Genomic DNA, 57,671 nt, shown 5'->3' on the forward strand with positions numbered 1-57,671 from the left:
TAAAACACCGGCTGCGTGAAAATCATGTCGTAAATCAGCGCCGAGTTCCACGCCACCAGTTTATGCCCCGGCCCGTTATTCAGCCCCGCCAGCATATCAACCCAGCGGTCATATTCCGGTTTCCATTTATTCACGTAATAGGTTTTCAGCTCGTACTGCTTAATGCTGTCCGCCGAGGTTTTCAGCTCGCGGTCATACCACTGATCGACCGTGCGGTAAGGCACGCCTTTGGCTTTCCAGTCTTCCAGCCCGATCGGATTCACCAGCACCAGTTTTGACACTTCCGGCGCAAACATCAGGCTGTATCGGGTCGCCAGCATCCCGCCGGTGGAATGCCCAACAATCACCGCTTTCTTGATATTGAGGCTTTTCAGCAGGTCATGCGTATTGTTCGCCAGTTGCTGGAAACTGTACTGATAATGCCCCGGCTTGGTGGAGGAACAAAACCCAATCTGATCGGGCGCAATCACGCGGTAACCTTTCACCGCCAGCGCGCGGATGGTATCGCCCCAGGTCGCGGCGCAGAAATTCTTGCCGTGCATCAGCACCACCGTCTGGCCATTTTTATGCCCGGTCGGCGCGACGTCGAGATACCCCATTTGCAGCGGCGCACCCTGCGAGGTAAAGGAATATTGTTTGATAGGATAAGGGTAATCAAAACCCTGTAATTGCGGACCGTAGGAAGGCGCATCGGCCGCAAAAGCGGGCGCGGTGACACAAAGGGATAAAGCAGCAGCGCAAAAGAGCAATTTCAAACGGGGAAACATCGTTCAGTCCTATTGTCGTTTATCGGACAGGCGGCTTAAAGTCTTATGCTACAAACTTTAAGCCGCCAGTAAAACCCGATAAAACCGAAACAGCACGAACTGGTTTTAGTCTTTAGAGGCCAGAACACAGCGGTAAATCAGGCCGCCGATCACGCCGCCGACAACAGGCATCAGCCAGAACATCCACAGCTGATCTAACGCCCAGGTTCCCTGGAAAATCGCCACCGCGGTACTGCGCGCCGGGTTAACAGAGGTATTGGTGACAGGAATGCTGATCAGGTGAATGAGCGTCAGCGCCAGACCAATCGCGATCGGAGCAAAACCCGCCGGTGCGCGTTTGTCGGTTGCGCCGTGGATAACGATCAGGAAGATAGCCGTCAGAACGCCTTCCGCCACCATCGCCGCCGCGAGGCTGTAGCCGCCCGGTGAGTGCTCGCCGTAACCGTTGGAAGCAAAACCGCTGGTCGTTGCGTCAAAACCAGCATGACCGCTGGCGATAACGTACAACACCGCCGCTGCCGCAATCCCGCCAATCACCTGCGCGATGATGTAAGGCACAACGTCGCGGCCCGGAACGCGTCCGCCCGCGAATAATCCGAGCGTGACCGCCGGGTTAAAATGGCCGCCGGAAATATGGCCGACGGCGAACGCCATGGTCAGAACGGTCAGACCGAATGCCAGCGCCACGCCTGCAAAGCCAATCCCCAGGCCGGGAAAGCCCGCCGCAAAAATCGCGCTACCACACCCACCAAATACCAAAACAAATGTGCCGATAAACTCGGCAGATAATTTCCTGAACATAACAAGATCCCTGTTAGAATAATCTGAGAATTTCACCTTCTCCCACACGAAATAACCTCGTGAAAGGTGATCGGCGGGATAATACTCTTGGTGATTCGGAAAAACACTAAATTTTGGAAACAGTGAAGCATTCATGATTTACATCAAATGCATGTTAATTATCAGGACGGTAAATATCTTAAAAGTGTGGTGTCACAGAGGATTGAGTCTTTATAGGTTATTATTAACTTAACGAAACTTCTTTCTGTGGCGCTCACTGGTGGAACTCCCTTTGGCCTTAAACTGGTTAAACCGACCGTATATCCGGATCTGCCTTTCCGTTCTGGCATTTTTCATTGTGGCTGCACTGGGTGTACTGGCTATTTCCTGGCAAACCTCGCAAGGATTACGCCGCGATACCGCCGCCAGTCTGGCGCAATCTGTCCGCCTTGTGGACATGACGCTCAACAACGCCTCAACCGCTGCCGATTCCGTCCAGCACCTGGTCGGCCAGGACTGCGATCAGGACGTCATTCAGGCCTTACGCTGGGAAGTTGCGCGCGTGCCGAATGTCCGAACCGTTAACCTTTATCGCGGCGATACCATCTACTGCACCTCGCTGTTTGGTAAAAAGATCGACTACGTTTCCACCGACAAATACGCAGGCGAAACCTTACTCCTCATGAGCGGTAATCCCGTCACGCCGGGCCATCCGCTGATTGCTTATCGTCGCGATATCAGGGGCAACGGCATACTGATTGGCGTGGATGGCTATTTCCTGCATAACATTCTTGAACTGCTCAGCACGCACGCTTACCTGATTTTGCAGGTCGGCGATCAGTGGATGGACAGCAAGGGCAAAATTCATCAGGGCGAAGGCTGGCCGGATGGCACAAGAATGGCGCTGGCGTCGGCGCGTTATCCCTACAACATGCGGCTGGTGATCCGTAACAGTGACCAGTGGCGCTATGTATTTGATTACGCCACCGTCAGCCTGGTGTTGTTCCCGCTGGTCAGCATTTTTATCGCGTTCATGACCTACATGCTGCTTGGCCGCGTGGGCAGCCCGATCTCCACGCTGAAAGATGCGCTGGCGAAAAAGCAGTTTGTTCCGTTCCTGCAACCGGTGGTCGACGGCACAAATCACCGGCTTACCGGCGGCGAAGTGCTGATGCGCTGGCAGCATCCGCAGTCGGGCCTGATCCCGCCGTATCAGTTCATTCCGCTGGCCGAAGAGAGCGGCCTGATTGTGCCGATGACCCGCCTGATGATGGCGCAGGTGCGCGATCAGTTCGGGCCGGTTGCCGCGCAACTGCCGGATAATTTCCATTTCGGTTTCAACATCTGTGCCGGGCATTTCAAAGACCTGACGCTGGTTGAAGACTGCAAAGCGTTTCTGCACGCGTTCAAAGATAAACCGGTCCTGCTGGTGCTGGAGCTGACCGAACGCGAGCTGATTGAATCGAGTGAAATCACTCACAGCCTGTTCAGTGCGCTGCGCAGAATGGGGGTGCTGATTGCGATGGACGATTTTGGTACCGGTCATTCCAGCCTGACGTACCTGCAAAAATTCCACATCGACATCCTCAAAATCGACCAGAGCTTTATTGGCCGCATCGGCACGGACGCGCTGGCCGGGCATATTGTGGATAACGTGATTGATCTGGCGAAGCGTTTGCAGATGGTCATTGTGGCGGAAGGCATTGAGACTCAGGAGCAGATCGACTATCTGACGCCCTTCCATCTCGACTATTTTCAGGGTTATTTTTTCGGAAAGCCGGTGCCGGTAACAGAATTTATGGAAAAATGGCTGCAACGATAACAGCCTTATATTCTGCGACTAGAATAATAACGTGAGCTACGTCTTATAAGATGCGTGCGCTTTTTGCTAAAAATCCGCCGATGTGTAACATCCACACAGACTCAGCCCGGCAGAGCGGCTAACTTGTTGAAGTTACATGTATTGACCTACTCTGTCAGTGAACCCTGCTGAAAATTCGAATGATCACTTTGCGAGCAAGATGATGATTAAGTGGCCGTGGAAAGCGAATGACCTGAAAATTGAAAAATCAGACGCGTGGAATGACGCTCTGAATATTCCGCTATTATCCTCCCTAAACGATGACGAGAAACAGCGGCTGGTTCAGGTCGCCAGTCAGTTGTTGAATCAGAAGCGGCTGGTTCCCTTACAGGGCATCGAACTGACGGAACAGATGCAGGCGCGTATCGCCCTGCTGTTTGCCCTGCCGGTGATGGAACTGGGCGCATCCTGGCTCGATGGTTTTCATGAGATTTTGCTCTACCCTTCCCCTTTCGTCGTCGATTCCCCGTGGCAGGATGAAAACGGGCTGGTTCACGCCGGTACGCAAATACACGCCGGGCAAAGCTGGGATCAGGGCCCGATTGTGCTCAACTGGCAGGACATCGAAGATTCGTTCGACAACTCCGGTTTCAATCTGGTGATCCACGAAGCGGCGCATAAACTCGATATGCGCAACGGCGGCGAAGTCAGCGGCATTCCGCCAATCCCGCTGCGGGAAGTGGTCGCGTGGGAACACGATTTGCAGGCCGCCATGCAAAATCTGCAAGATGAAATCGACACCGTCGGCGAAGAAGCCGCCAGCATGGACGCCTACGCCGCGACCGATCCGGCAGAATGCTTTGCGGTGTTATCGGAATACTTTTTTAGTGCGCCTGAACTGCTTTCAGAACGTTTTCCGCTGGTATACGGTCATTTCACCCGTTTTTACCAGCAGGACCCGCTGGCAAGGCAACTTCGCGGCCAGCGCTGCGATTGTTAACCCGCGTGATCTACAGCGATTTGCAATGGAAAAGTCCTGTTTTATCGCCGTATTGATTAGTTGCTGAGCAGTCGGAGGGTTTTCGTGATTTTAGCGTTGACACTCCGCGCCCCTCTGGATAACATGCGCCCCGTTCACACGATTCCTCTGTAGTTCAGTCGGTAGAACGGCGGACTGTTAATCCGTATGTCACTGGTTCGAGTCCAGTCAGAGGAGCCAAATTTAGAAAAGCCCGCTTAAGGAAACTTAAGCGGGCTTTTTGGTTTTTAGCTCGCGAAACCGGTGCCATCGGAGCATCAAAGCGCTTTGTAAATCTCAACTATCACCTGCCTCGTTGCGTCTTCAATCGTCCCTTCATTACGGCATAAAACCCAGCCCTGACCGGCAATTTCCCGCTCGAACGCCTGGGTACAAGCGACATGTTCTTCCAGCTTATGAATCACCGTACTGCTCAGCCCACGCGTCCGGGCCGCGGCTCTCGCCCATGAAATTTCAGGCGCAGTAACAACCCCGACATGAAGGTCTGGCGTTCTCACGTTTCGTTCAATATTAAGCTGTAAAATCTCTGCGAATGGCACCATCCTGCGAAACGCGGCATCTGAGGGGTACCAGCGATCCATCAAGATAATGCTGTCCGGTGGCTGTTTAGTCAGCACATTCCGGGAAATCCAGGCACGGCTATCCGCAAGGCGCTCACAAACTTCCCGTTCTAAATCCAGGGAGGGATTTCTGGCGAGTCTGTTAACAAGAGCCATTGTTTCCGCCCTGAAGGGATCGCTTTTTTTCTCGCAAAGTCGGATCACCTTCTTGTTGTCTGCCCTGAGTACTTTCGTCATGGCTTCCAGCAGTGTGGTTTTACCGGCTCCCTTGGGCCCGTCCAGAGAGACAAACAGTTGTCGGTTCATGCTTCTGTAGACGATTGATATGCGTTTTTTGTAAAACCTGAATCTGGCAAAAACATCTTTGTTCCTTCGTATGAATAGCGATCCGCCCTGTTCGTTCATCAGCGATGAAGCAGATAAACGGCTGATGAACATTCTGGCAATGATTCTAACTCATTCGTTTAAAAACGAGGATTAAAGCCGTCTATGGTCATTGCAGATATGTTGCGACCTGAGCGGTGTAATCTAAGGAAACCACTTCTTCATGGGGATGTCCTCATGTGACTCATGAAGACATTACTTACATAGGGATGAACTAATCGACGGGGAGCAGTTCAGCCCGTCTAAGGAAACTTAAGCGGGCTTTTGGGTTTCTTTGTTGGCCGAAAGGTACAAGTTGTAGCGCGTCCATTAACTGTCACAGTCATAGCAGGGAACATTACAGTTCCAGGGAGGACAGATTCTCTCTGGAACTATTAAACTTTATTTTTTTGAATTATATTTTTCAGTTCCGATATTGATAGAGTTTTAGTTCCAATATGAATCATAGCATGGCAATTCGCACAGACAGGCACAAGTTCATCTTTAGGATTAATTTTGTATCTTTTTTTAATAGTCGCGATAGGATTTATATGATGAACATGAATGTAATCTTTCCCTAAAATACCGTAGGTTTTTTCAAAGTTGAAATCACAAACTTTGCAACTGTAACCGTGATACTCAAGACATTCTTTTCGTGCTTTAGGATTTCGTTCATAATAGGTACTCCACTTTTCCTTTTTATCACCCTCATAGTATTCTTCCAATATTTCCGGTGTATAACTGTATTGTTCCTGTTCAGTGGCATACCAACCATTACCTTCTCTTACTAAGTACTTAAGTTCGATTGTCGGAATAAATGATTCAATCTTAGCCGCTTTAGCTTCATCAACACCTTTTCTACGCTTTTGACTAAAGGTGTATAGCTGGTAGCCTTCCAACATAACTTTATTCAAGTGCTCACGAGCCTGAATGTAGCCTAACTTAGAGCTACCATTTTCATTTTCATTCCAATCATCTGATAAAATCAGAACTTTTTTCTCATCAACTGACTTGAGGTCTTCCCATGCACCAAAAATAATCTTTTTGTTAACTTCATCAATGAATGACCAACTCCATGCCCAGTTCTTACACCCAGCCCCTAATGACTTAATAAAATCTGTACGTGACATTATGAAATCCTTTGCCGTATTTCGGAAATCGCTCTCCATCACCACAAGCAAGTACATTTTTCCAGAGAAGGGAAAGACGCTATAATTTTACAACTTGCTTTATGATAGAAAGAGGAAGTTACTTTCATGATACATTAGACATAGTTCTGATGGAATAAAGAAAGTAATTTCGCCATTGAATTAATTCAAGTGGTATTATATATAATAGAATAATAGCATGCTATATAATGCACACTTTCATAATTGTAATCGCTCTACTTCCATAAACTTATAAAGTGGCAAAGAACTTGATATCGTTGCACACCATATGAAATTCCTTTTCAGGCTATTTTAATTGAACGGCATTTCATTTATTACCACATATAAAATCAGTCACACCTAAGACTGCCACTACACAAATTTTCACATGCCCCCCCCATTCCCGCTACAATAACCCCATCCCCGGCTGTCATCGTAAGTTCTGTATGCGGCTGATCGTATTGAAAAAGGTAATGGCCGTGCTGAAAGAAAACTTTAATGAATTGCAGATGTTTCTTGTCGTAGCGCGAGAGCGAAGTTTTACCAAGGCGGCGAGTAAGCTTGATGTTTCGCAATCGGCCATCAGCCACGCGATAAAAGCGCTGGAAGAGCGTCTGAATATCCGGCTTCTGACGCGCACCACCCGCAGCGTGACGCCAACGGAAGCGGGTGAACGCATTATTGCCTGCCTCGAGCCGCGTCTGGCAGATCTTGAGCAGGAGCTGGAAACGCTGCTGCATCTGAACGGCAAGACCTCGGGGAATATCCGTCTTTCGGCGGGAGAACACTCGGCGCGCAAACTGGTGTGGCCGAAGCTGAAGCCGTTTCTGAAACAGTATCCTGAAATCAGTATTGAGCTGGTCGTCGATAACGGGTTTGTGAATATCGTCGAGGGGCGTTATGACGCGGGCATTCGTCTGGGCGAAAGCGTCGATAAAGATATGATTGCGGTAAAAATCGGCCCGGACATCCGTATGGCGGTGGTCGGCTCCCCGGCCTATTTCGCGGAGCATCCCATTCCGCAGACGCCGCATGATTTGCAGAATCATCAGTGCATTAATATGCGTTTACCGACCGCCGGTGGCGTGTATCACTGGGAGTTTGAGAAGGACAGAAAACCGCTGCGTGTGCGGGTTGAAGGCCAACTGACGTTCAACCTGCTGTCCGAAAGAATCGATGCCGTGCAGTCCGGTTTTGGTATTGCCTGCGTGCCGGAAGATATGATTACCGATCTCGTGAAATCGGGCGAGCTGGTGCAGATTCTGGAAGAATGGTGCCCGTATTTCCCCGGTTATTATCTTTATTACCCGAGCCGAAAACAGCATCCGCCCGCTTTTGCGCTGCTGATTGATGCGCTGCGTTATTCAGAATAGAAAAAAACCGCGACACCTTTTGAGTGTCGCGGATGTTTTATAAATGAGGGATATCAGACATCCAGTTTGCGGCCCGTCAGCCATTCAACCATTGCCGGATCACGGTGCGAGAAGAAGGCGCTGGTCGCCGTGTCCATCGCGCTGATTTTAATCATTTCGTCCTGACTCAGTTCAAAATCCAGCACGTTGATGTTCTCTTCCATCCGCTCTTTGCGCACTGATTTTGCCAGCGAAACAATGCCGCGCTGGAAGACCCAACGCAGAACCACCTGCCCCACGCTTTTGCCATATTTTGCGCCAATCGCCGCTAACACCGGATTCTGGAACAGGCCGTTTTTGCCTTCCGCAAACGGCGCCCAGGCTTCCGGCTGGATCCCGCGGCTCTGCATCCACGGCACCGCATGCAGCTGCTGGTTGAACGGGTTCACTTCAATCTGGTTGACGGCAGGAACGACGTTATTAAAGGCCATCAGATCTGCCAGACGATCCGGCTGGAAGTTACTCACGCCAATCGCGCGGATTTTCCCTGCCTGATGTAACTCTTCCATTGCGCGCCACGCGCCGTGAACGTCACCATACGGCTGGTGAATCAGATATAAATCGACATAATCCAGTTGCAGCCGATTCAGCGACCGCTCGAACTGCGCTTTTGCGCCTTCATAACTTGCGCCCTGTAACCACAGTTTGGTGGTAACGAAAAGTTCGTCGCGCGCAATGCCGCTTTGCCTGAGCGCGTTGCCCACCTGCGTTTCATTCTGGTAAGACGCGGCGGTATCAATCAGGCGGTAGCCGGTTTCAATCGCATCGATAACGGCACGCTCGCATTCTGCGGCGTCCGTCATCTGGAAGACACCAAAGCCCAGCAGGGGCATTTCAATACCGTTGTTCAGTTTTACTGTTTGCATGACGTTATCCTTGAGTGTTGTGCCTGAGATAAGCATAACGCAGAGCGATTAATCGGATTAGAGGCCCTAATCCGATAGGGTTCATTAGCCGAATTCATTAATTGCGGGACATCAGCTGCGTACAGTTTCCAGCCAGCTGGTGACGGTTTCTGTGGTTCTTCTTTCCTGACTGCCTTCAATGACCAGCGGTTTTTCGCGTTTTGCGCCCGCCGCCAGTCGCGCGAGGACGTCTTCACTGTCGCCCTTTCCGTAGCCGCCGTGGGTAATAAACGGGATGAGTAACTTACCGGCGAGATCGTGAGTGCTCAGGAAAGTCTGCACCACCGGCGGCACGCTGGTGCCCCAGACGGGAAAGCCCAGATAGACCGTCTGATAACCCGCCATGTCGGGAACGGTATTTTTTAAGGCGGGCAGAATTCCCCGGTCGTGTTCGCTTTTGGCCTGCGCGACGGTCTGGAAATAATCTTCCGGATAAGGTTTCGCGGGTTCGATTTCAAACAGATCGGTTTTCAGGCTGCGGTGGATGACGCCCGCAATCACGCGCGTGTTGCCGCTTCTTGTGAAATACACCACCAGCGTGCGGTTGTTGCTCAGTACATTGGCGTTATCGCTGGCCGCCGCGACCAGCGGGACATTGGCGAGCGTTAACCCCGCCAGCGCGGTGAGCAAGATTCTGCGCGCCGGATCATGTTCTTCTGACATCGCCCTCTCCTTTATTTTGCAGTGGCCAGTTGCAGCGCATGTTCAGCGCGGGACGCCGCTTCGTTTTCACCATTTTCACGCAGGGTTTGCGCCAGCTGTTGCAGCTGCCCCGCCGTCAGCCCGACGCGCAAGCTTGCCCGCGTGTGGGATAACAGCTGCGCTTCAACGCCGGGCGTGGCGGCTAACGCCCCGACCGTTGCCAGCTCGCGGCTCTGCCAGTCCAGATTGTCGCGGGCAAAAATGTCGCCGAATAAATGCGTTTGCAGAAACTGATTTATCACCGGCGCAAAATCAAACAACGGGCCCTGCACCGGCGCACCGGAGATTTTGGTCTGATTGGCGGTTCCCGTGCGGCGGAGTTCTTCCCCGACCGGGACCGGGCTTACCGGTTCCTGGCCTTCAGCGTCGTGAATGCCGCGCTGTTTGCGGGCTTCGACCACTTTCATGAGTTCGGTTAATGCGTTAAGGCTGCGCGGAAAACCGGTGTACGCGTAAAGCTGCACAAGGATTTCCTTGGTTTCGTTAACGGTCAGCCCGGCATCCAGCCCCTGATTCAGCGCGGCGCTGAGTTTTTCCATCTGGCTGCCTGCCATAAACGCGGCGATTAAAGGAATGGCCTGCTGACGCGCAGACAATGTTTCGGAAACGCTGGATTGCGTGTTCATTGTTGAGGCTCCTGTTGTATCGGGCGGCGCGGCAAATGACATCTGGCCGGAGCCGAAAATCAGTAATGCCGCCGCCGCGAGGGTTTTAATGCGCGTGATATTGTTCATCGGTCACCTTCTCCATCCATTCAACACTCTTCCCCTGCACAATTCCGGTCACTGCCAGATGCGTCATTGCGCTGCCCGGCGCGGCACCATGCCAGTGTTTAACGCCGGGCGGGCACGAAACGACATCACCGGCGCGGATGATCTGCACCGGCTGGCCTTCCTGCTGAGTCAGGCCCACGCCGGAAGTGACAATCAGCCGCTGACCGGCCGGATGTGTATGCCAGGCCGAGCGGGCGCCCGGTTCGAAAGTGACATAGGCACCGGAAGCGCTGATGTCTTTATCCGCACGGAATAAAGGATCCACCCGCACATGGCCGGTGAAATTCTCCGCCGGGCCGGTGACCGGTTTTTGCGTTCCTGCGGCGGCGATTTGCACCGGCGCAGGCGGAACCTGAGCGGTAACAGAAAAAGTGATGAGAGGCAGAATCAGCCCGAAATAACGTATTTTCCCGATCATGCGATGCGTCCTTTTAGCCAGTAATGTGGATGCTGCGTCGCGATGATTCTAACGGGGGTGACATGTCGTCAGGCTGACGGCCTCCTGACAATCTTGTCAGCCGTCATCGCCAGCGTGAGTCCGAAGGTATTGACGCCGCCTTCGCTGCGGGCAAACACATCGCCCTGATGCATAATCGCCACCGCGCGGACGATGGATAACCCCAGGCCATGATGCGTATCGCTTTTGGTGCGCGAAGAGTCCACCCGGTAAAAACGCTCGAACAGACGGTGCAGATGCCCCGCCGCGATAGGCTCGCCGGGGTTAGAGACGGCAACGAACGCCTGATTATTCTGCTCACTCAACCGGACGGTCACGGTGCTTTGCGGCGGTGAATGTCGGGCGCTGTTCTCCAGCAGATTCGCCAGCGAACGGTGGAACAGACGCCGGTCAATCAGGGCGGTGACATCCCCTTCCACTTCCAGAGAAAGCTGTTTTTCAGCGAAAGAAGGCTCGACGTATTCCGCCGTTTTCAGCGTTTCTTCACGCAGGGAAATGCGCGTTAGCTGGGACGCATGTTCACCGGCGTGCGCGTGTGAAAGAAACAGCATGTCATTGACGATGGACGTCATCCGCCCGAGTTCTTCGAGGTTCGAGCCGAGCAACTCTTCCAGCTCCTCATATGACCGGCGACGCGAAAGGCCGAGCTGTGTCTGGCCAATCAGGTTGGTCAGCGGCGTGCGCAGTTCATGGGCGACATCCGCGTTAAAGCTTTCCAGTTGCCGCCAGGCGATTTCCTGCCGCTCAAGCACGCCGTTAAACGAGGCGGCCAGCGGTTGCAGCTCGTGAGGTAAAAACCTGGTGTCCAGCCGCTGCCCGTGATCTCCCGGCGCAAGCTGCTGCGCCTGATCACTCAGCGCGCCGACCGGCCGCAGCCCGATTCGCGTAACGGCGTATCCCAGCAAGGCGACAATCAGCGCACCCAGCGCCGTAATCACAATCAGCGTCTGCGTAAACGCATCCAGCGTGCCCATATACGGCGTGGAATCAATAGCCACAACATAGCGCAGCGCCGGTCTGTCGCCGTTGGCGGGCAGGGTTTTCACCAGCAGAAACAGCGAACAGGAACCTTCAGAGGAACCGGGCAGTTTATTGAATCCCTCTTGCAGGGATGACCACGTAACGCCTACCGGCGGCGTGCCGCCCACGCTGAAACGCGGATCGTCGCTGACAATCCAGTAGCGAACCCGCTCGCCCTCCGAACTCGCCAGAAGCGTGAATTTACCGGCCAGCGTTGACCAGCCTTCCGCCGATGTGCGCGCGGTGATCCACGGGCTCATCAGCGATTCACGAAACAGCAGCTCGTTATGCATCTGTTTTTGCAAAGAATCATGCAGCGAGCTTCGCAGCAAAATCCCGATCGCCGAGACAATCAGCAAGGCGGCGAGCGCAAACATCAGCGCCATGTGGAGCGAAATCGAACGTCTGAACATGCGTTTCTCCTTCGCTTACTCAGGCCTGACTTCAAGGACGTAGCCCATACCGCGAACGGTATGCAGCAGCTTGCCCTCAAACGGCATATCAATCTTGGCGCGCAGGCGTTTAATCGCGACTTCAACCACGTTCGCATCGCTGTCGAAATTCATATCCCACACCTGTTCGGCAATCATCATTTTGGAGAGGATCTCGCCCTGATGGCGTGCCAGCAGGCTCAGCAACGCAAACTCCTTCGCCGTCAGTTCCAGCCGCGCACCGGCACGAAAAACGCGGCGGGCCAGCAGATCCAGATGCAGATCGTGAATTTGCAGCTGCGTGATATCGGCACCATCCGTTGTACGGCGACGCACCAGCGCCTGAATTCGCGCAACCAGCTCAATCAGGGAAAACGGTTTTGGCAGGTAATCATCCGCGCCCAGACGCAGGCCTTTGACGCGTTCGTCTACCGAACCCCGTGCAGAAAGCATCAGCACCGGCGTTTGTTTACTGGCACGCAGCCCTTCCAGCACGCGGTAACCGTCCATGCCCGGCAGCATCACATCCAGAATGATCGCGTCGTAATCGAATTCCAGCGCGTAGTGCAGCCCCTCCGCGCCGTCCGCCGAGACATCCACGGTAAAGCCGGATTCGCCCAGCGCGCGGCTCAGATACGCCGATGTTTTTTCTTCGTCTTCAACCAGTAACAGTCGCATCCTGATTTCCTCTCAAGCTTTCCTGTGCCCGCGTGCAGGGGCGATAGTAGCGTTCCATCCCCTACAGCTGGCTGACATTTTCCTGACAATTCTGTCAGTTACGTAGTTTCCTGACTGACAGAATTGTTATTTTCCCGTCACGGTGCTGACAGCCCCGCCGCCCTACCCTGAACCGGGCTCATTCACAGTCGAACGTCCGTTTCGTTATCACAACGACAGCGGGCACCACACATTCGGGAGATACCATGAAATCCACTTTCCTCAGCGCCATGCTGCTGACAGCCATTGCCGGAATGACGTCCGCCCATGCGGCTGATTACCGCAAAAATCCGTTCACGCTGGTCTATGACGGCGCGATCACCGAAAACGTCCAGGGCAAGGTCAACATTCATCCGGTGAAATACGATCTTCACGGCATTCAGATTGCCGCGAATGTCTACACGCCCGCCAACTACGACCCGGCCAAAAAATACCCGACGGTGGTCGTCGCGCACCCTAACGGCGGCGTAAAAGAACAGGTCGCCGGGCTGTACGCACAGCGCCTCGCCGAACACGGCTACATCACCATTGCGGCCGATGCGGCGTATCAGGGCGCCAGCGGCGGTATGCCGCGCAGCGTCGATAAACCGGCAAACCGCATTGAAGATATTCACGGCATGGCCGACTACATCAGCCAGTATCCGGGCGTAGACACCGCACGCATCGGCCTGCTGGGCATCTGCGGCGGCGGCGGTTATTCCCTGAAAGCCGCCCAGACCGACAAGCGCTTCAAAGCACTGGCAACGCTGAGTATGTTTAACTCCGGCCTGGTGCGCCGCAACGGCTATCAGGACTCGCAGATTTCCACCATTCAGGAACGCCTGAAACAGGCAACCGACGCACGCATCAAAGAAGTCACCACGGGCGAAATCAGTTATACGGGCGACGCGAAGCTCACCGACGAACAGGTCGCGAAACTCCCGTTTGATCTGTACCGTCAGGGCTTCGAGTACTACGGAAAAACTCACGCGCACCCGAACTCGACCTTCCGCTACACCACCAGCAGCCTGCTGGATCTGATGAGTTTTGATGCATCGACCAGTATGGACCTCATCAACCAGCCTTTACTGATGATGGCCGGCACCAAAGCCGACTCGCTTTACATGACTGAAAGTGCATTTAAAAAGGCCACCGGCACACAAAATAAAGAGCTGTATCTGATCGAAGGCGCGACGCACATCGAGACGTACTGGGTGCCGCGTTATGTCGATCAGGCAATGACCAAGCTCGATACCTTCTTCGACAAAAATATCTAACCCGCCGTTTTAGCCCCTCGCGTAGTCAGTGCCATCACGGCGCTGGCTACGGTAAATACCGCAATAATCCAGCCCATCGTCCACGGCGTCCCGTCACTGAGCAGCGCCAGCAACAATGAAGAGATAATCCCGCTGCCGTACTGTAACGCCCCCATCAGCGCAGAGGCAGAACCGGCAACGTTCGGCACGGCGTCCAGCGCGGCGGCGGTTGATGTCGCGGCAATAACGCCGTTCATCGCAAAGAAAACAAATACTGCCGCCACAATCAGGCCGATCCCGCCAATCCCTGCGCCGGTCGCCAGCGCCAGCACCAGTGCGGCCAGCATTGCGATACACACGGCGTACCTGAGCAACGTTTCCAGCGGATAACGATGCACCAGACGCCGGTTAACCATGCTCACCGCCATCAGTCCGACGATATTGACGGCAAACAACCAGCCATAATGTTGCGGCTCGACGCCAAAATAGGTGATGTAAACGAAAGGTGAGCCGGTGATAAACGCATACGCCGCGACGTAATAGAACGTCAGGCACAACGTAAAACGCATGTACTGCGTGTTGCTCAGCAGCGTGATGTAGTTGCGAAAGGCACTGAGCAGTGACGCTTTCACGCGCTTTTCTTCCGGTAAGGTTTCCGGCAGCCAGAACAGGGAAATCAGCATGAATGTGCCGATCACCGCCAGCAGCCAGAAAATAGAATGCCAGGAAGTCACTTTGATCATCTGCCCGCCCAGCAGCGGCCCGGCAATCGGGGCGATCGCCATGATAATCATCAGCGTCGAAAGCATTTGCGCCGCGCGGGTACGGCTGAACAGGTCACGGATCATCGCCCGCGCCAGCATCGGGCCGGTGCATGCGCCCAGCGCCTGAAAGACGCGCCAGAAAACAATCTGCCCGATATCCGTGGATAACGCACAACCGGCGGAACCGATGACGAACAACACCATGCCGATAAACAGCGGCAGACGACGCCCAAAATGATCGCTTACCGGCCCCCAGATCAGCTGTGCAATACAAAAACCGATTAAAAACCCGGTGATGGTCAGTTCCGCGTCGCCCTGTAAATCCTTCGCCATCAGTGGCATGGCCGGTAAATAAATGTCGGTCGATAAAGACGTGAAAGCCATTAATGCACTGAGAATAAGTACAAACGTGAGGCCGGTCGTTTTTCCGGTAGCGATCTGCGATCGTGCCTGAGAATCAGTCATGGTGTTCCATCGGGAAATAAGGAGAGGACTTTATACTAGCGGGTTCACGGCGGGAGATAATGGCGGGGAATCGGATAGAGATTATGAGCTGTATTCATGAATGCGGGCTGTTGCTCCCCGCCAGACGCAAAAATGCCCGCTCAGGAAAACCCGGCGGGCGTAGTGTTTTTAGGGCTTAAAGTTTACGGCTTAACGTTACCGGCTTAACTGTTGATTTCAGGCAGTTCAGTCGCGCCAGCCCATCGCCGGTGCCACGTGTTTCAGGATCGACTCTATAACGTGAACGTTGTAATCCACGCCCAGCTGATTGGGCACAGTCAGCAATAACGTGTCCGCTTCAGCAATCGCTTCATCCTGTTTCAGCTGTTCAATCAGCCTGTCCGGCGTCGCCGCATAGCTGCGCCCGAAGATGGCGCGGGTTTTCTCATCGAGATAACCGACTTTGTCACCATCGTTGCCGCCACCGCCAAAATACATACGATCGCGGTCATCCATCAGCGCAAAAATACTGCGGCTGACAGAAACGCGTGGCGCGCGTGTATGCCCCGCTTCGGCCCACGCCGCGCGATATGCACGGATTTGCGCCGCCTGCTGAATATGGAACGGCTCGCCGGTTTCATCATCTTTCAGCGTCGAGCTTTGCAGATTCATACCCAGCTTCGCCGCCCAGACTGCGGTCGCATTCGAACCCGCGCCCCACCAGATGCGGTCACGTAAACCTTCAGAATAAGGCTCAGGGCGCAGCAAGCCCGGCGGGTTCGGGAACATCGGCTGAGGATTCGGTTTCGCAAAACCTTCACCGCGCAGCACGTCCAGGAACTTTTCCGTCGTGCGGCGCGCCATATCCGCCTCGGTTTCACCTTCTTCAGGCTGATAACCAAAGTAGCGCCAGCCATCAATTACCTGCTCCGGTGAACCCCGGCTGATCCCCAGCTGCAAACGCCCGCCGGAAATCAGATCCGCCGCGCTGGCGTCTTCGGCCATATACAGCGGATTTTCATAACGCATGTCGATCACGCCGGTACCGATTTCAATCTTACTGGTCTTCGCACCAATCGCGGCCAGCAGCGGGAACGGCGAACTCAGCTGACGCGCAAAGTGATGCACGCGAAAATATGCGCCATCCGCGCCCAGTTCTTCAGCGGCGACGGCCAGATCAATAGATTGCAGCAAAGCGTCAGCCGCCGAACGGGTGCCGGACTGTGGCGATGGCGTCCAGTGACCAAATGATAAAAATCCAATATTTTTCATCGAGTATTCATCCTCATATTCAGGGAGATAATCCGCAAAGAGGCCCTTTCCGCCAGGCCGCATTAATAGATTCACTCTACGCGATTCAGGATGAGAATAAATATCATTTGTTTAACATAAGGATTCAATAAATTTGAAGGAGAGCATACTTTTTTGCTTGTTTTTTAATAACCTGAACAAATAGTCGCCATAAAAACGCAGATGTAAAAAATCCTTTGCCAACGACGTCATCACCCGTTATTATGCGCCCCGTTCACACGATTCCTCTGTAGTTCAGTCGGTAGAACGGCGGACTGTTAATCCGTATGTCACTGGTTCGAGTCCAGTCAGAGGAGCCAAATTTAGAGAAGCCCGCTTAGGAAACTAAGCGGGCTTTTTGGGTTTTGGGTTTTGGGTTTTGGGTTTTGAATTGAGTTAGAAGCGGTAACGAAAAATTGACTTCACAAGGACCAAAGAGGCTTAAAAGTGAATAGCCCGGTTATGTTAGCGACTCACCGCTGGGTGATCATCGTTTTTATGAGATTATTAAATTGGCTCCCTTGAGAAGGCTAATAAACTATATCCTCACAACTACTCATTTATTTGACGGACTTGGTTTCCAAAATATCTTAAAACTTTAGTTGTCCTACCATTGATTACAGGCAACTCCTCTTTATTAATCCAGCCTATAAGCTCCTGGATATTCGATTTACCAAAATGGTTTAGCTTATAATCACTATCATAAATACAATCCGCCATGCGCACTACTGTGTCCTTTGTGCCGTATAGAAGGTAGGTCAGAGTATTCTTAACTTGTTCCTCTTCATTGTAATCAATGAAAAAGGTTTTCAGTGTTTCGAGGCCGCCTTTATAGAAACGGAAGCGATCATGAAAAGAATGTAATACACAAAAAGCATCAACTATATCACCCATTGAAGCTAATTTTATTGACTCCTTAGATCCTAGCACTCGTTTGATGAGTGGGTAATTTATTGGTACGATTCGTTCCTCGAAATGCTCCCATTTCGTTGTTAACCATTCATCAATAAGATTTTCTGCTCTATATTTTTGTTTTTCATTCCACCCAAGGGGTTGATGCTTCCAAGTATCTTGTTTTGCATAAAAATCTCGAACAAAACTAAAAAAAGAGTCAATTTCTAGTCGCAGTGGTATTAGCTCTGACTCAACTTTCCTATTATGGTTTTTGTATACATCTTCAATTCGACGGAATGCAGTTACAGCTTCTTGATAAGATTTCTGGTAAGTATCCAAAAAGATAGATTTAATAGTAGATTTCTTTTTTCCGCGGTTGATATTAGAGAAGTTTACATCACCCATCATCTCAGTAACAGTGTTTTCCATTTCTGACAACTCTCTGTTTATTTTAGAGAATTTACTATAAATGCTGCGATACTTTTTAATGGCATCTTTGGTTAGAACTTCAGCCTCATCCCAATATTCAGCAAACAATTCTTGTAGCTCAGCGAATCGATGATCTTCAGAGTCTAGCCCTACCATAACTTCTTGGTTAGATAAAATTGCAGAACGGGTTAGGTTAGCAGAACCCAATAAGATTGTTTTATCACCAAAAATGTATAGTTTCGGATGGAAAGAATTATTCGTAAAGAATCTTGCTTCTACTTTATTGTGATTTAGTAGCTTTTCAAGTGCTGCTGGCGAGGTTGGAAAACCGAGGCGAACAACTATTCTCAAATGACACCCTCTAGCAAGGAGTTCATCAACAACATCAGACTCAGTAAAAAATGCTGAAGCAATAAATAGATCCATACCATCTTCAATATGGTTGATGATACCGTGTTTAATGAAGTCATTCTTTGAAGTACGGTTAGTATATAAATCCATCAGTCTTATCCTATAGATATCCCAGCAAAATGGGCCATGTACCTTAGATATCAGACTTAACTGACCGTATTACATTTAAACGGCAAGTAGGCAGTATAAGCCGAATTCGTAGGCTGTTATGAACGAATGGTTACTTTTATTTTCAATATTATATCAAAAGGTTCATAACAATTCTATAAAAATGGTGATATTCTAGGAAAAAATTAACTTATAAGAATGGAAACTTGCCATTGAATATATACACCATCCTAATTTTAACATTAAATTAAACTAAAATTAATCTTATTCATAAAAATAATACTTTCTGCTAAATATACTAACGCATAATATTTTCAGGGGGTTTTTATAAAAAATAAAATACAAGACAGGGAACCGAATGATTGATTCACTGTATATTTTGAGTACACCACAAGTCACCTTCATTTATTTAAGGGGAATTTAAAAACAAATTACGGCTATTCAAATCATAACATCAAAAATATCAGACTGAAGAAAATTAATCACCCTAGCCCACTTGCCACCGGAGTCTTTCACGATTAATTACTCCGCATTGCTAAGGGCTTATAACTTAGTGCTGACTAGTAATTATCAACGAAAGGGCGTGAGTTACGACGAAATCAATTAAACACGGATAAATCCTCTGCCTTCGAAGACCTATTCGGTAGAACAGTGGACTGTTAATACGTATCTCACTGGTTTGAGTCCAGTCAGAGGGGCCAAATTTAGAGAAGCCCGCTTAGGAAACTAAGCGAGCTTTTTGGTTTTTGTGGGAGTTAAGTGGCGGTTTTGAGTGATGAGCGAACATTGCCCCCTGCAGAAAACTAGAGTGGTTTAGAGTAGGGTCATCATCATTCTTTGCCGGCATCTTGTTCAAGCTTAGGTGCAGCTCGTAACTGACGACGCTGATTCCGTTTTTCCCACTTTGCACGTAACCACTCGCTATAGGACGGCATGTTTAGGTACAGTTGCTGAGTCATATCGGCCAGAATGCGAAGATCATCAGTATAGGCGTGTCCATTTCCCATTTCAGCATGGCGGCCACCTACAGTATCCCAAGCTTCAGAAAGCGAATATGGTGCAAACAGCTCTAAACCAGTTAATAGTATCACGGGAGCCCTTGTTCTCTGGCGATCGTGAATGTATTCACGCCCCCAAGCAGCGAGTTTTGCAATCCGCTTAATCTCTGCTGGGGAAAGAGCTCCGGCCTGCTTCATGGTTGCAAAAACGAGAATCGCACCCGGAAAGCGGATAGCAAGATGTTTCATTCTTTCTACATCCTCTACTTCAAAAGCATCAGCTACTCCATTTTTCTCTTCGGAATTCTCGCCCCTGAAGCTTTTTGCCTCTCCAAATACAAGCTCTACATGGTGATCTAGTCTATTGAAGACTTTGCGTTGATGCCAAAGTATGAGATCAGCTTCAATGTGATTTTTTGGGGCCAACTTCAGTATTTGGCCAGTTGACCATGTGACATTAGCGTCATGATTTCCGAATGTTTTAGCGAGAAATCTCAATGTCAGTGATGCGGCGTATCCTCCACGAGCGTAGTCAGGGAGTGCGAACGGACCAATAAGCCTGTAGGCCCAACGAGAGAACTGACTTGAACTTGGATCTAGGGATGGAAAACGGAACTTTTTTAGGCAAAGGCTGCATGCTACTTCATGATCCAGCTCGCGAAGTGCATGCCATCCCCAAGTTGAGCATTTTGAACACTTCAACTCTAAGCCAAGTTCAACAGCACCACGTTCAATTAAAGTTTCTGCATTTTTATTTCGCCATATATCACCCTTGACCGCGTTTTTAATTTTGTTCTGAAATTCCTGGTTTTGAATTGAGGGTGAGATGGGACTCCGCGAGATCTTATTCAGAAGCTTCACGATCTCTGCGTGAGCAAAACTGCTAATGCCCCAGAAACCACCTAGTGTGTTAACAATTTGCTGTGTGGCTTGTCCTGCATCGGAGACCTGGCTTTCGATTCCATTAGTTTTTAGCCATTCACTGATTGCGACAGTGCCATCATTCAGTTGCCAGAAGTCTGAAGTATTTTTGAAACGGCAAAAGACAACGAATCCTTCTGTCGTTGGTAATATTTTGCTCTGTATAGATTTGAAACGAGGGTACTTAGGCGCCCGGAAATCGCTTGGAAAGACGGTTGCGATTCGGTCTGTGTTTGACCAATTTTGAAGTTTCACAACGTTCGTCCAACGAGCGTCGCTGTTGCCATATCTATCAGCAAAATCTGGATGGAGATTGTCGAATCGAAGTTCAGTACGATCCCCCTCAATTTGCGTGTCGAACGTTTTCTTTGCTGCAGAGAGAATGGGGCGCGTATTACGAACGGCAAAATGTGGGGACGGACGCCAAATTGGAGGGTACCAATCTTGTCGGACATTTGCCCCATCACGTTCCACTCGTAAGTAGTTAGCGTACAGTTTTTCAATGTCTACCGAAGGGAGTGACCTTCCAAACAATACGGTTGCGTGGGTCATTACACCGTGCAAATTTCCTGGAAGTGGTCGATGGCAATGCTCAATATAATCTCTGCACGAAGGAGAAAGTTGTTCAAGCCATTGGACTGGAATGGCGCGAAGATTTCTCCTTACAGCACGAAGGTTCCAGTAGTCGATGATATCGCGTGAATCCTGTGCATCCATGACGAAGAGCGTTGGATCTGCATGGTCGTCATAATTAATGTCAATATTTGAGTGGCCGATTTGTAAAGCTGACTTAAATCCATCCTTGTACAGTTCAGTGAGTACTTCTGCGGTAAGTTCGATCTGTTTGGGGTCAAATGCATCCCGGAATCCTTGACCAAAATATTCAAGGTCATCAGCCTCGGGAAAGCTACCAAAAAGGCAGGCACAGAATGACTTAAAAGATTTCGTCTGTGGTATAACATCAACAATATTGTGATCATGCCTACGTACGAATTGAAATTGCTTCTTATACAGATCTTTATATAAGTCGAAGACATCAAGGCCCGCTCTGCCACGCGGTTCGTCAGCTCGCCTTAGCATGTCTGACAGTTGCACTATCCGGTCTGGATCAAAGCCTAATCCTGTAGCCAATCCCGCCTCAGCCTCAACAAGGAAATCAGGCTCGAAAGCATCAAGATAGCCATTTACGATCTGCAAGGCGCTCTCTGGTTTGTAATCATTCCGATTCCACCATTTGGGGACATGACCCAAAATGGGAATGATTGGGTTAAATTGGCCACCCCACAGGCAGGTATTTATTTGTAAGATTTCTATTAATCGTTGATTATCGTTGGGTTTTACGAGGAATGCGAATCGGATTGGTCGTAACGTCACGATGGCGCTGATGTGAGCCATAATTCTCCCTGTTGAAATGAAGGTCGTTCACCTTGAAGTTGCATAACCTTTTTGTCAGGCACCGAGCAATTGAACGTTTACCGAGATTTATCTATCGTTAAGAACGAGCTACGCTTTGTGGCAAGTGCAAAAAGAGGTCATCGACATACACCAAGTTTAGATAGGACTTTAAGTTAATAACGTCCGCTTTTGGCTCACAACAAACTGCCAGACATTTATGACCACAACCTTGCCTCAAGCCGACTTTTTGATGCTCGTCCCGGCGGCCTCTACTTTGCAGAGATCACAGTCAGAGGTACCAAATTCAGAAAAGCCCGCTCAGGAAACTAAGCGGGCTTTTTATTTTCCAGAGGAAGCGCTAACCGGTAGACAGGGATCTGCCGTGTGGTCCCGGTCAGATTATCGAATGCTTCGGCCCCGGCGGTGGAAATCCGCATGCCGGACTTTCTCAGCGTTGAAACGTCAGCGGCGATACGCTGCATACCGAACCAGAATAAACCGTCCAGAGCGCTGACAGATAAACCGGCTTCCAGCGCGAGGCGCAGACGTTCACGAGGTGCTTTAACCTGTTTTGCAATGTCCTGATACGCGGTCGTTGTCACGCCATCCGCCGTCACGCGGCGGATCCGGTGGGTAAAACGGTAGCGAAAAGCATCGGGGACATTGTTCAGATCGGCCCTGATGCTATAAACACAGCCATACCGGTTTTCGCTGATATTGACCGGCTTGCGGCCCAATGGCAGCGTTTTACGCAGTTGATCTATCAGCTGCGGGGCGCGGATCAGCTGGAGGCGAAACGGGATTTCAAAGCTGGTGACGTAATCCACATTCAGTAACGCAAGATGCAGCCGCTCTTCACTTCCGGCTTTTATCTGCCTGCACTCTTCTGTCACTTCCGCCCACTGCTGCGTTAGCCGGGGAGATTCGTCAATTGCCGCAAATTGATATTTTTCGATTTGATAGTCGATACGTTCACTCATCATTATTCCCCGCGCCTGTCTGTCATCAAACCGTATAAAACTAAACCAAATACCGTTGTTTACGCGACAAAAAAATCATCTATTTGACGGTAAACGACATCCCTGTTTTGCACCGCCTGAGACACGCTTACTGCCGGCGTTTCCATTCATCCACGACATCGCCCAACGTCTTTGGAATATCATTGCGGATCCAGGCCATAAAATCGCGGTCAAACCGGAATTGTTCTCCGCAATGTTCAGTCATGAAACGACGAACGTTTTGCGTGTTTTTATACTCTTTATCGACGACCGTAGCGGGTGTGAGTGATGCACTGTGCCAGTCAGTTTTCATCAGTCCTGCTCCTGAGAATGCAAATAAGGGGAAAGCCGTCTACCTTAAATGAGCTGCTATATATTTTCCATATCACCGCAATATTTCAACGTCTGCCTCATACGGTCAGTTAATTAACACATTAAAGTTTTCCCCCGGAATGCCGACAACTTCCCTGAGAGTTCCTTTTTTGCTGTACCGAACAGGAGAACGAAATGGATGTATCGCAAATTGCTTCGCTGGCGACCGGGCTTGATAATCTGGATCTCAGCAACAAAGTTGACACCCTGATGTTGAAAAAGACCCTGGATAACCAGCAGTCAACCGCAAGCAGCCTCATCGAATCAATCCCGCAGCTGCCTGCTAATCCGGCAATTGGCCGCAATATCAATATCACCGTCTGAATCCCCTTTTCACCTGTTCACTGTTGATGAACGCACCGCGTTTTCAGCAGTGTCAGTTTCTGACTCTCCGTCACAGGCAGAGCATTGGGCGACTGCGCCGTTATGGGATATATTACGGGCAATCTTTTTATGAAAGGTAACATCGCCAATGGCTCTGATCCCAAAAAACTACGCGCGCTTGGAAAGCGGTTATCGTGAAAAAGCCCTCAAAATCTATCCCTGGGTCTGCGGACGCTGCACGCGGGAATTTGTTTATTCAAACCTGCGGGAATTAACGGTTCACCATATCGATCACGATCACACCAATAACCCGGAAGACGGCAGTAACTGGGAATTATTGTGTCTGTATTGTCATGACCACGAACACTCAAAATACACCGAAGCGGATCAGTACGGCACCCGCGTAGTCGCGGGCGAAGACGCACAAGATGATGTGGATGCGGCAACCTATAATCCGTTTGCTGATTTAAAGTCGATGCTGAATAAGAAGAAGTAATTTAACGATATAAAAAAGCCCACCCGATCAATCCGGGCGGGCTTTCAACTTAATACTTCAACTCAACACATCTCAAATATCAAAACGGTCCAGATTCATCACTTTGGTCCAGACGGCTACAAAGTCTTTCACGAATTTCTCTTTCGCATCGCTGCTGGCGTAAACCTCGGCGCTGGCGCGCAGAACGGCATTCGAGCCAAACACCAGATCGGCACGGGTGGCGGTGAATTTAGACTCTCCGCTGACGCGGTCACGCCCTTCGAAACGTTCACCGGTGGAATCAGTGGCTTTCCATTCGGTGCGCATATCGAGCAGATTGGTGAAGAAGTCTGCGTTCAGCTCGCCGGTTTTATCTGTGAATACGCCGTGCTGGCTGCCGTCGAAGTTGGTTCCCAGCGCACGCAATCCGCCAATCAGCACCGTTAATTCCGGTACGGTCAGCGTCAGTTGCTGGGCCTTGTCGATCAGGAGATTTTCAGTCGAGGTTTTGCCGGTATCACCGCGATAGTTACGGAAACCATCGGCTCTCGGTTTAAGCAAATCAAACGACTCAACATCGGTCTGATCCTGACGCGCATCCACACGCCCCGGCGTAAACGGCACGTCGATGTCGACGTTAGCCGCTTTCGCTGCTTTTTCCACACCGACGACGCCCGCCAGCACAATCACATCCGCCAGCGACGCTTTCGGATGCGACTGCTGAATGGACTCCAGCGTTGGCAACACGCGCACTGCGGCGGCGTTAACGTCCCATTGCCTTTGCGGCAGTAACGCCAGACGCGCACCGTTTGCCCCGCCGCGTTTATCACCGCCACGGAACGTCGAGGCCGATGCCCACGCTACCGACGTCAGTTCGCCAGCGGTCAGGCCGGACGCCGCAATTTTCTCTTTCAGCACGGCGATATCAGCAACGGTCGGATGATAAACCGGCACCGGCAGCGGATCCTGCCAGATTAAATCTTCTTTCGGCACTTCCGGCCCGATATAACGCGCTTTTGGCCCCATATCGCGGTGGGTCAGTTTGTACCAGGCTCTGGCAAAGGCTTCGTTAAAGGCCTGCGGATCGCTGTGGAAACGGCGAGAAATTCTCTCGAATTCCGGATCGAAACGCAGCGTCAGGTCAGTCACCAGCATGGTCGGTTTGCGTTTTTTCGACGTATCGAACGGATCAGGAATGATGTCAGGCGCATCGGCGGCTTCAAACTGAATAGCGCCCGCCGGGCTGCGGGTCTGCACCCACTCATATTTGAACAGGTTTTCGAAGAAGTAGTTGCTCCACTGGGTTGGCGTCTGCGACCAGATGACTTCCAGACCGGACGTAATGGCATCCGGCCCGGCACCGCTGCCGTAGCTGTTTGCCCAGCCCAGACCCTGCGCTTCGATCGGTGCGGTTTCCGGATCAACGTCCACATGGCTGGCCTCCGCCGCGCCGTGTGTTTTACCCAGCGTATGACCGCCGGCGATTAACGCGACAATTTCTTCGTCGTTCATGCCCATATTGCCGAAAGTGGCGCGGATAGCCGGTGCCGCAGAGGCCGGATCGCCGCTGTGGTTCGGGCCTTCAGGGTTGACGTAAATCAGCCCCATTTCCGTTGCGCCCAACGGAGATTTGGCAAGTTCTTCAGGATGACGATGTTCCAGCCAGGTGGTTTCGTCGCCCCAGTTCACGTCCAGATCCGGTTCCCAGACGTCTTCGCGCCCGGCACCAAAACCAAAGGTGCGGAAACCGGAATTCTCCAGCGCGACGTTACCTGCCAGAATATACAGATCGGCCCAGGAAATTTTTTGGCCGTATTTTTGTTTCACCGGCCAGAGCAGGCGGCGCGCTTTGTCGAGGCTGACGTTATCCGGCCAGGAGTTCAGCGGAGCAAAACGTTGCTGACCACGGCCTGAACCACCACGGCCGTCAACGGAACGGTATGTCCCGGCGCTGTGCCACGCTAAACGAATGAAAAGACCAATGTAGCTGCCCCAGTCGGCGGGCCACCAGGGTTGCGACTCGGTCAGGACGCCTTTGATATCGGCTTTGAGCGCGGAGTAATCTAACTTGGCAAATTCTTTGCGGTAATCAAACGCCTCACCCAACGGGTTTGAGCGGGCGGAATGCTGGTTCAGTAAATCGGTTCTGAGCTGGTTTGGCCACCAGTCGCGATTGCTTGTCCCGCCGCCAGACGTTTCATTGCTTTTGCCTGCATGAAAAGGACACTTACCGGCGGAGGCTTCACGGTCTGCTTCAACAATGGGTTTTGCGTCGTTTGCTTCTTCATCAATAGAACTGCTCATGCTCACACTCCTGTTATGTAGTCTCATTGCTACTCTATACGCGGATTTAAGCCAGTCACATCTGGAACATCCTATGCATTTGATAGACCTTCCCTTCCTTCTCAGCGTTCGTTCTGCGAGTTTCCACAATTTCTGAATCCCGACACTGATTATAGAATAGCCAGTTAAAGTGAAAGGCTTCTCTTTCGGTGTCGCAAAATGAAAAAAGCCCGCTCAGATTTTCTGAAGCGGGCTTTTTACAGAGAAGCTCAATGTTATGCGTGAACCACTTTCTTCGCGTCCAGTGCTTTATGAATTGCGGCTTCGAGTTCGTTGATTTCGAATTTCGCCACATACCCGTCGGCACCGACTTTGCGGACGTGATCTTCGTTGGCGCTGCCCGAGAGCGAGGAGTGGATAATCACCGGGATATTCTTCAGGAATTCGTCACGCTTGATATTGAGCGTCAGCGTGAAACCGTCCATTTCCGGCATTTCCAGATCCGTCAGCACAAAGGAAATCTTGTCTGAAATAGGCACGCCCGCGGCTTTACATTCTTCGGCCATTTTGCGGATTTTATTCCAGGCTTCCAGACCGGTTACGTGCATCTGCGCCGGGATTTCCATCATGTTCAGGCCTTTTTCCAGCATCTGGCGCGCGACTTTGGAATCTTCCGCAACAATCGCCACCGTGCCCGGTTTCATCTTGAACGAGCTGGTTTTCTTTTTATCCATGTCGATATTGTTGTTTGGAATAATGTCGTGCAGGATTTGCTCGACGTCCAGCACCAGCGCCAGACGGTTGCTGGATTTATCGTTATCCAGACGCGCAATACTGGTGATGTTACGGCTCTTCACGCCGGATTCTGCCGCCAGCACCTGGCTCCATTCCAGACGAACAATATCGTCCACCGATTCCACCGCAAATGCCTGCGTGCTGCGGGCATATTCGGTAACCAGCAAAATATTCAGCCCGGTTTTCGGCACGCAGCCGACGACCGCAGGCAGGTCAATTACCGGGATAATTTCACCGCGAATATTGGTCATCCCCATCATCGGCGATGACATTCCCGCCGCTTTGGTCAGCGTCGGCATAGGGACAATTTCACGCAGTTTGAAGACATTGATGCCAAATAATTCTGACTGCTCTTCATCAGGCGATGAGCCCAGACGGAACAACAGTAATTCAAACCGGTTTGATGAAGTGAGATTTGTTCTTTCATCAATTTCTTTCTGAAAATTATCCATACTTTCCCCATGCCTTCGTTATTAGTTTTCGTGTGCGTTTGCCGTGCGCGTCATTCGGAAAAACAGGAAATTAATTTTCTTTTTTTCTCAGAGGGACTGCTTATTTATCGGCTCGGACAGGGAAATTCTTTAGTGCAGAGAGGAAATTGAGCAGGAGAAAGGGATCCGGCACCCGTAAGATGCCGGAAAAAACGGTTAACCGGCGATTTTTACCAGCGTTCTGCCCTGAATCTTATTATCGAGGAAATCCGCCGCCACGGCCGGAGCCTGTTCCAGCGTGATTTCAGTCGCCGTCTGCTCGTAGAAACTCTGCGGCAGGGTTTTCAGCAGACGTTCCCAGACGGCAGAACGGCGGTCAGCCGGGACAGAAACAGAATCGACGCCCTGCAAACGCACGTTGCGCAGAATAAACGGCATTACGGTGGTCGGCAGACCAAAACCGCCCGCCAGCCCGCAGGCCGCCACGCAGCCGCCATAGTTAGTTTGCGCCAGCACTTTGGCCAGCACTTTGTCACCGACGGTATCCACTGCGCCCGCCCAGATCTGTTTTTCCAGCGGACGGGTTTCGGCGAAATCATCACGGGAGAGAATTTCGCTGGCACCCAGTTTACGCAGGTAATCATGCGTGGATTCACGGCCTGTTACGGCGGCAACGGTATAACCGAGCGTATGCAGCAAGGCGACAGCCGTGCTGCCCACGCCGCCGCTGGCACCGGTCACGACGACGGTTCCGCTTTCCGGTTTAACGCCTGCGTCTTCCAGCGCCATCACGCACAACATGGCGGTGAAACCTGCCGTGCCGATGATCATCGCATTACGCGCCGCCAGCCCCTCCGGCAAAGCCACCAGCCAATCGCCTTTCACGCAGGCCTGTTCTGCCAGACCGCCCCAGTGTGTTTCGCCCACGCCCCAGCCGGTGAGAATGACCGGCTGACCGGCCGTAAAGCGGGCGTCATTGCTGCGGCTGACGCGGCCGGAAAAATCGATCCCCGGCACCATCGGAAATTGACGGATGATTTTGCCTTTGCCGGTGATCGCCAGCGCGTCTTTGTAATTCAGACCGGACCAGCTGATATCCACCAGCACATCGCCTTCCGCCATTTCCGGCAGTGCGATCTCTTTCACTTCGGCCAGTGTGGCTTTGTCTTGCTGTTCCAGAACCAGTGCTTTCATTTTTTTCCCTTAATTATTCAGGATTTCGAAGAGTTGTCGTTAGAAATGCGATGACTAACGTAATGATTGCAGGTGCTATTTTTGAATTTCTTCTATTTTTGAATTTCTTGTTGAAGGCTTTTCTGAAAATAGGCCCAAAACTGATTCAGGGGTTCGGCTGAACGGAACAGTTTGGCGCGCATCACCGCCCCTTCCCAACCCGACCAGAAAATCTCTGCCCGCTGCGCCGGTGGCATGTCGGAGTTTATGTCGCCCGCCCGCTGCGCTTCTTCCAGACAATGCGCCACGCGGCTTTCCCACTCCTGCAAAATCGCTTTCAGCTTTTCCGGGAAATCATCGGGAAGCAGCGGTGATTCCTGTAATAAATTGCCGACCAGGCAGCCGCGTTTAAATGCAAATCTCGCCATGCCCTGACCGGCGTGACCGACAAATGCACCGATGCGTTGCAGCGGTGGCAACGCGTCGTTGAGTAAAAATTTGTCGAGCTTATGGGCGAAGAACGCGCCGTAGGACGTCAGCACCGCCATGCCGAAATCCTGTTTGCTGGCGAAATAGTGGTAGAACGATCCTTTGGGCACAGAGATGTTTTTAATCACCGCATCGATGCCCGCAGACAGATAGCCCATCTCCGTGATGACTTCCAGACCAGAGCGGATCAGCGCTTCACGCGTATCCGCAAACTCGCGTTCGGTTTTCGGCGGACGACCACGGCGGGGCTTTTTAGCTGCCTCTGACGGGGCTTCCTGCGGGATTGTCAGTGCATCACTCATAATTTAGACCGATCGTTTTTTAATTGCCAAAAGCCTACGCCCAATTCCCTGCGCAGGCAACCCCGTCATCCCCTGAACAGCAAAAAGCCCGCTGCGGCTGAACCGGGCGGGCTTTTTGCAACTATTAGTATGTTGTAACTATCAGTATGTTGTAACTATTTCGCGCTCACTGCCTCACGGACAGTTTCCTGCACGCTGTAGCGGTTGGTTTTGAACGGAATATCCAGACGCTCGCGCAGCGTATGCGCTTCGGAAGGATGCCAGTAACCACGCGCCGCCAGCACCGGCAGCACCAGACGGGTGATGTCGTCGAGCGCTTCGGTCAGCACCGGTCCGCTGATGATAAACCCGCTCGCACCGCCCTCTTCCACCCAGCGGATCAGCCGGTCGGCGACCTGTTCCGGCGTACCGAAAAACTCACCGCGCGGCAGCGTAGTCTGATACGCCACTTCACGCAGCGTCAGGTTTTCTTCTTTCGCCTGTTTCTTGATGCTGTCGGTTGTGGAACGGAACGTGTTCTGGCCTAAATCGCCCAGCTCGGGGAACGGGCCATCCGGCGGATACTGGCTGAAATCGTGATGGTCAAAGAAGCGGCCGAGATACGCCAGCGCGTCGTCGAGCGACAGCAGCGAAAGCAGGTACTGATACTTGGCTTCGGCTTCTGCTTCGGTTTTGCCGACAATCGGGCTGATACCGGGGAATATTCCCACCGGATGACGGCCATTTTTTGCCACCTGTGCCCGGAGTTTGGCGGAGTATTCCTGCGCCTCTTCCAGCGTGCGCGCATTGGTAAAGACCGCATCGGCAGATTTACCCGCCAGCGCGATACCCGCATCAGAAGCGCCTGCCTGGAAAATCACCGGCTGCCCCTGCGGCGAACGCTGGATATTCAGCGGGCCTTCGACCGAAAAGAATTGCCCCTGATGATTGAGTTTGTGCAGTTTAGCGGCATCGAAAAACACGCCGCTTTCACGGTCACGCACAAACGCGCCGTCTTCCCACGAATCCCACAAACCCTGCACCACGCTGATGTACTCTTCCGCAATCTGGTAACGCAGCGCGTGCTCAGGGTGATCTTTGCCAAAGTTTTTCGCCGAACCGGCCAGCGGCGACGTCACCACGTTCCAGCCCGCACGCCCCTGACTGATGTTGTCAATCGACGCCAGCTGGCGCGCCACGGTAAACGGATCGCTGTACGACGTCGAAATCGTCCCGGCCAGCCCGATGCTGTGGGTGGCGGACGCCAGTGCCGACAGCAACGCAACCGGCTCAAAACGGTTGAGGAAATGCGGCAGCGATTTTTCGTTGATGTGCAGACCGTCGGCCACGAACAGGAAATCAAAACCGGCGGCTTCGGCGCGCAACGCTAAATCGCGAAAATACGGAAAATTCACGCTGGCATCGGCAGGCGCTTTTTCGTGACGCCACGAATTCATATGCCCGCCTGCCCCGTGCAACATCAGACCGAGCTTGATACTTTTTGAATGGCTCATGAGATCTCCTTACAGCTGGCCAGCCAGCAATTCGATGGACTTCAGACGCACGGCGGCATCTGTAAGCGGGGTATGAATGACGAATTCGTTAACGCACAGACGGCGTTGAATGTCGCGCAGCTGTTCATGAATATCGGCGGGCGTGCCGTGCAGCACGCTGATCTGCTGCTGTTCGATGCGGTACTGCGTCGCCCCGGCCTGCCGGACGAACGCTTCGGCCTGTTCGCGGGTGCCGACGGTCACATGTTTATCGCCGACGGTGACGCGGAAATTATGTTGCTCTGCCACCAGCGCGGCAGCCTGTTCGCGCGTTTCGGCGGCCAGCACCGCAAGGCTGACCAGCGCCTGCCCCTGTCCGGCGGAATATTCGTGGTACGCCAGCACCGATTCGGTCATCACTTCTGCGGACGTGTTAATGAAACCGGCGAAGACAAAATTCCAGCCCAGCGACGCCGCCAGACGGGCGCTTTCTTTGCTGGCACCCAGCAGGAAACGCTGCGGCGCAACCGGCGGCTGCGGCAATGCGCGGGCTTCAACACCGGCCAGATTGTCGTCGAGATGAGTCAGATAATGCGTCAGTTGCTGTAACTGCGCAGGGAAACCGGGTGCAGAATCTGCCGGAGCATGGCCCCGCAGCGCTTTGGTTGAAAGCGGTAAACCACCGGGCGCTTTGCCGATGCCGATATCCACGCGGTCGGGCGCCAGCGCGGAAAGCAGATGGAAATTCTCAGCCACTTTGTACGGGCTGTAATGTTGCAGCATGACGCCGCCGGAGCCGATCCGCAGCGTCGAGGTCTGCGCCAGCAGCCAGGCAATCAGCACTTCCGGCGAGCTCCCTGCCAGCTTTTCTGTGTCGTGATGTTCAGAAACCCACAGGCGGTGATAACCGAGTTTTTCTGCCGTTTTCGCAAACGTCAGCGTCGCCTCCAGTGCCTGTTCCGCACGTTGTCCTTCATTTATCGGGCTTTGGTCTAATAAGCTCAGTCGGTAATTCACTCGGGGTATTCCTTTTATCCACAGGTTTCAATTCATGAAAAAAGTCAGTTCATGTTAAAAAGAGTTCCACGAAGTGAGGACAAAGCTAAATAATTAAATTGCGCATCGATAGCCATTATTTTGCTATGCGCCCTGAGAAGAAAACTGCTTATAAAATATAGCCACAGAGTCTTTAGCGAAAAGGGGTTTCCTGTCTACGATGAAATGACTGCAACCACACCTTATAAAAGGCTACGAATAATGAGCATTTCACTTGCCAATGAAGAGCGCACCGGGACAGTGTCCGGTTCATCCTTATTAGAAAGCAAACTCATCGCCCATCGTCGTGAATTACATCAGAACCCTGAATTATCGAATCAGGAATTTGCGACCACGCAAAGAATTACCGGCTGGCTGAATGCGGCCGGAGTACGGATTTTGGATCTCGGGCTGAAAACCGGCGTCGTGGCCGAAATCGGCCCGCAGGATGGCCCGCTGGTGGCGCTGCGCGGTGATATCGATGCGCTACCGATTGAAGAAGCGTCCGGCGTGCCTTTCAGCTCACAACATCCCGGCGTGATGCACGCCTGCGGCCACGATTTTCACACGTCCGTTATTCTGGGCGCGGCGTATTTACTCAAAGCCCGCGAAGACCAGCTTCCGGGCCGCGTGCGTCTGTTTTTCCAGCCTGCGGAAGAGCGGTTTGGCGGCGCATCGCAGCTGATTAAAGCCGGTGCGCTGGAAAACGTTGATGTCATTTTCGGCCTGCACAATGCGCCTGAGTTGCCGGTCGGCACCTTTTCCACCAAAGGCGGCGCGTTCTATGCCAACGTTGACCGGTTCAGTATCACGATCACCGGCAAAGGCGCACACGCCGCGCATCCCGAGGAAGGCGTCGACAGTATTGTCACCGCCAGCCACATCATTTCGGCGCTGCAAACCGTGGTCAGCCGCAACGTCAGCGCGCAGGAAGCGGCGGTGGTCAGTGTCACGCGCATTGAAGGCGGCAATACCTGGAACGTGTTGCCACAAACCGTCGAACTCGAAGGCACCGTCCGCACACATAACGACGCTGTCCGCGAACAGATCCCGGAGCGTATCCGTCAGGTGATTTCTGGCGTCGCTACGGCACTGGGTGCGAAAGCCGAACTGCACTGGTTTGGCGGGCCACCGGCGGTGGTGAATACGCCGCGCTGGGCGGATTTCAGCCTGGAAGCCGCGGCTGAATTTGGCTATAAAACGGAAGTCGCGACGGCGCAGATGGGCGGCGAAGATTTTGCTTTTTATCTGCATCACGTCCCCGGCGCGTTCGTCAGCATCGGTTCCGCCAGTGAATTTGGTTTGCATCACCCGCAATTTAATCCTGACGAATCCGCTATTTATCCTGCAGCCGCATATTTCCAGCAGCTGGCTGAAAAAGCCCTGCGGGAATTAACCGGAAAATAACCCTCTTTAATTTCATTACTGTTGAAATGCCCGGTAATCCGGGCGTTTTGCGTGGTTATTTCTGACAGCGCTTTATTTCCAATTTATCTCTTTCATTATTTAATTTTGTTGTTTTACATCCCTGTAACACTCGGGAATAGTGAAATTGTCGTCTCACTGTCATCACCACATACAATAAGAATGCAGGGTATAAAAATAATGATGAAACACAGCCTTAAATTAACCACCATCGCCGCTTTATTAAGTCTTTCTGCACTGGCACAGGCCGCACCGGGCATCGATCTGATTGCGAATGAAAAACCCATTAATGCGCCGAAAAGCCCGGAAGCTGTGGCAAAAATCCCGGCTAACTTTAAGTTTGTTGAACCCGGCACGCTGACCGTGGCGCTCGCCGTGCTGGGCAGCGCCCCGCCGTTCGGCCTGTATGCCCGCGATAATAAGACCGTGATCGGCAGCGAAGCGGATATCGCCCGCCTGGTCGCCGACGGTTTGGGCCTGAAACTGAAAGTGGTGCCGGCTTCCTGGGAAGACTGGCCGCTGGGCGTGACCTCCGGTAAATACGACGCCGCCATCTACAACATTACCGTTACCAAAGACCGTAAAACCAAGTTCGATTTCGCCACCTATCGCGAAGATACGCTGGGCTTCTACGTGAAATCCGACAGCAAAATCACCTCGATTCAGTCCGCGCCGGATATCGCCGGGAAACGCATTATTGTCGGCTCCGGCACCAATCAGGAAGCCGTATTGCTGGCGTGGGATAAAGAGAATCAGGCCAAAGGCTTACCGGCGCTGAAACCTCAGTACGTCACTGACGACGCCGCCGCGACGCTGGCGATTCAGTCTGGCCGCGCCGATGCGACCTTCGGGCCGAACGTCACCGGTGCCTACAAAGCGCTGTTAACCGGCAAAACCAAACTGGTCGGCACCGTGCCGGGCGGCTGGCCGAAAACTGCAAACATTGCCGTGACGCTGAAAAAAGGCAACGGCTTAGTGGACGCGGTTCAGGCATCCCTTAACAGCGCCATCGCCAACGGCACCTATTTGCAGGTGCTTAACCGCTGGGGTGAAAGCGTTGAGAAAATCGACCACTCCGAAATTAACCCGCCAGGACTGGGCGACTGAGTAAAGAGGATTGCATCATGAGCGATGACGTTTTTATCCAGACCGTGCCGGAAGACCCGCTGATTGCGCCGTTCATTCAGGGGCTGTTCGGTGAATATCGCGAGCGCTACGGCGAGTATTTCTCCAGCCAGCCGCCGGAAGATGACAGCGTATTTTCAAAACCGGACGGCACGTTTATTGTACTGCTGAGAGACGGAGCGCCCATTGCGATGGGCGCGTACAAACGCTACGACGAAAAAACCGCAGAGCTGAAACGCATCTGGACGCACCGCGAACTGCGCCGTCAGGGGCTGGCGCAAAAGGTTTTACTTGAGCTGGAACGCCGCGCCGCTGCCTACGGTTATCAGCAGGTTTTCCTCACTACCGGTTTCCGCCAGCCGGAAGCTGTCGGGCTCTATTTGTCCCACGGTTATCAGCCTTTATTTGACACGCGTCTCGACCCGGATGTCTATTCCCGCCCGCCGTACGACGGTCGTCTGCCGTTTACCAAGGCGCTGACCGCTGACGTCCCTGTCACCTGAAATTGCCATAAGAAAGAGAACACCATGAGCGAAAACGCCCCGACTTCCATGAATCATCCGCCGCTGAAAGTGGTCCCGGCACGCTATCCGTGGCGGGTAGCTGGCGCGATATTTTCAGTTTTTATCCTGCTGGGCATCGTTGAGTCGATCGCTACCAACGCCCGCTGGGAATGGGGCGTTTTTCGCCAGTGGTTTTTTGACCCGGTCATTCTTTCCGGGCTGGGGAAAACGCTGCTGCTGACCTTACTGGGTACGCTTTTTGGCATTATTTTAGGGACGGCGCTGGCCCTCGCCCGCCTGTCAAAATCCTATCTGATGAATGCGCTGGCCTGGGGATATATCTGGCTGTTCCGGTCCCTGCCGCTGTTGCTGGTGTTGATCATCCTCTACAACTTTTCGTATCTCTACGACAACCTGTCGCTCGGCATTCCGTTTACGTCCATTTCCTTTTTCAGCACGCCAACCGTGAATTTGCTGGATCAGTTTTCGGTCGCGGTTCTGGGGCTTTCGCTGGTGCAATCGGCCTATACCGCAGAAATTATCCGTGGCGGGATTTTAGGCGTCGAACACGGCCAGCACGAAGCCGCCGCCGCGCTCGGTTTGCCGGCCTACCGCCGGACGTTCCGCATCATTTTGCCTCAGGCACTGCGCTCGATTCTGCCGACCGGTTTTAACGAAGTGATCAGTCTGGCGAAAGGCACATCGATTGTTTACGTGCTTTCCATGCCGGAGCTGTTTTACACCGTGCAGGTGATTTACAACCGCACGCAGCAGGTGATCCCGCTGCTGATGGTGGCAACCGTGTGGTACCTGCTGATCACCACCGTGCTGTCGGTGCTGCAATATTACGTCGAGCGTTATTTCTCACGCGGCACCGTGCGCCAGGTTGCGCCCACGCCGTTGCAGCGTCTGCGCCAGTGGCGTGTCGCCCGTTCATAATTCTGGAGAATTCTATGTCTGAAGCCTTTGATTTATTCGTAAAACCGCCTCATGACGCATCCGTTGAACGGTTGTTTCCGCGCCAGCTACAGGCCGCCACCGTCGGGCGCATTGAGATCAATAACCTGAGCAAATACTACGGCGCGCATAAAGCGCTGGATAACGTCAGCCTGAGCATCGAACCTGGCACGGTAACGGTGATCCTTGGCCCGTCAGGCTCGGGGAAATCTACCCTATTACGTACCATCAATCACCTGGAACGCGTCGATGAAGGATTTATCCAGATTGACGGCGATTACATCGGTTACCGCCGCAAAGGCGACACGCTGTACGAACTGAAGGAACGCGCAATCCTCAAACAGCGTACCCACGTCGGCTACGTTTTCCAGAATTTCAATTTGTTCCCGCACATGACGGTGCTGGACAACATCATCGAAGCGCCCGTGGTTCACGGCTTGCTGAACCGCAAACAGGCCATCGCCCGCGCTTATGAGCTGCTGGATACCGTGGGTTTACGCGAAAAAGCCCACGCCTGGCCGCGCCATCTTTCCGGCGGCCAGCAACAGCGCATCGCCATTGCCCGCGCCTTAGCGCTCAATCCGAAAGTGATGTTGTTCGACGAACCCACCTCCGCACTCGACCCGGAACTGGTCGGCGAAGTGCTGGACGTCATCAAAAAACTGGCGCAGTCCGGTGTGACGCTGGTGGTGGTAACGCACGAAATCGGTTTTGCGCGGCAGGTCGCCGATCAGGTGGTGTTTATGGTGGATGGCGCCGTTGTCGAGAGCGGGAGTGCAACGCAGGTGCTGGACAGACCGGTGCATAAGCGGACAAAAGCCTTCCTGGAGAAGGTGCTTTAAGATTGGCAAATTTTGGATTTTCTCACTGGCTGTGAGGGGCAAGACCTTGGGTTGCCATCCAAACTGGCTCTAAGGTCAAGGTCAAGTTCAAAACCTTGGGTTGCCACCCAAACTGGCTTCAAGGAGCGCCTGTCGCCGCGCCCCTTGAAAATCCCGGGCTCTTTCACTGCGCGCTACCGCTCGCTGGCTATGTTTCAGCGGCTCTGGTTAGTGCCGCGAAAACTTGCCGCTGCGCGGTTCCCTCACTCGGTTTCGAGCCACAGGTCTCGAAACACTTCGCTCAGCAAGCTTTCTGAAAGCGGCCAATGGCTTTTTCACCCTATTACAGTGGTTTGGTTTGCTCCTCCCCCTGCGAAGGGGGAGGACGGGAGGGGGTTTAGCAGACCACTGAACCGCTACAACCAACACCCCATCCCGGCCTTCCCCTCGTGAGAGGGGAAGGAGCAGACCAAAATTAGTGAGGTTGTGAACTAAAAAGCCATTGGCCGCTTTCAAAAATCACGCTGGAAGGAGAGGTGGAAAACCGCGTATTTTTTTCGCGCGGTTTGTAATCCGACTGAAAGGAACCGCGCAGCGGCGGGATTTTGCGGCACTAGCCGGAGTTGCTGAAACAGTGCCAGCCAGCGGTAGCGCGCAGTAAAAAAGACGCGGAGATTCAAAAGAGGGCTCGTCATAGCCCCCTTTTGTCGGTTTCGGCGCAGGAAGTTAAGTGATCACAGTTATTGAGAAACCGAAACTTCCTCGGTCGTCTTCCAGCCCTGACGGCGAGCAAGAAACCGAAACTTTCCCGGTCATTTGGGTGATTGAACGCCCACCCGTTCAGCCTACTTCACACTCGCCATCGGCGGATCCATCGCCACTTTGCCTTTCACGGCTTTATTCTTCACTCTCCGCGACCACATCGCGGTCAGAATCGGCACCAGTATTGAGGTGACAATCACTGACGTGGCGACCAGCGCCGTGGCGGCCGGGGCGACGGGTTTGAACTGTGGCACCATTTCGGCAATCAGTACCGGCGTGGCAACCGCGGCACCGGCGGAACTGGAGGCGGCAATCCCTGCGGTGCCGTCACCGCCACCGATGAATTTATCGGCCAGAATCAGCGGAATACCGGTGAGGATAATCACTGAAACGCCCAGCATCACACCCAGCAAACCGGTTTGTGCGATAACGCTCAGGTTGATGGTGTTACCCAATGCGAATGCAAAGAACGGGATCAGCGTCTGAACGGCTTTACTGAAGAATTCGCGTAATTCCGGGTCAAGATTCCCCAGACCAAATCCAATCAGGAACGGCAGGACGGCGCCGACGAAAACGTGCGGTTCAAACGAGGCAATGCCCGCCGTACCGAGGATGATCATGGTCATCAGCGGGCCGGATTCCAGAGACATCAGCACGAAGGCGCCCGCCTCTTCTTTTGTACCGTATTGCTGCATGACCGAGGCGTACAACCCGCCGTTGGTCATGTCCATGGACGCGACCAGCGCCAGAACGGATAGCCCGGCGAAGAAGCCAAACTCGACGCCGTTTTCCGGCATAAAGCGCGACGCCACTGCCGCGACAATCCAGGCGACGGCAATTTTTGTGACCACCAGCGTGCCGGATTTACGCAGAACCGTCCCGGTGGCGCTCAGTTTGATCGATGCCCCCATGCAGAAGAACCAGACGGCCAGAATCGGCACCGTACCGGTGATCAGACCGTTGGTGAAGGAGCCAAAATACTTACCGGAATCAGGCGCAAAGGTATGACACAGCGCACCGATGAAGAGAGGCACTAACATCATCCCGCCAGGGATTTTTTCTATCGCTCGTTTAATGTGCATTATTTTTCACCTGATTTAAAAGTAACGGACTTCCGAATGCCGCTACGTTATCCATTTCTCAGGGCTATAAAAGTGATGCAACTCATAAATTGAAACGTTGTTTCTATTTTTTAGATCGGTAGTTTTAATAAATATTTCCGTCAATATTTAATTTCGGAGCGAAATCACAAATTCGGATTTTTCTGCGGCACAAAAACAAAAAAACCCGCAGCAGTTGCCTGTGCGGGTTTCTGAAATGCCGGGAATTTTTAGCTTATAGATGTCGTGCCGAAAGCCTGCTGCCAGTCGGCGTCAAACTTTTGTACCGCCGCCTGAACCGCTGGCGTGCCGAGAAGTTGTTCAGCAACATCCACCGGTAACGTAACCGACTGACAGCCCGCCAGCAGGCAATCCACCGCCTGACGCGGCGTTCTGAAACTGGCCGCCAGCACTTTTGAGTGCGGCGCGTGCAGGCTCAGCAGCGTCTGTAATTCTCTGACCATCGCAATGCCTTCACCGCCCTGCGCGTCCAGACGGTTCACGTAAGGCGCCACGTATTCAGCACCCGCCAGCGCGGATAAGAGCCCCTGACCTGCGCCGTAAACAGCCGTGCCGAGCGTCGGAATATTCATGCTTCTTAAAGCTTTAATCGCCGCCAACCCTTCCGCCGTGACGGGGATTTTCACCACTAAACCGGGCACCCGCTGCGACAGTAGCAGGGCTTCGGCGATCATCTGTTCTGCATCCGCTGCCATCACCTGGGCAAATAATTTCCCGGTTCCGCCGAGGGCATCACGCAGTGCAGGTAACACTTCCCAGAGGGATTTTCCTTCTTTCGCCACAATGCTCGGGTTCGTCGTGACCCCCTGCAACGGCAGAATTCGCGAAAGACGTTTCACCGCAACAACATCGGCAGTATCGAGATACAGCTCCATAACTTTCTCCTTAAACCTGTGAGCGAATGCAAAGTATCGAAGAGTGTACCCCTGCAAGCGGCGGGTTTATTGATCGTCATCAAAATGACTTTCGAATGAAAGCATATAAATTACGAAAGAAGAAAATAAGGGAGCGCCGCGATGATTTTTAATGTGCAACGTTATTCCACCCATGACGGGCCGGGGATCCGCACGGTTGTTTTTCTCAAGGGCTGCTCACTGAGTTGCACCTGGTGCCAGAACCCGGAAAGCCGTTCTGAGAAACCCGACGTGCTGTTTGATTCGCGGCTGTGTACCGCCGGTTGTCAGCATTGTGCGCAGGCATTTCTCAACGCGGTAACCGCCGAAAATGGCGGGATCAGCCTGTGTCGCGAGGCGTTCTCTGCGCAAGATTTATGTCAGATGGAACAGGTTTGCCCTTCCGGTGCGCTGAGCGTTTGCGGCGAAGACGCAGATATGGAGAGCCTGATGCAGCAAATCCTGCGCGATAAGCCGTTTTATCAGCGCACCGGCGGCGGCGTTACGCTTTCCGGCGGCGAGCCTTTTATGCAACCACAGACGGCGCTGAATCTGCTGCAACGCTGTCACCACGAGGGTTTGCATACGGCGGCGGAAAGCTGTCTGCACGTTCCCTGGAAATATATCGAGCCTTCTCTCGGCGCGCTGGATTTGCTGCTGGCCGACCTGAAGCACGTCGCCGACGCGCCGTTCAGACGCCTGACAGGCGGCTCAGCAAAACGCGTGATGGACAATTTCCGCCGTCTGGCGACTGCCGGTCAGAAGCTGATTGTCCGCGTGCCGCTGATCCCTGATTTTAACGCCGACCGGGCGTCCATCCGCCAGATTGTGGATTTCGCCGCAGCGGAAACCGGTTGTGAAATCATCCACTTTTTGCCTTATCACACGCTGGGCATCAATAAATATGTCCTGCTCGGCGAACCCTATCTGGCCCCGCGCCAGCCTTTAAATGACCCGGATCTGCTGACGTTTGCCGAAGAGTACGCCGCCGGAAAAGGTCTTTGTGCCCAGTTAAGAGGATAAAAATAATGACGACATTGAATCTGAATACCCTCTCCGCCCGCATCCGCGCCCATAAAGACGCGCTGATCCACATCGTAAAACCGCCGGTGTGTACCGAGCGCGCGCAGCATTACACACAAATTTATCAGCAACATGCGGATAAGCCGCTGGCCGTCCGCCGCGCGCTGGCACTGGCTGAACATCTCCAGAAACGGACTGTCTGGATCAAACATGACGAGCTGATCGTCGGAAATCAGGCCAGCGAAGTACGTGCCGCGCCGATTTTCCCGGAATACACCGTCGGCTGGATTGAAAACGAAATTGATGCGCTGGCTGACCGGCCGGGAGCCGGTTTCGCGGTGAGTGAAAAGAATAAGAATGTCCTGCACGAAATCTGCCCGTGGTGGCGCGGACAGACGGTGCAGGATCGCTGCTACGGTATGTTTACCGATGAGCAGAAGGCGCTGCTCGACAGCGGCATCGTAAAAGCCGAAGGCAATATGACGTCCGGCGATGCCCATCTGGCGGTGAATTTCCCGCTGCTGCTCGAACTGGGGCTGGACGGACTGCGCCATAAAGTCGATGAACGCCGCAGCCGCATTAATCTGACTGACTGGGAAGATTTGCATAAAGAACAACTGCTGAAAGCCATTGATATCACGCTGGCCGCCGTCAGCGATCATATCGTTCGCTTTGGCGATCTGGCGCAGGAAATGGCCGCCGCTGAGCCGCGCGAGAACCGTCGCGATGAGCTGCTGGCGATTGCCGCAAACTGTCATGCGATTGCCCATCAGCCGCCTTCCAGCTTCTGGCAGGCGTTGCAGCTGTGCTATTTCATCCAGCTGATTTTGCAGATCGAATCCAACGGGCATTCCGTTTCGTTTGGCCGTATGGATCAGTATCTTTACCCGTTCTACCGCCGTGACGTCGAACTTGAGCAAACGCTGGAGCGCGGTCACGCCATTGAGTTGCTGCAAAGCTGCTGGCTGAAATTGCTGGAAGTGAACAAAATCCGCTCCGGCACGCACTCCAAAGCGTCGGCGGGCAGCCCGTTGTATCAGAACGTCACCATCGGCGGCCAGAAACTGCATCACGGCGTGGCGTCCGATGCGGTAAATCCGCTTTCCTACGCCATTCTTGAATCGTGCGGTCAGCTGCGTTCCACACAGCCAAACCTCAGCGTGCGTTATCACGCAGGCATGAGCAGCGATTTTCTGGATGCCTGCGTGCAGGTGATCCGCTGCGGTTTCGGGATGCCCGCGTTTAACAATGATGAAATCGTGATCCCTGAATTCATCAAACTCGGCGTTGAGAAAGAAGATGCCTATGATTACGCCGCCATCGGCTGCATCGAAACCGCCGTCGGCGGAAAATGGGGCTACCGCTGCACCGGCATGAGCTTCATCAACTTTGCCCGCGTTATGCTGGCTGCGCTCGAACAGGGGCATGACGCCAAAAGCCAGTCGCAATTTCTCCCGCAGGAACGCGGGCTGTCTCAGGGCAACTTTGAAAACTTTGAGCAGGTTTTCGCGCAGTGGGATGAGCAAATCCGTTATTACACGCGTAAATCGATTGAAATTGAATGCGTCGTCGATACCGTTCTGGAAGAAAACGCGCAGGATATTTTGTGTTCCGCGCTGGTCGATGACTGTATCGAGCGCGGCAAAACCATCAAACAAGGCGGCGCGAAATACGACTGGGTTTCCGGCTTGCAGGTCGGGATTGCCAATCTCGGCAACAGTCTGGCGGCGGTCAAAAAGCTGGTCTTCGAACAGGGTTCTGTCGGCCAGCAGGAACTGGCGGCTGCGCTGGCTTCTGACTACGACGGGCTGGATGGCGAGCGTTTACGCCAGCGGCTGATTAACGGCGCGGATAAGTACGGCAACGACCATGACGGCGTGGATAATCTTCTGGTACGCGCCTATCAGTGTTACATCGACGAGCTGTCGAATTATCACAACACGCGTTTCGGGCGCGGCCCGATTGGCGGAACATACTACGCCGGCACCTCGTCGATTTCCGCTAACGTGCCGTTTGGCGCTGCGACCACGGCGACACCTGACGGACGTAAAGCGTTCACCCCGCTGGCCGAAGGCGCAAGCCCGGCTTCCGGCACAGACCATCTGGGGCCAACGGCGGTATTTAATTCGCTGGGGAAATTACCGACAGAAGCGATCCTCGGCGGCGTACTGCTGAATCAGAAACTCAATCCGGCATCGCTTGAAAATGAAGCCGACCGCCAGACGCTGATGCTGATGTTACGGACGTTCTTTGAGGATCATAAAGGCTGGCACGTGCAGTACAATATTGTATCCCGCGAGACGTTGCTGAAAGCGCGCGAGGAACCGCAAAACTACCGGGATCTGGTGGTGCGCGTGGCCGGTTATTCGGCATTCTTCACCGCTTTATCGCCGGAAGCGCAAGATGATATTATCGCGCGAACGGAACATACGTTGTAATCTTCGAGACAGAATTCACTTCAGCTGACGGGCAGCCTGCGCTGCCCGTATTTTTGGGCACTTATGAACGACAGACAGCAAGTCATTTTGCAATGGGTAAACGATAAACAGCGGATCAGCGTGAGTGAGCTGTCGCAGATTTGTCAGGTTTCAGAAGTGACGATCCGTCACGATCTCAATCAGCTTGAGCAACGCCATTATCTGCGCCGCGCGCACGGTTTTGCCGTCGCAATTCAGACCGATGACGTCGATACCCGAATGATGTCGAACTTCGCACAGAAGCAAAAACTGGCAAAATTCGCAGCATCGTTAATCCGGGATGGCGAAACGGTATTTTTCGAAAGCGGCAGCAGCATTGCCCTGCTGGCGCAATATCTGGCGGATAAAAAGAATCTCACGGTGATCACCGTCAGTAGTTATGTGGCGTCGTTACTGAAAAGTATGCCGTGTGACGTGGTGCTGCTCGGCGGAATGTACCAGAAGACCAGCCAGACGGTGGTCGGCCCGCTGACAAGATTGTGTTTGCAGCAGATGAATTTCAGCAAAGCCTTTATCGGGATTGACGGATTTACTGATACCACCGGTTTTACCGGTCGTGACATGTTGCGTGCCGACGTGGTGAACACGGTCGTGGCGAAAGGCGCGGAAAATATCGTCCTGACGGATTCTTCGAAATTCGGCCAGATCAATCTCAATCCGCTCGGTCCGGTCAGCGCTTTCAGTCATGTCATTACTGACGAAGCCCTGCCGGAAACGTTCCGCCAGCAACTGACGCACTCAGGCATAAAAGTCAGCCTCGTCGGCTGACTTCTTCATGTGATTTTCCAGGTACGGCGCGGATTACTGCCCGTAGTAGGCATTCTTGCCGTGCTTACGCAGATAATGTTTATCCAGAAGTTGCGGCTGCATATCCGGCAGCTGCGGCGTTAACTGGCGGGAGAAAATGCCCATGTAGGCGATTTCTTCCAGCACTACCGCGTTGTGTACGGCGTTATCGGCATCTTTCCCCCAGGCAAAAGGCCCGTGCGAATGCACCAGCACCGCCGGAATATCTGCCGGGTCGAGATGACGTTCCGCGAACGTTTTAACGATCACTTCGCCGGTTTCCCACTCGTAGCGACCGGCGATTTCTGCTTCGGTCATTAAACGCGTGCAGGGAATGTTGCCGTAGAAATAATCCGCATGCGTGGTACCCCAGGCCGGAATATCAATCCCGGCCTGCGCCCAGATGGTCGCATGGCGGGAATGGGTATGTACAATGCCGCCCGCCTGCGGGAAGTTAAGGTAGAGCACGCGGTGCGTGTCGGTATCCGAAGACGGTTTCTTGCTGCCTTCCACGATTTTCCCGGTTTCCAGTTCCACCACCACCATGTCTTCGACGCCCATATGATCGTATTCCACGCCTGACGGTTTGATGACGACCAGCCCCTGCTGGCGGTCCACGGCGCTGACATTTCCCCATGTAAAGGTCACCAGATTATGGCGCGGCAGTGCCAGGTTGGCCTCCAGTACCTGCTCTTTCAGTTGTTTAAGCATCTCGGTTTCCTCATCTGTCGATGCTTTATTGTCTGGTCGGCGGGCGGGTGCCGGTATGGGGCAAATCGCTAAAGAGTGCGTAAGGTTCTGCTGCAAACGCGAAAGTGCCTGTTTGTGCCACATTCAGGGCACGCAGGTGCAATGCTTTAGTTAATTGTGTGGTGAGAGTGCGGCTTGATGGTGAATTAAGATTATTCACCTAGTGAATGGATACTAATTTCACTATTTTTAGTTAACGGATGCAAAAGTGCGTCCGGATGAGTCGAATTATGAATAAAGGTTCGGAACAGCTCAAAAAATCATAAGTTGTGTGAAGGATCACCCGGTAAAATACAGTGAGAACGCTGCAAGTTACCTATACTTATCGATGATGCTGAACGTTAATCCTTTGAGGAAGATAACTATGATGCTCGTAAATAAACGCGTTGCCAGTATTGCACTGGTTCTGACTCTTGCGATGTCTGTTACCGCGTGTGGTAACTGGTCTAAACGTGACCGTAACACGGCGATTGGTGCCGGTGCCGGTGCACTTGGTGGTGCGGTTCTGACTGACGGAAGTACTTTAGGTACGTTAGGCGGCGCAGCAGTAGGTGGTATTGTGGGTCATCAGGTCAGTAAATAAGAACAGATAAAAACAGTAAGACGCTGCGCTCATCAATGGCGCAGCATCTTGTTTTATCAGCCACCCGCCAGTTTGACTTTCATCCCTTTGGCTTCCAGCAGCTGTTTCAGCAAATCACGTTTATCGCCCTGAATTTCAATGACGCCGTCTTTCACCGCACCGCCGCAACCGCATTTCTTCTTCAGTTCAGCCGCCAGTTTTTCCAGCGCAGCATCATCGACATCGACGCCAGTAATAAGACAAACGCCTTTCCCTTTGCGCCCGCTGGTCTGACGCGCAATGCGGACAATGCCGTCACCTTTCGGACGCGCCACAACGGCTTTCGGCTCGTCGATTCTGCCGGTGTCGGTGGAATACACTAACCGGCTGTTGTTGTCATTACTCATAAATTCTCCTGCTTATCGCAGTGATGTACGGATATCACGCAGCGTCTGCGCCGGATCGGCGGACTGCGTAATCGGGCGGCCAATCACCATGTAATCCACACCCGCCGCCAGCGCTTCCTGCGGGGTCATCACGCGGCGCTGGTCGTCGGCTTTGCTGCCTGCCGGGCGGATCCCCGGCGTGACCAGTTTGAAGTCCTGCCCCAGCGCCGATTTAAAGCGCGTGGCCTCCTGCGCGGAACATACAACGCCGTCCAGCCCGCAGTCACGGGTCAGGCGCGCCAGACGTTCGGCGTAATCTGCCGGAGATAACGTGATGCCCAGATCCGCCAGATCGCTGCCTTCCATGCTGGTCAGCACGGTGACGGCAATCAGTAACGGCGCGTCTTTACCAAACGGCAGCAACGCTTCTTTTGCTGCGGTCATCATGCGCGCACCGCCGCTGGCATGCACATTGACCATCCACACGCCCAGCTCCGCCGCAGCGGCAACCGCATGCGCCGTGGTGTTCGGGATGTCATGAAATTTCAGATCCAGAAAGACGTCAAAACCGCGAGTCTGCAAATCTTTCACCATCTGCGGGCCGAAATGCGTGAACATCTCTTTACCAATTTTCAGGCGGCAATCACGGGGATCGATTTTATCTGCAAAAGCCAGCGCGGCAGATTTATCGGCATAGTCGAGAGCGACAACAATAGGTGAGGAATTTAAGTCGTTGTTGTTAATGTTATTTTCTGACGTCATATCTTCAGCCTCTTGTGTTTTTTCATTTCAGGAAGGGAAAGCCTGTTTTCTGCCGCCCGCATTTTACATGGCAAAAGGCTGAATTCACAGCTACACATAATGTGACAGTTTTATTAAATTTTTGTGATGCACTAGACGCCGACACAACGCTGGCATAATTTGTAACTTTACTCTAAGGAAAGGCTGAAAAATGAGTGAGATAACAACCCTGACCGTCAAAATTCCGGTTGAATTGAAGGAACTGATCAAGAACGCCGCCGCTGAGGCTGAGCATTCTTTAAGTGCGGAAGTGGCAGCACGTCTGGAAGAGAGCTTTAGTCCGGCGGCACCTAAGGGGAAAAAGGCGGCGAAAGCCACCGAGCATGAGATTGATAATCAGCATCTTGCTGAAGATTCTGAACCGGCGCTGACGGCAAAAGAAATTAAGAAACTGCGTACGTTACTTAGCGCCCGCAAAACCACCGGTAAGAAGAAGTAATTTAAGCCTTTGTATCGCCGATTTTCCCTAAATAATTCGTGTTGCAGGAAGGCGGCAATTGAAGGAACCCGATGAGCTTACTTGAGTAAGTGATTCGGGTGACAGAAAGCAGCCAACGCACCTGCAGCGCGAAGTATGACGGGAAAAATTATTGCCCGTCGAGACCACGTATAGGCTTGATCGTCGCCCAGCCGCGGCATGACGGACAATGCCAGTACAGCGAATGCGCGGTAAACCCGCATTTGTGGCAGCGGTATCGCGGTTTTGTGCGGATCTGCTCACCCACCATGTCCCGCAGTAAAACCAGACTCTCTTTCGCCCTGCCTTCTTCTGCATCGGCCAGATGGTAATCCATCAGGTGATGGAACACCCGCATGGTCGGATGACGTTGCAGTTGGCGGTTGATGTAGTTCTGCGCCGTTTCACGCCCTTCTTCCTGCTGGATGATTTCCGCCAGCATCAGTTCTGCCGTCGCGCCGGTGTTTTCATCGACACAGCGTTTGAGGAACTCTGCCCAGCCCAGCGTATCTTTCAGGTTTTGGTAGCACTCCTGCATCATCGGCAGCGCTTCGCTGACCAGTTCTTTGTCCTGCTCAAGCACGCGTTGCAGCGCATCAACCGCTTTACGGTATTCGCCCTGCGCCAGGAAAATGCGCCCCTGCATGATAGACACGCGGGCACAAAGTTTATCTGCCGCCGCGGCCTTTTTCAGCAGGCCGGTGGCCTTATCGAAATCATCAGCCACCATCGCCAGCAGCGCCAGTTCACACCAGAAATGTGCGATTTCCTTGCGACGGTTTTCTTTGCCCAGCTTGACCAGACGCTCGGCCACATCGATGGCATTCTGCCAGTCGCTGGTTGCCTGATGGATGATCAGCAACTGTTCCAGCGCAAACAGCTGGTAGTCCTGCTCTTTCACCAGCTGATTAAACATGTCTTCCGCACGATCATAAAAACCGGCAGCCATGTAATCGCGCCCTAACTGCTGCACGGCGAGCAAACGCTGTTCGAAGGTCAGCGAGGCACTTTCCATCAGCGACTGGTGGATGCGGATGGCGCGATCGACTTCGCCACGGGAGCGGAACAGGTTCCCCAGAGTCAGGTGCGCTTCGACCGTACTGCTGTCCTCTTTCAACATCTCAAGGAACAGGTCGACCGCTTTATCCTGCTGGTTGGAAAGCAGGAAGTTAACCCCTGCTACGTATTCACGCGACAGGCGGTTAGCATTTTCCTGTTTGTCCTGCTGAGAACTTCTGCGCCCCATGTACCAGCCATAGGCGGCCGCAACGGGCAACAACAGAAACAGCAGTTCTAACATAGAGGGTTATTCCTTGCTGACATCATAAGATGCTGCTGGCGGCGTAACGGCAGCCGCGGGTTCAATTTGTTGTTCAAGGCGTTTGATTTTACGCTGCGCACGCCCGAGAGATAAACGGACACGCAGGTAAAACAAACCGCAGATGACCCAGCCGAGAATAAAACCGGTGGCAAAGAGCACGGCAAGCAGTGTGGAAACACGATAGTCACCCTGCGCCAGCAAATAATTGAAGGTCACAGTCTGATCGTTATGGGCACCCAGAGTGATAGAAATCACCACGATGACCAGCAAAAATAAAAAAATCAGCAGATATTTCACATTCATTCCTGTAATGCCGGATGTACCGGATGAATTATGCCAAAAACTCTCGTCCCGACCTAATAAGTTAGCATTTCCAAACAAAGCTGGGAAACATTGCGGAGGCTTTAAATGCAGGTTGTTGGAACTTCGTGCAACTTTTGCGGCGTGTCGCAAATATCGCTGCAATTTACGATATGGAAGAGATATGGGGACGGAAAGCGATGAATTAAAGGGGTTTTGTTAAACCCCTTTGAAATTGCCGGTGTTTATTCTCCGTCGCGTTGGGCGATTTCCTGATTTTCTGCCGGTGGCGGCGTCAGCGGCCCGATATAGCGTTCGGTCAGCCAGCAGGCCAGTGTCACCAGGATCCAGCTGATCCCAACGGACGCCATCAGGTCACGCGGCCAGTGCATGCCCAGCATCAGGCGGCTGCCCATCACCACAACCGCCCACACCATCAGGAAGGTGACCGTTTTGTAGTGTTTACGCCGCCACAGCAGCCCGATGCCCAGCAATGCCCAGGTCGCGGCGAACATAGTATGGCCGGAAGGAAATGCGTAGCCGGTGTCGTTTTGCCAGCTTTTGTTCAGCCAGTGCGGGATCTGAGCGTTATCGCCGAGGACGTCTTTGACCTGCTGGCTGCGCGCCTTGCGTTTCAGGCCGTAAAATTCCTCAACGTTCATCTGATGGTCAGTACCCAGCCAGGCCACATAAGGCCGTGGTTCGCGCACCTCCCCTTTGATGTAAGTCTTGGCTGACTGGCCGACCAGAAGCGCCACCGAAATCATCAGCACCAGCCCGATCGCCGCTTTGAGACGAAAGCGCAAACACCATAAAAACCACCCGCACAGGATTACCGTGGTTAAAATGCCCCAGGGCTGACTGACCGTTTCGGTGACCCAATACAGCGGGAGTAAAAATGACGGATTACCGCCCGGCGTCCATAACCAGCCACTGAGCCAAACCGCTGCGGGCATCAGTAATAAAAGAACCGCCCCGAATGCGGTGCGTCTGGCGATATCAAACATAGTCGTCCCTTCCGTCATTGATAAAAGAGTTGGAGTGTAGCAACGTTGTTACCGCTTCACATTCCCTAAGCGGGGATTGTTGAAGAAGCGGTTATAATTCATAAGTTATGAACTAATCGTTCAAATATTCGCGCTAAAAACTGTGCCAATCTGTGGCAAAATAACGCCCTGTCGTGATGGAAAGGCACCGATTCCCTATCCAGAGGCCGCATCTGAACGTAGGATGCGCATCAACAAGTAAAATACTCACTGTAAATGAAGACACTTTGTGGTTTTTTTGGAGCGTAAAATGCAGCTGAAACGGGTGGCAGAAGCCAATCTGCCAACACCTTGGGGCGATTTCCTGATGGTGGGTTTTGAAGAATTGGCCACCGGGCACGACCACCTGGCGTTAGTTTTTGGCGACATCAGCGGTGAAACACCGGTTCTCGCGCGTGTTCACTCGGAATGTCTGACCGGCGATGCCTTATTCAGCCTGCGCTGTGACTGTGGTTTTCAGCTCGAAGCCGCACTCAATCACATCGCCGAAGAAGGCCGTGGCATCCTGATGTATCACCGTCAGGAAGGCCGTAACATCGGTTTGCTCAACAAAATCCGCGCTTACGCTTTGCAGGACAAAGGCTACGACACCGTCGAAGCCAACCATCAGCTCGGTTTTGCGGCTGATGAACGCGACTTCACCCTGTGCGCGGATATGTTCAAGTTACTGGGCGTTGATTCTGTCCGCCTGCTGACCAACAACCCGAAAAAGGTCGAAATCCTGACTGAAGCTGGCATTAATATCACCGAGCGCGTGCCGCTGATCGTGGGTCGTAATCCGGAAAACGAACGTTACCTCTCGACCAAAGCGGCCAAAATGGGCCACCTGCTCGATAAGTAATTTTTTCAGGATATGACAGAAATATTAAGGGCACCTTAACGGTGCCCTTTTTCATGGATTTTCGGCAGATAACAAATTCAGAGCATTTTGCGGATCACATAATGCAGAATGCCGCCGTTCTGGAAATACGTCAGCTCGTTGCCCGTATCAATACGGCAGCGCGCGTTCACCGTTTCCGTATGCCCGTCGGCAAAGGTGATGTGTACCGCGACGTCCTGCCCCGGCGTCAGGGTTTGCAAACCCCGGACGCTGATCTGCTCATCGCCGGTCAGTTTCAGCGTCTTGCGCGTCACGCCCTGCGGGAATTCCAGCGGTAAAATCCCCATGCCGATCAGGTTTGAGCGGTGAATACGTTCGAAGGATTCCGCAATCACCACGCGAACACCCAGCAAACGCGGCCCTTTCGCCGCCCAGTCACGGCTCGACCCGGAACCGTACTCTTTACCGGCAATCACTGCCGTTGGCACGCTTTCATGCTGATAGCGCATCGCCGCATCGTAAATCGCCAGCTGATCCTGCGACGGAATATGGCGGGTAAATCCGCCCTCCACGCCCGGCACCATTTCGTTTTTAATACGGATATTGGCGAATGTCCCGCGCATCATCACTTCATGATTACCGCGCCGCGAACCGTAGGAGTTAAATGCCTTCGGCTCTACACCGTGCTGTTTCAGATATAACCCCGCCGGGCTTTCGGCTTTGATATTCCCGGCAGGCGAGATGTGGTCGGTGGTCACGGAGTCCGCCAGAATCGCCAGAATACGGGCATCGTTGATGTCTTCCAGCGCATCCGGTTCCGCTTTCATGTCGCTGAAGAACGGCGGATGCCGGATGTAGGTGGAATCTTCCTGCCAGGTGTAGGTCGGCGTGCCTTCAACCTGAATCGCCTGCCAGCTGGCGTCACCGTTAAACACTTCCGCATATTCTTTATGGAACATCGCGGTGGTGACCTGCCCGACCGCATGAGCAATTTCTGCCGCCGACGGCCAGATATCTTTCAGATACACCGGTTTGCCATCCGCATCTTCCCCCAGCGGATCGTGGGTCAGATTGACGTTCATATTCCCGGCCAGCGCGTACGCCACCACCAGCGGCGGAGACGCCAGCCAGTTGGTTTTGATCAGCGGATGAATGCGCCCTTCGAAGTTCCGGTTGCCGGAAAGCACCGCGCCAACGGTTAAATCCCCGGATTTAATGGCGGATTCAATCGGTTCCGGCAGCGGCCCGGAGTTACCGATACAGGTAGTACAGCCGTAGCCCACCAGATTGAAGCCGAGCTGTTCAAGATATGGCATCAGACCGGCAGCATTCAGATAATCGGTCACCACTTTGGAACCCGGCGCCAGCGAGGTTTTCACCCACGGTTTGCGGGTCAGCCCTTTTTCAGCGGCATTCTTCGCCAGCAAACCGGCCGCCATCAGCACGCTGGGGTTTGACGTATTGGTACAGGACGTAATGGCGGCAATCACCACCGCGCCGGTCGTGAGCGCGTAATGCTGCCCTTCCAGCGTGAAGGTTTCCTTGTCGCTGCGCCCCGGTTTACTGTTTCCCAGTTCCAGTTCAGTGGCTGCTTTAAACGCTTTCGGCACATCCGGCAGCGCCACGCGATCCTGCGGACGTTTCGGGCCAGCCAGACTCGGTTCAACGCTCCCCATATCCAGCGACAGCGTACTGGTGAATACCGGCTCGTCGCCTGCATTACGCCATAATCCCTGCGCCTGCGAATAAGCTTTGACCAGTTCGATCTGCTCGTCGCTGCGGCCGCTCAGTTTCATGTAACCGAGCGTGACGTCATCCACCGGGAAGAACCCGCAGGTGGCACCGAATTCCGGTGACATATTGGCGATCGTGGCGCGGTCGGCCAGCGGTAAATCCGCCAGCCCGTCGCCGTAGAATTCAACAAATTTGCCGACCACGCCGTGCTTACGCAGCATCTGCGTGACGGTTAACACCAGATCGGTTGCGGTGATGCCTTCGCGCAATTTGCCGGTCAGTTTGAAGCCAACAACGTCGGGGATCAGCATGGAAACCGGCTGGCCTAGCATCGCCGCTTCCGCTTCAATCCCGCCGCAGCCCCAGCCCAGGATCCCCAGACCGTTAATCATGGTGGTGTGCGAATCGGTGCCGACCAGCGTGTCCGGGTAGGCGACCGTTTTACCGTTCTGCTCTTCGTACCACACGGTCTGCCCGAGATACTCCAGGTTAACCTGATGGCAAATCCCGGTGCCCGGCGGCACAACGCGGAAGCGGTTGAAGGCTTTCTGGCCCCAGCGGAGGAACTGATAGCGTTCGTTGTTGCGTTCCATTTCCAGCCGGACGTTTTCATCAAACGCTTCGTCATCACCAAATTCATCTACCGTCACCGAGTGGTCGATAACCAGATCGACAGGCGATAACGGGTTCACCTGGTCGACATTCCCCCCGAGACGTTTTACCGCCTGTCGCATGGCGGCTAAATCCACCACCGCCGGTACGCCGGTAAAATCCTGCATCAGGACGCGCGCAGGCCGGTAAGCAATTTCACGATCGGCGTGGCCGGTTTTCTGCCAGCCGACCAGTTCGCGCAAATCACTTTCCGTTACGGTGTCGCCATCCACGTGGCGCAGTAAATTTTCGAGTAAAACTTTGAGGGATTTTGGCAGGCGCTGGAGATCACCCAGCGTTTGGGCTGCGAGCGGCAGGCTGTAGTAATGAAACTCCTTGTTCTGGACTGCCAGTTTATCCAGACTTTTCTCACGAATATCGGACGACATAGCTTCTCCTTTTACTGCTCATTTCTCGCGCCTGCGTGGCTATCCGGGAATAACCCGCAAGCTTATAAGTGCATAGTTAAACATAACACAAAATTCAATTAACATTTTCATAACAACACGAAGTGTTCATCAGGCAAAAAAAATCCCGCGGCATCGTAAGACGTCGCGGGACGGAGATTTTCAGCAGCGCGTGACGGTTTATTTCACCGGCAACTTAATGTCTTTGAACATCTCTTCGATATCTTCATTCGAGCGCAGGGAAATGGCGGTGTCCACCACGTCGCGCGTCAGATGTGGCGCAAAACGCTGGATAAAATCGTACATGTAGCTGCGCAGGAAAGTGCTGCGGCGGAAACCGATTTTGGTGGTGCTGTACGTGAAGATATCACGCGCATCGACCGTCACCAGATCCGGATCCTGAATCGGATCGACGGCCATGCTGGCGATAACGCCGACGCCTAAGCCAAGACGGACGTAGGTTTTGATCACGTCAGCATCGGTGGCGGTAAAGACGATACGCGGCGTCAGCCCGGCGCGGTTAAACGCGGTGTCCAGCTCAGAACGGCCTGTGAACCCGAAGGTGTAGGTGACAATCGGATACGCCGCTAACTCTTCGATGGTGACTTTATCTTTGCCCGCCAGCGGATGATCCGGCTGAACCACAACCGCACGGTTCCAGTGGTAGCAAGGCAGCATAATCAGGTCGTCGTAAAGATGCAGTGCTTCGGTGGCAATCGCGAAATCAGCATTACCTTTCGAGACCGCTTCGGCGATTTGCGTTGGCGAACCCTGATGCATGTGCAGTGAAACGCGCGGGTAGCGCTCGATGAAACCTTTAATGACGTTTGGCAGTGCGTAACGTGCCTGAGTGTGTGTCGTGGCGACGTAAAGCGACCCTTTATCGGGATACGTGTGCTCGCCCGCGACGGCTTTAATGGCGTCAACTTTCGACAGCACTTCGCGCGCGATGCGGATAATTTCCTGCCCGGCGGGCGTGACCTGCGTCAGATGTTTACCGCTGCGGGAGAAAATCTGGATACCCAGCTCATCTTCGAGCATGCGCACCTGCTTACTGATCCCTGGCTGCGACGTGTACAGGCCTTCTGCCGTCGAACTGACGTTCAGATTGTGATTAACAACCTCTACGATGTAGCGCAGTTGCTGCAATTTCATATCTCATACCACCCTGGTTTCAAACCCTGTCACCATCCCTGTTCACCCGCTGGCTGAACAGACTGGAAATGATTTTTATTGAATGCCCGAAGTCTGTATTGCGTCGTCTTATGTCACAGACGCATTAGCTTATTACAAATGTGAATAAAAACAAATTTTATATAACAATTATATCAAGAAATGACACATTGTATAGCCAGATAACATAAGGATTACAGCAGGCAGTACTGCCCTGAGAAGATATTCGCGAAGAACTTGTCGATGATAGATCTTAATGCAATAAAAAAACCAGCCCGAAGGACTGGTTTTTTACAATCGAATAACAATGGGTTCCGGCTAAATAATACTATTTCTTACCTTCGACCCATTTACCGTCGACATAAAATGCCGTCCAGCCAGTGGCTTTGCCATCTTTTTCTGAAGACACGTACTGCTGCTTCGTTTTACGGCTGAAACGCACCATCGATTTATTGCCTTCCGGGTCAGCAACTGGCGCATCGGCCAGATAGCTCAGTTTTTCCGGCAGACGATCTTTAAAGCGCTTCAGTTCTTCCACCAGCGGCGCACGGGTTTCGCGCGATTTAGGGAAAGTATTGGCCGCCAGGAAAACACCCGCCGCGCCATCACGTAAAACGAAATAGGCGTCAGACTTTTCACATTGCAGCTCCGGCAAGGGAACCGGATCTTCTTTCGGCGGCGCAACGTCACCGTTACGCAGGATCTTACGGGTATTTTTACACTCGTCGTTGGTACAGCCCATGTACTTACCGAAACGCCCCATTTTCAGGTGCATTTCAGAACCACATTTCTCACACTCAACGATCGGGCCGTCATACCCCTTGATACGGAATTCGCCTTCTTCGATTTCGTAGCCGTCACATTCCGGGTTGTTACCGCAGACATGCAATTTGCGCTGGTTGTCGATCAGGTAGCTGTCCATCGCCGTGCCGCATTTGCCGCAACGACGTTTGGCGCGCAGCGCATTGGCTTCCGCTTCATCACCTTCAAGGATGTTCAGAACTTCAGCATCTGCAATCAGGTTGATGGTGGTTTTGCAGCGCTCTTTCGGCGGCAACGCATAACCGGAACACCCGAGGAACACACCGGTGCTGGCGGTACGGATACCCATCGGGCGGCTGCACGTCGGGCATTCGATGCTGGTCAGTACCATCTGATTCGGGCGCATACCGCCTTCTTCAGGGTCTTTCTCGGCGGTTTCAAGCTGCTTGCTGAATTCGGTGAAGAACTCATCCAGAACCGCTTTCCATTCCGCTTTATTGTTCGCGACCTGATCCAGCCCGTCTTCCATACGCGCGGTGAAATCGTAGTTCATCAGTTCGCGGAAATTATCTTCCAGACGATCGGTGACGATTTCACCCATTTTTTCCGCATAGAAACGGCGGTTTTCAACGTGAACGTAACCACGATCCTGAATGGTCGAAATGATCGACGCATAGGTAGACGGACGGCCAATGCCACGTTTTTCCAGCTCTTTCACCAGTGACGCTTCGCTAAAACGCGCAGGCGGTTTGGTGAAGTGCTGGGTTGGCAGCAGCTGTTGCAGTTCGAGTTCGGTGCCGACTTCAATGGCTGGCAGCGTTCTGTCTTCGTCGCCTTTACGCAACGCTGGCATGACTTTCGTCCAGCCATCGAAACGCAGCGTACGGCCTTTAGCGCGCAGGGAATAATCGCCCGCTTTCACCGTCAACGTGGTGGAATCGTACTGCGCCGGTGTCATCTGGCAGGCCACAAACTGGCGCCAGATCAGCTGGTACAGACGCTGCGCATCCGCTTCCATATCCTTGAGCTGCTCAGAAACCACGGCAACGTCAGAAGGACGGATCGCTTCGTGCGCTTCCTGAGAATTCTCTTTGTTGCTGTACTGCAACGGCGCTTTCGGCAGGTATTTATCGCCAAAGTTTGTGCCGATGTAGCCGCGAACCATTTCTACCGCGTCCTGGCTCAGGTTGGTGGAGTCAGTACGCATGTAGGTGATATGACCGGCTTCGTAGAGACGCTGCGCCATCATCATGGTTTTCTTCACGCCAAAGCTCAGACGCGTGCTTGCCGCCTGCTGCAACGTGGAGGTAATAAAAGGAGCGCCCGGTTTGCTGCTGGTCGGCTTATCTTCACGATCCACCACCTGATAACGCGCTTTTTCAAGCAACGAAACAGCGGCGTGGGTTTGCTCTTTATTGACCGGTTTGAACGGTTTATCGAGGTGATGTGTCACTTCCATTTGCAGGGCGGTTTCTTTCTTCGCCAGCAAATCAGCGTGCAGCTCCCAGTATTCTTCCGGCACGAACGCTTTGATTTCTTTTTCGCGCTCAACCACCAGACGAACCGCTACGGACTGAACACGGCCAGCGGATAAACCACGGGCAATTTTCTTCCACAGCAACGGGGAAACCATGTAACCCACCACGCGGTCCATAAAGCGACGCGCCTGCTGAGCATTAACACGATCAATATTCAGCTCGCCCGGTTCTTTAAACGCATTCTGAATCGCGTTTTTGGTAATTTCGTTAAATACGACGCGGCTGAAACGTTTGTCATCACCGCCAATCACTTCCCGCAAATGCCAGGCAATCGCCTCTCCTTCGCGGTCAAGGTCGGTTGCGAGATAGATGTGGTCAGCTTTTTCCGCTAACGCTTTTAACTCAGCAACGACTTTTTCTTTACCGGGAAGTATTTCGTATTGCGCTTCCCAACCATGATACGGATCGACGCCCATGCGATTGACCAGCGCGGTTTTCTCATCCTTTTTTACTTTTTTCTTTGTTTTTTCTTCGGTTGAGTTGGCGGTCTTTTTAGCAGCGGATCCACTGGTTGGTAAATCACGGATATGACCGACGCTGGACTTAACCACGTAGTCATTTCCTAAATATTTATTAATCGTTTTGGCTTTTGCCGGGGACTCAACTATTACGAGAGCTTTACCCATAATTACCTTTACCTGAATGATTCTTCATCATCTGAAGAAGATTTTGTCTAGTTATGCCGCGGCACAATATCACGTCTTTTTTTATATTGCGGCAGTGAGTCAGAACGTCAACTCATTTCTTTAAAAGAAAGAGCAAACTGACTTCCAGAGGTTCAAAACACTGATTCTGCGAGGGATTAACCAGACAGGGTTCAGCAGAATGTGCTTTTTCCTATGTCAAATAATGACCAAGCGTAAACAAAACATTCCACCTGAAGCCACAAAATCCCACACTCTACCTGATTAAAATCGTCACGCAAACTAATTAACACGGAAACGCCCTTTTCGCCAATGTGTTCAATCTTTTCGGCGAATCGTTCAAATAATAACCATAACGTAAAGCCATTACCCACAGCCGATTTGCGGTTTTAACAACGTCAGGATTACAATAACGTCAGCAATTATAGTGGGGAGTAAATATCATGCACGAAAATACATCGGCAATAAGTCGCGAAGCTTTACTGGCAGAGGCGAATAAGGTTATCCGTGAGC

51 protein-coding genes and 2 tRNA genes (2 of these 53 running past the window's edge) are annotated in these 57,671 nt (G+C 52.7%); 20 read left to right on the forward strand and 33 right to left on the reverse strand.

Annotation, left to right across the window (positions count from 1 at the left end; translation table 11 throughout):
• Both KWG64_RS04985 and aqpZ read right to left on the reverse strand, forming a co-directional pair.
• Nucleotides 1-767: the 5' portion of an alpha/beta fold hydrolase gene (locus tag KWG64_RS04985; protein ID WP_195812522.1), read on the reverse strand. Its footprint begins 247 nt before the window's first position; the window shows 767 of its 1,014 coding nt (coding positions 1-767); its start codon is at nucleotides 765-767; its stop codon lies beyond the left edge, outside the window.
• A gap of 105 nt (nucleotides 768-872) precedes the next feature.
• Nucleotides 873-1,568 (reverse strand): aquaporin Z, encoded by a 696-nt coding sequence (gene aqpZ, locus KWG64_RS04990; RefSeq protein ID WP_195812523.1) that lies wholly within the window; start codon nucleotides 1,566-1,568, stop codon nucleotides 873-875.
• A gap of 259 nt (nucleotides 1,569-1,827) precedes the next feature.
• On the opposite strand from aqpZ, the gene KWG64_RS04995 reads away from it, so the two are divergent.
• The 3 genes from KWG64_RS04995 to KWG64_RS05005 all read left to right on the forward strand — a co-directional run bounded on the left by KWG64_RS04995 (nucleotide 1,828) and on the right by KWG64_RS05005 (nucleotide 4,567).
• Nucleotides 1,828-3,369 (forward strand): EAL domain-containing protein, encoded by a 1,542-nt coding sequence (locus tag KWG64_RS04995; protein ID WP_255562089.1) that lies wholly within the window; start codon nucleotides 1,828-1,830, stop codon nucleotides 3,367-3,369.
• Between the two features lie 202 nt (nucleotides 3,370-3,571).
• On the forward strand, nucleotides 3,572-4,348 hold the full coding sequence (gene mtfA, locus KWG64_RS05000; protein WP_218521376.1) for a DgsA anti-repressor MtfA: 777 nt from the start codon (nucleotides 3,572-3,574) through the stop codon (nucleotides 4,346-4,348).
• A gap of 143 nt (nucleotides 4,349-4,491) precedes the next feature.
• A tRNA-Asn gene (locus tag KWG64_RS05005) sits at nucleotides 4,492-4,567 on the forward strand.
• A 77-nt stretch (nucleotides 4,568-4,644) separates the two neighbouring features.
• On the opposite strand, the gene KWG64_RS05010 is transcribed toward KWG64_RS05005, so the two are convergent.
• Together KWG64_RS05010 and KWG64_RS05015 are read right to left on the reverse strand one after the other, a co-directional pair.
• Nucleotides 4,645-5,253, reverse strand: a complete 609-nt coding sequence (locus KWG64_RS05010; RefSeq protein ID WP_218521377.1) for a dTMP kinase — start codon at nucleotides 5,251-5,253, stop codon at nucleotides 4,645-4,647.
• 452 nt (nucleotides 5,254-5,705) lie between these two features.
• Nucleotides 5,706-6,440 carry an HNH endonuclease gene (locus KWG64_RS05015; protein ID WP_218521126.1) on the reverse strand — a complete coding sequence of 245 codons (735 nt, stop codon included), beginning with the start codon at nucleotides 6,438-6,440 and terminating at the stop codon, nucleotides 5,706-5,708.
• Nucleotides 6,441-6,937: 497 nt separating this feature from the next.
• Here KWG64_RS05015 and KWG64_RS05020 point away from each other — a divergent pair, with 497 nt between their 5' ends.
• Complete coding sequence (locus KWG64_RS05020; RefSeq protein ID WP_195812949.1) at nucleotides 6,938-7,831, forward strand: LysR family transcriptional regulator; 894 nt, start codon at nucleotides 6,938-6,940, stop codon at nucleotides 7,829-7,831.
• 53 nt (nucleotides 7,832-7,884) lie between these two features.
• Here the strand turns inward: KWG64_RS05020 and KWG64_RS05025 are convergent, their stop codons facing one another.
• The 6 genes from KWG64_RS05025 to KWG64_RS05050 all read right to left on the reverse strand — a co-directional run bounded on the left by KWG64_RS05025 (nucleotide 7,885) and on the right by KWG64_RS05050 (nucleotide 12,836).
• Nucleotides 7,885-8,736, reverse strand: a complete 852-nt coding sequence (locus tag KWG64_RS05025) for an aldo/keto reductase (protein WP_218521127.1) — start codon at nucleotides 8,734-8,736, stop codon at nucleotides 7,885-7,887.
• A 111-nt stretch (nucleotides 8,737-8,847) separates the two neighbouring features.
• Entirely contained in the window at nucleotides 8,848-9,438 is a 591-nt protein-coding gene (locus tag KWG64_RS05030) for a flavodoxin (RefSeq protein WP_218521128.1), read from the reverse strand.
• 11 nt (nucleotides 9,439-9,449) lie between these two features.
• Nucleotides 9,450-10,211, reverse strand: a complete 762-nt coding sequence (locus tag KWG64_RS05035; protein WP_218521129.1) for a carboxymuconolactone decarboxylase family protein — start codon at nucleotides 10,209-10,211, stop codon at nucleotides 9,450-9,452.
• Nucleotides 10,189-10,668, reverse strand: coding sequence for a cupin domain-containing protein (locus tag KWG64_RS05040; RefSeq protein ID WP_218521130.1), 480 nt, complete (start codon nucleotides 10,666-10,668; stop codon nucleotides 10,189-10,191). The genes KWG64_RS05035 and KWG64_RS05040 overlap by 23 nt, the downstream gene beginning before the upstream one ends.
• 68 nt (nucleotides 10,669-10,736) lie before the next feature.
• Nucleotides 10,737-12,140 (reverse strand): heavy metal sensor histidine kinase, encoded by a 1,404-nt coding sequence (locus KWG64_RS05045; RefSeq protein WP_218521131.1) that lies wholly within the window; start codon nucleotides 12,138-12,140, stop codon nucleotides 10,737-10,739.
• 15 nt (nucleotides 12,141-12,155) lie between these two features.
• Nucleotides 12,156-12,836: a heavy metal response regulator transcription factor gene (locus KWG64_RS05050; protein ID WP_195812534.1), complete on the reverse strand. Its 681-nt coding sequence runs from the start codon at nucleotides 12,834-12,836 to the stop codon at nucleotides 12,156-12,158.
• 245 nt (nucleotides 12,837-13,081) lie between these two features.
• On the opposite strand from KWG64_RS05050, the gene KWG64_RS05055 reads away from it, so the two are divergent.
• Nucleotides 13,082-14,131, forward strand: coding sequence for an alpha/beta hydrolase (locus KWG64_RS05055; RefSeq protein WP_195812535.1), 1,050 nt, complete (start codon nucleotides 13,082-13,084; stop codon nucleotides 14,129-14,131).
• Here the strand turns inward: KWG64_RS05055 and KWG64_RS05060 are convergent.
• Both KWG64_RS05060 and KWG64_RS05065 read right to left on the reverse strand, forming a co-directional pair.
• Nucleotides 14,128-15,339: a multidrug effflux MFS transporter gene (locus tag KWG64_RS05060; RefSeq protein ID WP_218521132.1), complete on the reverse strand. Its 1,212-nt coding sequence runs from the start codon at nucleotides 15,337-15,339 to the stop codon at nucleotides 14,128-14,130. The genes KWG64_RS05055 and KWG64_RS05060 overlap by 4 nt on opposite strands.
• A gap of 225 nt (nucleotides 15,340-15,564) precedes the next feature.
• Nucleotides 15,565-16,590 carry an LLM class flavin-dependent oxidoreductase gene (locus tag KWG64_RS05065; RefSeq protein WP_218521133.1) on the reverse strand — a complete coding sequence of 342 codons (1,026 nt, stop codon included), beginning with the start codon at nucleotides 16,588-16,590 and terminating at the stop codon, nucleotides 15,565-15,567.
• Nucleotides 16,591-16,852: 262 nt separating this feature from the next.
• Here KWG64_RS05065 and KWG64_RS05070 point away from each other — a divergent pair.
• Nucleotides 16,853-16,928 (forward strand) — tRNA-Asn (locus tag KWG64_RS05070).
• A 232-nt stretch (nucleotides 16,929-17,160) separates the two neighbouring features.
• Here KWG64_RS05070 and KWG64_RS05075 read toward each other — a convergent pair.
• The 4 genes from KWG64_RS05075 to KWG64_RS05090 all read right to left on the reverse strand — a co-directional run bounded on the left by KWG64_RS05075 (nucleotide 17,161) and on the right by KWG64_RS05090 (nucleotide 23,075).
• Nucleotides 17,161-18,432, reverse strand: coding sequence for a phospholipase D family protein (locus KWG64_RS05075; RefSeq protein WP_255562090.1), 1,272 nt, complete (start codon nucleotides 18,430-18,432; stop codon nucleotides 17,161-17,163).
• A gap of 848 nt (nucleotides 18,433-19,280) precedes the next feature.
• Complete coding sequence (locus KWG64_RS05080; protein WP_218521134.1) at nucleotides 19,281-21,764, reverse strand: hypothetical protein; 2,484 nt, start codon at nucleotides 21,762-21,764, stop codon at nucleotides 19,281-19,283.
• A gap of 326 nt (nucleotides 21,765-22,090) precedes the next feature.
• Complete coding sequence (locus tag KWG64_RS05085) at nucleotides 22,091-22,744, reverse strand: DNA-binding protein (protein WP_218521379.1); 654 nt, start codon at nucleotides 22,742-22,744, stop codon at nucleotides 22,091-22,093.
• A 127-nt stretch (nucleotides 22,745-22,871) separates the two neighbouring features.
• Nucleotides 22,872-23,075, reverse strand: coding sequence for a DUF6434 domain-containing protein (locus KWG64_RS05090; protein WP_195824589.1), 204 nt, complete (start codon nucleotides 23,073-23,075; stop codon nucleotides 22,872-22,874).
• A 194-nt stretch (nucleotides 23,076-23,269) separates the two neighbouring features.
• Between KWG64_RS05090 and KWG64_RS05095 the strand changes: the two genes are divergently transcribed.
• Together KWG64_RS05095 and yajD are read left to right on the forward strand one after the other, a co-directional pair.
• Nucleotides 23,270-23,458: a YjfB family protein gene (locus tag KWG64_RS05095; protein ID WP_195812540.1), complete on the forward strand. Its 189-nt coding sequence runs from the start codon at nucleotides 23,270-23,272 to the stop codon at nucleotides 23,456-23,458.
• A gap of 148 nt (nucleotides 23,459-23,606) precedes the next feature.
• On the forward strand, nucleotides 23,607-23,954 hold the full coding sequence (yajD, locus tag KWG64_RS05100; protein ID WP_152325980.1) for an HNH nuclease YajD: 348 nt from the start codon (nucleotides 23,607-23,609) through the stop codon (nucleotides 23,952-23,954).
• Between the two features lie 72 nt (nucleotides 23,955-24,026).
• Here the strand turns inward: yajD and katG are convergent, their stop codons facing one another.
• From katG to KWG64_RS05130, 6 genes are all read right to left on the reverse strand, one after another.
• Nucleotides 24,027-26,237, reverse strand: coding sequence for a catalase/peroxidase HPI (gene katG / locus KWG64_RS05105; protein WP_218521135.1), 2,211 nt, complete (start codon nucleotides 26,235-26,237; stop codon nucleotides 24,027-24,029).
• 254 nt (nucleotides 26,238-26,491) lie between these two features.
• Nucleotides 26,492-27,463, reverse strand: coding sequence for a chemotaxis protein (locus KWG64_RS05110; RefSeq protein WP_195812542.1), 972 nt, complete (start codon nucleotides 27,461-27,463; stop codon nucleotides 26,492-26,494).
• A gap of 195 nt (nucleotides 27,464-27,658) precedes the next feature.
• The gene (locus KWG64_RS05115) at nucleotides 27,659-28,636 is read right to left on the reverse strand and encodes an oxidoreductase (protein WP_218521136.1); all 978 of its coding nucleotides are present in this window, start codon (nucleotides 28,634-28,636) and stop codon (nucleotides 27,659-27,661) included.
• Nucleotides 28,637-28,728: 92 nt separating this feature from the next.
• A complete protein-coding gene (locus tag KWG64_RS05120) occupies nucleotides 28,729-29,406 on the reverse strand; it encodes a TetR/AcrR family transcriptional regulator (RefSeq protein WP_218521137.1) in 678 nt (225 codons plus the stop codon).
• Between the two features lie 155 nt (nucleotides 29,407-29,561).
• On the reverse strand, nucleotides 29,562-30,899 hold the full coding sequence (locus tag KWG64_RS05125; protein WP_218521138.1) for an LLM class flavin-dependent oxidoreductase: 1,338 nt from the start codon (nucleotides 30,897-30,899) through the stop codon (nucleotides 29,562-29,564).
• 9 nt (nucleotides 30,900-30,908) lie between these two features.
• Complete coding sequence (locus tag KWG64_RS05130) at nucleotides 30,909-31,895, reverse strand: MsnO8 family LLM class oxidoreductase (protein ID WP_218521139.1); 987 nt, start codon at nucleotides 31,893-31,895, stop codon at nucleotides 30,909-30,911.
• A gap of 240 nt (nucleotides 31,896-32,135) precedes the next feature.
• Here KWG64_RS05130 and KWG64_RS05135 point away from each other — a divergent pair, with 240 nt between their 5' ends.
• The 5 genes from KWG64_RS05135 to KWG64_RS05155 all read left to right on the forward strand — a co-directional run bounded on the left by KWG64_RS05135 (nucleotide 32,136) and on the right by KWG64_RS05155 (nucleotide 36,765).
• Nucleotides 32,136-33,320 carry a M20 peptidase aminoacylase family protein gene (locus tag KWG64_RS05135; protein ID WP_218521140.1) on the forward strand — a complete coding sequence of 395 codons (1,185 nt, stop codon included), beginning with the start codon at nucleotides 32,136-32,138 and terminating at the stop codon, nucleotides 33,318-33,320.
• A gap of 201 nt (nucleotides 33,321-33,521) precedes the next feature.
• Nucleotides 33,522-34,445 carry an ABC transporter substrate-binding protein gene (locus KWG64_RS05140; RefSeq protein ID WP_195812951.1) on the forward strand — a complete coding sequence of 308 codons (924 nt, stop codon included), beginning with the start codon at nucleotides 33,522-33,524 and terminating at the stop codon, nucleotides 34,443-34,445.
• A gap of 17 nt (nucleotides 34,446-34,462) precedes the next feature.
• Nucleotides 34,463-34,966 (forward strand): GNAT family N-acetyltransferase, encoded by a 504-nt coding sequence (locus tag KWG64_RS05145; RefSeq protein WP_218521141.1) that lies wholly within the window; start codon nucleotides 34,463-34,465, stop codon nucleotides 34,964-34,966.
• 24 nt (nucleotides 34,967-34,990) lie between these two features.
• Entirely contained in the window at nucleotides 34,991-35,905 is a 915-nt protein-coding gene (locus tag KWG64_RS05150; protein ID WP_218521142.1) for an amino acid ABC transporter permease, read from the forward strand.
• Between the two features lie 14 nt (nucleotides 35,906-35,919).
• A complete protein-coding gene (locus tag KWG64_RS05155; protein WP_255562091.1) occupies nucleotides 35,920-36,765 on the forward strand; it encodes an amino acid ABC transporter ATP-binding protein in 846 nt (281 codons plus the stop codon).
• 824 nt (nucleotides 36,766-37,589) lie between these two features.
• On the opposite strand, the gene kdgT is transcribed toward KWG64_RS05155, so the two are convergent.
• Entirely contained in the window at nucleotides 37,590-38,588 is a 999-nt protein-coding gene (gene kdgT, locus KWG64_RS05160) for a 2-keto-3-deoxygluconate transporter (RefSeq protein ID WP_195812549.1), read from the reverse strand.
• Nucleotides 38,589-38,836: 248 nt separating this feature from the next.
• Entirely contained in the window at nucleotides 38,837-39,502 is a 666-nt protein-coding gene (gene fsa / locus KWG64_RS05165; protein ID WP_218521143.1) for a fructose-6-phosphate aldolase, read from the reverse strand.
• 141 nt (nucleotides 39,503-39,643) lie between these two features.
• Between fsa and KWG64_RS05170 the strand changes: the two genes are divergently transcribed.
• The 3 genes from KWG64_RS05170 (at nucleotide 39,644) to KWG64_RS05180 (ending at nucleotide 43,788) form a co-directional block, all read left to right on the forward strand.
• Nucleotides 39,644-40,543: a glycyl-radical enzyme activating protein gene (locus KWG64_RS05170; protein ID WP_218521144.1), complete on the forward strand. Its 900-nt coding sequence runs from the start codon at nucleotides 39,644-39,646 to the stop codon at nucleotides 40,541-40,543.
• A gap of 5 nt (nucleotides 40,544-40,548) precedes the next feature.
• Nucleotides 40,549-42,981, forward strand: a complete 2,433-nt coding sequence (locus tag KWG64_RS05175; protein ID WP_218521145.1) for a formate C-acetyltransferase/glycerol dehydratase family glycyl radical enzyme — start codon at nucleotides 40,549-40,551, stop codon at nucleotides 42,979-42,981.
• Nucleotides 42,982-43,044: 63 nt separating this feature from the next.
• A complete protein-coding gene (locus KWG64_RS05180; protein WP_218521146.1) occupies nucleotides 43,045-43,788 on the forward strand; it encodes a DNA-binding transcriptional regulator YciT in 744 nt (247 codons plus the stop codon).
• Between the two features lie 33 nt (nucleotides 43,789-43,821).
• Here the strand turns inward: KWG64_RS05180 and araD are convergent, their stop codons facing one another.
• Nucleotides 43,822-44,517, reverse strand: a complete 696-nt coding sequence (araD, locus tag KWG64_RS05185; RefSeq protein WP_195824568.1) for an L-ribulose-5-phosphate 4-epimerase — start codon at nucleotides 44,515-44,517, stop codon at nucleotides 43,822-43,824.
• A 403-nt stretch (nucleotides 44,518-44,920) separates the two neighbouring features.
• On the opposite strand from araD, the gene osmB reads away from it, so the two are divergent.
• Entirely contained in the window at nucleotides 44,921-45,139 is a 219-nt protein-coding gene (gene osmB, locus KWG64_RS05190; protein WP_056780657.1) for an osmotically-inducible lipoprotein OsmB, read from the forward strand.
• Between the two features lie 56 nt (nucleotides 45,140-45,195).
• On the opposite strand, the gene yciH is transcribed toward osmB, so the two are convergent.
• Nucleotides 45,196-45,525 (reverse strand): stress response translation initiation inhibitor YciH, encoded by a 330-nt coding sequence (gene yciH / locus KWG64_RS05195; RefSeq protein ID WP_195824567.1) that lies wholly within the window; start codon nucleotides 45,523-45,525, stop codon nucleotides 45,196-45,198.
• A 12-nt stretch (nucleotides 45,526-45,537) separates the two neighbouring features.
• Nucleotides 45,538-46,266 carry an orotidine-5'-phosphate decarboxylase gene (gene pyrF / locus KWG64_RS05200; protein WP_218521147.1) on the reverse strand — a complete coding sequence of 243 codons (729 nt, stop codon included), beginning with the start codon at nucleotides 46,264-46,266 and terminating at the stop codon, nucleotides 45,538-45,540.
• Between the two features lie 190 nt (nucleotides 46,267-46,456).
• On the opposite strand from pyrF, the gene KWG64_RS05205 reads away from it, so the two are divergent.
• Nucleotides 46,457-46,744 (forward strand): Arc family DNA-binding protein, encoded by a 288-nt coding sequence (locus tag KWG64_RS05205; protein ID WP_218521148.1) that lies wholly within the window; start codon nucleotides 46,457-46,459, stop codon nucleotides 46,742-46,744.
• A gap of 148 nt (nucleotides 46,745-46,892) precedes the next feature.
• Here KWG64_RS05205 and lapB read toward each other — a convergent pair whose 3' ends face one another.
• The 3 genes from lapB to pgpB all read right to left on the reverse strand — a co-directional run bounded on the left by lapB (nucleotide 46,893) and on the right by pgpB (nucleotide 49,390).
• On the reverse strand, nucleotides 46,893-48,062 hold the full coding sequence (gene lapB, locus KWG64_RS05210; RefSeq protein ID WP_218521149.1) for a lipopolysaccharide assembly protein LapB: 1,170 nt from the start codon (nucleotides 48,060-48,062) through the stop codon (nucleotides 46,893-46,895).
• A 6-nt stretch (nucleotides 48,063-48,068) separates the two neighbouring features.
• A complete protein-coding gene (locus KWG64_RS05215; RefSeq protein ID WP_152326349.1) occupies nucleotides 48,069-48,380 on the reverse strand; it encodes a LapA family protein in 312 nt (103 codons plus the stop codon).
• Nucleotides 48,381-48,628: 248 nt separating this feature from the next.
• Complete coding sequence (gene pgpB / locus KWG64_RS05220) at nucleotides 48,629-49,390, reverse strand: phosphatidylglycerophosphatase B (RefSeq protein WP_218521150.1); 762 nt, start codon at nucleotides 49,388-49,390, stop codon at nucleotides 48,629-48,631.
• 289 nt (nucleotides 49,391-49,679) lie between these two features.
• Here pgpB and ribA point away from each other — a divergent pair, with 289 nt between their 5' ends.
• Nucleotides 49,680-50,270 (forward strand): GTP cyclohydrolase II, encoded by a 591-nt coding sequence (ribA, locus tag KWG64_RS05225; protein ID WP_101076876.1) that lies wholly within the window; start codon nucleotides 49,680-49,682, stop codon nucleotides 50,268-50,270.
• Between the two features lie 77 nt (nucleotides 50,271-50,347).
• Here ribA and acnA read toward each other — a convergent pair whose 3' ends face one another.
• The 3 genes from acnA to topA all read right to left on the reverse strand — a co-directional run bounded on the left by acnA (nucleotide 50,348) and on the right by topA (nucleotide 57,140).
• The gene (gene acnA, locus KWG64_RS05230; RefSeq protein WP_218521151.1) at nucleotides 50,348-53,023 is read right to left on the reverse strand and encodes an aconitate hydratase AcnA; all 2,676 of its coding nucleotides are present in this window, start codon (nucleotides 53,021-53,023) and stop codon (nucleotides 50,348-50,350) included.
• Nucleotides 53,024-53,221: 198 nt separating this feature from the next.
• A complete protein-coding gene (gene cysB, locus KWG64_RS05235; RefSeq protein WP_152325944.1) occupies nucleotides 53,222-54,196 on the reverse strand; it encodes an HTH-type transcriptional regulator CysB in 975 nt (324 codons plus the stop codon).
• A gap of 346 nt (nucleotides 54,197-54,542) precedes the next feature.
• The gene (gene topA, locus KWG64_RS05240; protein ID WP_195812561.1) at nucleotides 54,543-57,140 is read right to left on the reverse strand and encodes a type I DNA topoisomerase; all 2,598 of its coding nucleotides are present in this window, start codon (nucleotides 57,138-57,140) and stop codon (nucleotides 54,543-54,545) included.
• A gap of 461 nt (nucleotides 57,141-57,601) precedes the next feature.
• On the opposite strand from topA, the gene KWG64_RS05245 reads away from it, so the two are divergent.
• Nucleotides 57,602-57,671, forward strand: the beginning of a protein-coding gene (locus KWG64_RS05245) for a YciN family protein (protein WP_152325942.1). The gene runs 182 nt beyond the window's last position; the window shows 70 of its 252 coding nt (coding positions 1-70); it begins with the start codon at nucleotides 57,602-57,604; the stop codon falls past the right edge of the window.

Source organism: Rahnella sp. PD12R, assembly GCF_019200965.1.
GTDB lineage: Bacteria > Pseudomonadota > Gammaproteobacteria > Enterobacterales > Enterobacteriaceae > Rahnella > Rahnella laticis.

Excerpts from the sequence above, each read along its gene's own strand:
- KWG64_RS05075 (WP_255562090.1), bottom strand. The coding sequence starts at position 18,432 with ATGGATTTATATACTAACCGTACTTCAAAGAATGACTTCATTAAACAC.
- KWG64_RS05055 (WP_195812535.1), top strand. The coding sequence starts at position 13,082 with ATGAAATCCACTTTCCTCAGCGCCATGCTGCTGACAGCCATTGCCGGA.
- pyrF (WP_218521147.1), bottom strand. The coding sequence starts at position 46,266 with ATGACGTCAGAAAATAACATTAACAACAACGACTTAAATTCCTCACCT.
- KWG64_RS05125 (WP_218521138.1), bottom strand. The coding sequence starts at position 30,899 with ATGAGCCATTCAAAAAGTATCAAGCTCGGTCTGATGTTGCACGGGGCA.
- KWG64_RS05180 (WP_218521146.1), top strand. The coding sequence starts at position 43,045 with ATGAACGACAGACAGCAAGTCATTTTGCAATGGGTAAACGATAAACAG.
- KWG64_RS05170 (WP_218521144.1), top strand. The coding sequence starts at position 39,644 with ATGATTTTTAATGTGCAACGTTATTCCACCCATGACGGGCCGGGGATC.
- mtfA (WP_218521376.1), top strand. The coding sequence starts at position 3,572 with ATGATTAAGTGGCCGTGGAAAGCGAATGACCTGAAAATTGAAAAATCA.
- KWG64_RS05015 (WP_218521126.1), bottom strand. The coding sequence starts at position 6,440 with ATGTCACGTACAGATTTTATTAAGTCATTAGGGGCTGGGTGTAAGAAC.
- KWG64_RS05040 (WP_218521130.1), bottom strand. The coding sequence starts at position 10,668 with ATGATCGGGAAAATACGTTATTTCGGGCTGATTCTGCCTCTCATCACT.
- yciH (WP_195824567.1), bottom strand. The coding sequence starts at position 45,525 with ATGAGTAATGACAACAACAGCCGGTTAGTGTATTCCACCGACACCGGC.
- pgpB (WP_218521150.1), bottom strand. The coding sequence starts at position 49,390 with ATGTTTGATATCGCCAGACGCACCGCATTCGGGGCGGTTCTTTTATTA.
- KWG64_RS05140 (WP_195812951.1), top strand. The coding sequence starts at position 33,522 with ATGAAACACAGCCTTAAATTAACCACCATCGCCGCTTTATTAAGTCTT.
- cysB (WP_152325944.1), bottom strand. The coding sequence starts at position 54,196 with ATGAAATTGCAGCAACTGCGCTACATCGTAGAGGTTGTTAATCACAAT.
- KWG64_RS05050 (WP_195812534.1), bottom strand. The coding sequence starts at position 12,836 with ATGCGACTGTTACTGGTTGAAGACGAAGAAAAAACATCGGCGTATCTG.
- KWG64_RS05025 (WP_218521127.1), bottom strand. The coding sequence starts at position 8,736 with ATGCAAACAGTAAAACTGAACAACGGTATTGAAATGCCCCTGCTGGGC.
- topA (WP_195812561.1), bottom strand. The coding sequence starts at position 57,140 with ATGGGTAAAGCTCTCGTAATAGTTGAGTCCCCGGCAAAAGCCAAAACG.
- KWG64_RS05010 (WP_218521377.1), bottom strand. The coding sequence starts at position 5,253 with ATGAACCGACAACTGTTTGTCTCTCTGGACGGGCCCAAGGGAGCCGGT.
- katG (WP_218521135.1), bottom strand. The coding sequence starts at position 26,237 with ATGAGCAGTTCTATTGATGAAGAAGCAAACGACGCAAAACCCATTGTT.
- KWG64_RS05045 (WP_218521131.1), bottom strand. The coding sequence starts at position 12,140 with ATGTTCAGACGTTCGATTTCGCTCCACATGGCGCTGATGTTTGCGCTC.
- KWG64_RS05060 (WP_218521132.1), bottom strand. The coding sequence starts at position 15,339 with ATGACTGATTCTCAGGCACGATCGCAGATCGCTACCGGAAAAACGACC.
- acnA (WP_218521151.1), bottom strand. The coding sequence starts at position 53,023 with ATGTCGTCCGATATTCGTGAGAAAAGTCTGGATAAACTGGCAGTCCAG.
- osmB (WP_056780657.1), top strand. The coding sequence starts at position 44,921 with ATGATGCTCGTAAATAAACGCGTTGCCAGTATTGCACTGGTTCTGACT.
- KWG64_RS05090 (WP_195824589.1), bottom strand. The coding sequence starts at position 23,075 with ATGAAAACTGACTGGCACAGTGCATCACTCACACCCGCTACGGTCGTC.
- araD (WP_195824568.1), bottom strand. The coding sequence starts at position 44,517 with ATGCTTAAACAACTGAAAGAGCAGGTACTGGAGGCCAACCTGGCACTG.
- lapB (WP_218521149.1), bottom strand. The coding sequence starts at position 48,062 with ATGTTAGAACTGCTGTTTCTGTTGTTGCCCGTTGCGGCCGCCTATGGC.
- KWG64_RS05150 (WP_218521142.1), top strand. The coding sequence starts at position 34,991 with ATGAGCGAAAACGCCCCGACTTCCATGAATCATCCGCCGCTGAAAGTG.
- KWG64_RS05175 (WP_218521145.1), top strand. The coding sequence starts at position 40,549 with ATGACGACATTGAATCTGAATACCCTCTCCGCCCGCATCCGCGCCCAT.
- KWG64_RS05205 (WP_218521148.1), top strand. The coding sequence starts at position 46,457 with ATGAGTGAGATAACAACCCTGACCGTCAAAATTCCGGTTGAATTGAAG.
- KWG64_RS05035 (WP_218521129.1), bottom strand. The coding sequence starts at position 10,211 with ATGAACAATATCACGCGCATTAAAACCCTCGCGGCGGCGGCATTACTG.
- fsa (WP_218521143.1), bottom strand. The coding sequence starts at position 39,502 with ATGGAGCTGTATCTCGATACTGCCGATGTTGTTGCGGTGAAACGTCTT.
- KWG64_RS05145 (WP_218521141.1), top strand. The coding sequence starts at position 34,463 with ATGAGCGATGACGTTTTTATCCAGACCGTGCCGGAAGACCCGCTGATT.
- KWG64_RS05120 (WP_218521137.1), bottom strand. The coding sequence starts at position 29,406 with ATGAGTGATGCACTGACAATCCCGCAGGAAGCCCCGTCAGAGGCAGCT.
- KWG64_RS05110 (WP_195812542.1), bottom strand. The coding sequence starts at position 27,463 with ATGGATAATTTTCAGAAAGAAATTGATGAAAGAACAAATCTCACTTCA.
- KWG64_RS05115 (WP_218521136.1), bottom strand. The coding sequence starts at position 28,636 with ATGAAAGCACTGGTTCTGGAACAGCAAGACAAAGCCACACTGGCCGAA.
- KWG64_RS05080 (WP_218521134.1), bottom strand. The coding sequence starts at position 21,764 with ATGGCTCACATCAGCGCCATCGTGACGTTACGACCAATCCGATTCGCA.
- KWG64_RS05065 (WP_218521133.1), bottom strand. The coding sequence starts at position 16,590 with ATGAAAAATATTGGATTTTTATCATTTGGTCACTGGACGCCATCGCCA.
- KWG64_RS05095 (WP_195812540.1), top strand. The coding sequence starts at position 23,270 with ATGGATGTATCGCAAATTGCTTCGCTGGCGACCGGGCTTGATAATCTG.
- KWG64_RS05155 (WP_255562091.1), top strand. The coding sequence starts at position 35,920 with ATGTCTGAAGCCTTTGATTTATTCGTAAAACCGCCTCATGACGCATCC.
- kdgT (WP_195812549.1), bottom strand. The coding sequence starts at position 38,588 with ATGCACATTAAACGAGCGATAGAAAAAATCCCTGGCGGGATGATGTTA.
- yajD (WP_152325980.1), top strand. The coding sequence starts at position 23,607 with ATGGCTCTGATCCCAAAAAACTACGCGCGCTTGGAAAGCGGTTATCGT.
- KWG64_RS05135 (WP_218521140.1), top strand. The coding sequence starts at position 32,136 with ATGAGCATTTCACTTGCCAATGAAGAGCGCACCGGGACAGTGTCCGGT.
- KWG64_RS05085 (WP_218521379.1), bottom strand. The coding sequence starts at position 22,744 with ATGAGTGAACGTATCGACTATCAAATCGAAAAATATCAATTTGCGGCA.
- KWG64_RS05030 (WP_218521128.1), bottom strand. The coding sequence starts at position 9,438 with ATGTCAGAAGAACATGATCCGGCGCGCAGAATCTTGCTCACCGCGCTG.
- ribA (WP_101076876.1), top strand. The coding sequence starts at position 49,680 with ATGCAGCTGAAACGGGTGGCAGAAGCCAATCTGCCAACACCTTGGGGC.
- aqpZ (WP_195812523.1), bottom strand. The coding sequence starts at position 1,568 with ATGTTCAGGAAATTATCTGCCGAGTTTATCGGCACATTTGTTTTGGTA.